At 64.7% G+C, this 55,871-nt stretch carries 54 protein-coding genes (2 of these 54 cut by a window edge); 36 read left to right on the plus strand and 18 right to left on the minus strand.

All coding sequences use genetic code 11. The annotated features are described in order from the left end of the window. The 7 genes from PD284_RS08220 to PD284_RS08250 form a co-directional block, all read left to right on the plus strand. On the plus strand, nucleotides 1-1,513 hold the 3' portion of the coding sequence (locus PD284_RS08220; protein ID WP_274627723.1) for an AMP-dependent synthetase/ligase. It extends 473 nt beyond the left edge of the window; only the last 1,513 of its 1,986 coding nucleotides appear in the window; its start codon lies beyond the left edge, outside the window; it ends in the stop codon at nucleotides 1,511-1,513. A 20-nt stretch (nucleotides 1,514-1,533) separates the two neighbouring features. Continuing rightward, nucleotides 1,534-2,334 (plus strand): ABC transporter ATP-binding protein, encoded by an 801-nt coding sequence (locus PD284_RS08225; protein WP_411956257.1) that lies wholly within the window; start codon nucleotides 1,534-1,536, stop codon nucleotides 2,332-2,334. Nucleotides 2,335-2,344: 10 nt separating this feature from the next. Further along, nucleotides 2,345-2,494: a DUF3096 domain-containing protein gene (locus PD284_RS08230; protein ID WP_274627724.1), complete on the plus strand. Its 150-nt coding sequence runs from the start codon at nucleotides 2,345-2,347 to the stop codon at nucleotides 2,492-2,494. Nucleotides 2,495-2,503: 9 nt separating this feature from the next. Further along, nucleotides 2,504-3,463, plus strand: coding sequence for a branched-chain amino acid ABC transporter permease (locus PD284_RS08235; protein ID WP_274627725.1), 960 nt, complete (start codon nucleotides 2,504-2,506; stop codon nucleotides 3,461-3,463). 56 nt (nucleotides 3,464-3,519) lie between these two features. Next, a complete protein-coding gene (locus PD284_RS08240) occupies nucleotides 3,520-4,596 on the plus strand; it encodes a branched-chain amino acid ABC transporter permease (RefSeq protein ID WP_274627726.1) in 1,077 nt (358 codons plus the stop codon). Between the two features lie 77 nt (nucleotides 4,597-4,673). Beyond that, entirely contained in the window at nucleotides 4,674-5,993 is a 1,320-nt protein-coding gene (locus tag PD284_RS08245) for an ABC transporter substrate-binding protein (RefSeq protein ID WP_274627727.1), read from the plus strand. 181 nt (nucleotides 5,994-6,174) lie between these two features. Then, entirely contained in the window at nucleotides 6,175-7,005 is an 831-nt protein-coding gene (locus tag PD284_RS08250; RefSeq protein ID WP_274627728.1) for an ABC transporter ATP-binding protein, read from the plus strand. Between the two features lie 19 nt (nucleotides 7,006-7,024). Here PD284_RS08250 and PD284_RS08255 read toward each other — a convergent pair whose 3' ends face one another. Further along, nucleotides 7,025-7,642, minus strand: coding sequence for a Uma2 family endonuclease (locus PD284_RS08255; protein WP_274627729.1), 618 nt, complete (start codon nucleotides 7,640-7,642; stop codon nucleotides 7,025-7,027). Between the two features lie 177 nt (nucleotides 7,643-7,819). On the opposite strand from PD284_RS08255, the gene PD284_RS08260 reads away from it, so the two are divergent. From PD284_RS08260 to PD284_RS08275, 4 genes are all read left to right on the plus strand, one after another. Next, nucleotides 7,820-8,068, plus strand: coding sequence for an aa3-type cytochrome c oxidase subunit IV (locus PD284_RS08260; protein WP_274627730.1), 249 nt, complete (start codon nucleotides 7,820-7,822; stop codon nucleotides 8,066-8,068). An 88-nt stretch (nucleotides 8,069-8,156) separates the two neighbouring features. Next, on the plus strand, nucleotides 8,157-9,419 hold the full coding sequence (locus tag PD284_RS08265; RefSeq protein WP_274627731.1) for a Re/Si-specific NAD(P)(+) transhydrogenase subunit alpha: 1,263 nt from the start codon (nucleotides 8,157-8,159) through the stop codon (nucleotides 9,417-9,419). Continuing rightward, nucleotides 9,419-9,841, plus strand: a complete 423-nt coding sequence (locus PD284_RS08270) for a proton-translocating transhydrogenase family protein (RefSeq protein ID WP_274627732.1) — start codon at nucleotides 9,419-9,421, stop codon at nucleotides 9,839-9,841. Before PD284_RS08265 ends, PD284_RS08270 begins: the two co-directional genes overlap by 1 nt. 10 nt (nucleotides 9,842-9,851) lie before the next feature. Continuing rightward, nucleotides 9,852-11,249, plus strand: a complete 1,398-nt coding sequence (locus PD284_RS08275) for an NAD(P)(+) transhydrogenase (Re/Si-specific) subunit beta (protein ID WP_274627733.1) — start codon at nucleotides 9,852-9,854, stop codon at nucleotides 11,247-11,249. Between the two features lie 66 nt (nucleotides 11,250-11,315). Here PD284_RS08275 and PD284_RS08280 read toward each other — a convergent pair whose 3' ends face one another. From PD284_RS08280 to PD284_RS08305, 6 genes are all read right to left on the minus strand, one after another. Next, nucleotides 11,316-11,801, minus strand: a complete 486-nt coding sequence (locus tag PD284_RS08280) for a DUF992 domain-containing protein (protein ID WP_274627734.1) — start codon at nucleotides 11,799-11,801, stop codon at nucleotides 11,316-11,318. 160 nt (nucleotides 11,802-11,961) lie between these two features. After that, nucleotides 11,962-13,398, minus strand: coding sequence for an MFS transporter (locus tag PD284_RS08285; protein ID WP_274627735.1), 1,437 nt, complete (start codon nucleotides 13,396-13,398; stop codon nucleotides 11,962-11,964). Between the two features lie 139 nt (nucleotides 13,399-13,537). Continuing rightward, nucleotides 13,538-13,936, minus strand: a complete 399-nt coding sequence (locus PD284_RS08290; RefSeq protein WP_274627736.1) for a VOC family protein — start codon at nucleotides 13,934-13,936, stop codon at nucleotides 13,538-13,540. Nucleotides 13,937-14,030: 94 nt separating this feature from the next. Continuing rightward, a complete protein-coding gene (locus PD284_RS08295; RefSeq protein ID WP_274630575.1) occupies nucleotides 14,031-14,819 on the minus strand; it encodes a tetratricopeptide repeat protein in 789 nt (262 codons plus the stop codon). Nucleotides 14,820-15,019: 200 nt separating this feature from the next. Then, on the minus strand, nucleotides 15,020-15,274 hold the full coding sequence (rpsU, locus tag PD284_RS08300) for a 30S ribosomal protein S21 (RefSeq protein ID WP_411956186.1): 255 nt from the start codon (nucleotides 15,272-15,274) through the stop codon (nucleotides 15,020-15,022). 201 nt (nucleotides 15,275-15,475) lie between these two features. Continuing rightward, nucleotides 15,476-17,161 (minus strand): sulfatase-like hydrolase/transferase, encoded by a 1,686-nt coding sequence (locus PD284_RS08305; RefSeq protein WP_274627737.1) that lies wholly within the window; start codon nucleotides 17,159-17,161, stop codon nucleotides 15,476-15,478. Nucleotides 17,162-17,357: 196 nt separating this feature from the next. Here PD284_RS08305 and PD284_RS08310 point away from each other — a divergent pair, with 196 nt between their 5' ends. Beyond that, the gene (locus tag PD284_RS08310) at nucleotides 17,358-18,614 is read left to right on the plus strand and encodes an Hsp70 family protein (RefSeq protein ID WP_274627738.1); all 1,257 of its coding nucleotides are present in this window, start codon (nucleotides 17,358-17,360) and stop codon (nucleotides 18,612-18,614) included. A 12-nt stretch (nucleotides 18,615-18,626) separates the two neighbouring features. Here the strand turns inward: PD284_RS08310 and PD284_RS08315 are convergent, their stop codons facing one another. Continuing rightward, nucleotides 18,627-20,135, minus strand: coding sequence for a helicase HerA domain-containing protein (locus PD284_RS08315; protein WP_274627739.1), 1,509 nt, complete (start codon nucleotides 20,133-20,135; stop codon nucleotides 18,627-18,629). 127 nt (nucleotides 20,136-20,262) lie between these two features. Further along, nucleotides 20,263-21,021, minus strand: coding sequence for an SDR family oxidoreductase (locus tag PD284_RS08320; RefSeq protein WP_274627740.1), 759 nt, complete (start codon nucleotides 21,019-21,021; stop codon nucleotides 20,263-20,265). A gap of 238 nt (nucleotides 21,022-21,259) precedes the next feature. Here PD284_RS08320 and PD284_RS08325 point away from each other — a divergent pair, with 238 nt between their 5' ends. The 5 genes from PD284_RS08325 (at nucleotide 21,260) to PD284_RS08345 (ending at nucleotide 27,100) form a co-directional block, all read left to right on the plus strand. After that, on the plus strand, nucleotides 21,260-22,513 hold the full coding sequence (locus tag PD284_RS08325; protein WP_274627741.1) for a sarcosine oxidase subunit beta: 1,254 nt from the start codon (nucleotides 21,260-21,262) through the stop codon (nucleotides 22,511-22,513). A gap of 35 nt (nucleotides 22,514-22,548) precedes the next feature. Further along, nucleotides 22,549-22,929, plus strand: a complete 381-nt coding sequence (locus tag PD284_RS08330) for a sarcosine oxidase subunit delta (protein ID WP_274627742.1) — start codon at nucleotides 22,549-22,551, stop codon at nucleotides 22,927-22,929. Between the two features lie 52 nt (nucleotides 22,930-22,981). Then, entirely contained in the window at nucleotides 22,982-25,975 is a 2,994-nt protein-coding gene (locus tag PD284_RS08335) for a sarcosine oxidase subunit alpha (protein WP_274627743.1), read from the plus strand. 187 nt (nucleotides 25,976-26,162) lie between these two features. Then, nucleotides 26,163-26,771 (plus strand): sarcosine oxidase subunit gamma, encoded by a 609-nt coding sequence (locus PD284_RS08340; RefSeq protein ID WP_274627744.1) that lies wholly within the window; start codon nucleotides 26,163-26,165, stop codon nucleotides 26,769-26,771. Nucleotides 26,772-26,905: 134 nt separating this feature from the next. Then, entirely contained in the window at nucleotides 26,906-27,100 is a 195-nt protein-coding gene (locus PD284_RS08345; RefSeq protein WP_274630743.1) for a hypothetical protein, read from the plus strand. Between the two features lie 11 nt (nucleotides 27,101-27,111). Here the strand turns inward: PD284_RS08345 and PD284_RS08350 are convergent, their stop codons facing one another. From PD284_RS08350 to PD284_RS08370, 5 genes are read right to left on the minus strand one after another with little or no spacing between them, the layout of a single operon-like run. Then, the gene (locus PD284_RS08350) at nucleotides 27,112-27,477 is read right to left on the minus strand and encodes a putative quinol monooxygenase (RefSeq protein WP_274627745.1); all 366 of its coding nucleotides are present in this window, start codon (nucleotides 27,475-27,477) and stop codon (nucleotides 27,112-27,114) included. Nucleotides 27,478-27,535: 58 nt separating this feature from the next. Next, complete coding sequence (locus PD284_RS08355) at nucleotides 27,536-28,312, minus strand: SDR family NAD(P)-dependent oxidoreductase (RefSeq protein WP_274627746.1); 777 nt, start codon at nucleotides 28,310-28,312, stop codon at nucleotides 27,536-27,538. A gap of 1 nt (nucleotide 28,313) precedes the next feature. Beyond that, a complete protein-coding gene (locus PD284_RS08360; protein ID WP_274627747.1) occupies nucleotides 28,314-29,348 on the minus strand; it encodes a phosphotransferase family protein in 1,035 nt (344 codons plus the stop codon). Continuing rightward, complete coding sequence (locus tag PD284_RS08365; protein WP_274627748.1) at nucleotides 29,345-29,818, minus strand: MaoC family dehydratase; 474 nt, start codon at nucleotides 29,816-29,818, stop codon at nucleotides 29,345-29,347. The genes PD284_RS08360 and PD284_RS08365 overlap by 4 nt, the downstream gene beginning before the upstream one ends. A 35-nt stretch (nucleotides 29,819-29,853) precedes the next feature. Then, entirely contained in the window at nucleotides 29,854-30,669 is an 816-nt protein-coding gene (locus tag PD284_RS08370; protein WP_274627749.1) for an SDR family oxidoreductase, read from the minus strand. 118 nt (nucleotides 30,670-30,787) lie between these two features. Here PD284_RS08370 and PD284_RS08375 point away from each other — a divergent pair, with 118 nt between their 5' ends. From PD284_RS08375 to PD284_RS08385, 3 genes are all read left to right on the plus strand, one after another. Further along, entirely contained in the window at nucleotides 30,788-32,029 is a 1,242-nt protein-coding gene (locus PD284_RS08375) for an acyl-CoA dehydrogenase family protein (protein ID WP_274627750.1), read from the plus strand. Nucleotides 32,030-32,160: 131 nt separating this feature from the next. Continuing rightward, the gene (locus tag PD284_RS08380) at nucleotides 32,161-33,129 is read left to right on the plus strand and encodes an NADPH:quinone oxidoreductase family protein (protein WP_274627751.1); all 969 of its coding nucleotides are present in this window, start codon (nucleotides 32,161-32,163) and stop codon (nucleotides 33,127-33,129) included. A gap of 11 nt (nucleotides 33,130-33,140) precedes the next feature. After that, complete coding sequence (locus PD284_RS08385) at nucleotides 33,141-34,178, plus strand: zinc-binding dehydrogenase (protein ID WP_274627752.1); 1,038 nt, start codon at nucleotides 33,141-33,143, stop codon at nucleotides 34,176-34,178. Nucleotides 34,179-34,205: 27 nt separating this feature from the next. On the opposite strand, the gene PD284_RS08390 is transcribed toward PD284_RS08385, so the two are convergent. The 3 genes from PD284_RS08390 to PD284_RS08400 all read right to left on the minus strand — a co-directional run bounded on the left by PD284_RS08390 (nucleotide 34,206) and on the right by PD284_RS08400 (nucleotide 39,485). Continuing rightward, on the minus strand, nucleotides 34,206-37,334 hold the full coding sequence (locus PD284_RS08390) for an efflux RND transporter permease subunit (protein WP_274627753.1): 3,129 nt from the start codon (nucleotides 37,332-37,334) through the stop codon (nucleotides 34,206-34,208). 4 nt (nucleotides 37,335-37,338) lie between these two features. Continuing rightward, nucleotides 37,339-38,484: an efflux RND transporter periplasmic adaptor subunit gene (locus PD284_RS08395; protein WP_274627754.1), complete on the minus strand. Its 1,146-nt coding sequence runs from the start codon at nucleotides 38,482-38,484 to the stop codon at nucleotides 37,339-37,341. A gap of 173 nt (nucleotides 38,485-38,657) precedes the next feature. Beyond that, a complete protein-coding gene (locus tag PD284_RS08400) occupies nucleotides 38,658-39,485 on the minus strand; it encodes a MurR/RpiR family transcriptional regulator (RefSeq protein WP_274627755.1) in 828 nt (275 codons plus the stop codon). A 171-nt stretch (nucleotides 39,486-39,656) separates the two neighbouring features. On the opposite strand from PD284_RS08400, the gene PD284_RS08405 reads away from it, so the two are divergent. From PD284_RS08405 to PD284_RS08470, 14 genes are all read left to right on the plus strand, one after another. Continuing rightward, nucleotides 39,657-40,472, plus strand: a complete 816-nt coding sequence (locus PD284_RS08405; RefSeq protein ID WP_274627756.1) for an N-formylglutamate amidohydrolase — start codon at nucleotides 39,657-39,659, stop codon at nucleotides 40,470-40,472. A gap of 34 nt (nucleotides 40,473-40,506) precedes the next feature. Then, on the plus strand, nucleotides 40,507-40,977 hold the full coding sequence (locus PD284_RS08410) for a TRAP transporter small permease subunit (RefSeq protein ID WP_274630577.1): 471 nt from the start codon (nucleotides 40,507-40,509) through the stop codon (nucleotides 40,975-40,977). Further along, nucleotides 40,974-42,299, plus strand: a complete 1,326-nt coding sequence (locus PD284_RS08415) for a TRAP transporter large permease (RefSeq protein WP_274627757.1) — start codon at nucleotides 40,974-40,976, stop codon at nucleotides 42,297-42,299. Before PD284_RS08410 ends, PD284_RS08415 begins: the two co-directional genes overlap by 4 nt. A gap of 109 nt (nucleotides 42,300-42,408) precedes the next feature. Then, the gene (locus tag PD284_RS08420) at nucleotides 42,409-43,473 is read left to right on the plus strand and encodes a TRAP transporter substrate-binding protein (RefSeq protein WP_274627758.1); all 1,065 of its coding nucleotides are present in this window, start codon (nucleotides 42,409-42,411) and stop codon (nucleotides 43,471-43,473) included. Nucleotides 43,474-43,563: 90 nt separating this feature from the next. Continuing rightward, on the plus strand, nucleotides 43,564-44,931 hold the full coding sequence (locus tag PD284_RS08425; RefSeq protein ID WP_274627759.1) for a glutamine synthetase family protein: 1,368 nt from the start codon (nucleotides 43,564-43,566) through the stop codon (nucleotides 44,929-44,931). Nucleotides 44,932-44,990: 59 nt separating this feature from the next. Beyond that, entirely contained in the window at nucleotides 44,991-45,482 is a 492-nt protein-coding gene (locus tag PD284_RS08430) for a helix-turn-helix domain-containing protein (RefSeq protein ID WP_274627760.1), read from the plus strand. Next, nucleotides 45,472-45,891, plus strand: a complete 420-nt coding sequence (locus PD284_RS08435; protein ID WP_274627761.1) for a type II toxin-antitoxin system VapC family toxin — start codon at nucleotides 45,472-45,474, stop codon at nucleotides 45,889-45,891. Before PD284_RS08430 ends, PD284_RS08435 begins: the two co-directional genes overlap by 11 nt. Before the next feature lie 12 nt (nucleotides 45,892-45,903). Next, nucleotides 45,904-47,292, plus strand: coding sequence for an aldehyde dehydrogenase family protein (locus PD284_RS08440; RefSeq protein WP_274630578.1), 1,389 nt, complete (start codon nucleotides 45,904-45,906; stop codon nucleotides 47,290-47,292). A 26-nt stretch (nucleotides 47,293-47,318) separates the two neighbouring features. Continuing rightward, on the plus strand, nucleotides 47,319-47,807 hold the full coding sequence (locus tag PD284_RS08445; RefSeq protein ID WP_274627762.1) for a DUF2569 domain-containing protein: 489 nt from the start codon (nucleotides 47,319-47,321) through the stop codon (nucleotides 47,805-47,807). 38 nt (nucleotides 47,808-47,845) lie between these two features. Beyond that, the gene (locus tag PD284_RS08450; RefSeq protein ID WP_274627763.1) at nucleotides 47,846-49,018 is read left to right on the plus strand and encodes an iron-containing alcohol dehydrogenase; all 1,173 of its coding nucleotides are present in this window, start codon (nucleotides 47,846-47,848) and stop codon (nucleotides 49,016-49,018) included. A 245-nt stretch (nucleotides 49,019-49,263) separates the two neighbouring features. Further along, entirely contained in the window at nucleotides 49,264-50,370 is a 1,107-nt protein-coding gene (locus tag PD284_RS08455) for an ABC transporter substrate-binding protein (RefSeq protein ID WP_274627764.1), read from the plus strand. Between the two features lie 98 nt (nucleotides 50,371-50,468). Further along, nucleotides 50,469-51,374: an ABC transporter permease gene (locus PD284_RS08460; protein ID WP_274627765.1), complete on the plus strand. Its 906-nt coding sequence runs from the start codon at nucleotides 50,469-50,471 to the stop codon at nucleotides 51,372-51,374. After that, nucleotides 51,371-52,162, plus strand: coding sequence for an ABC transporter permease (locus PD284_RS08465; protein WP_274627766.1), 792 nt, complete (start codon nucleotides 51,371-51,373; stop codon nucleotides 52,160-52,162). The genes PD284_RS08460 and PD284_RS08465 overlap by 4 nt, the downstream gene beginning before the upstream one ends. Before the next feature lie 12 nt (nucleotides 52,163-52,174). Further along, complete coding sequence (locus PD284_RS08470) at nucleotides 52,175-53,239, plus strand: ABC transporter ATP-binding protein (protein WP_274627767.1); 1,065 nt, start codon at nucleotides 52,175-52,177, stop codon at nucleotides 53,237-53,239. A gap of 72 nt (nucleotides 53,240-53,311) precedes the next feature. Here PD284_RS08470 and PD284_RS08475 read toward each other — a convergent pair whose 3' ends face one another. Beyond that, nucleotides 53,312-53,800 (minus strand): hypothetical protein, encoded by a 489-nt coding sequence (locus PD284_RS08475; protein ID WP_274627768.1) that lies wholly within the window; start codon nucleotides 53,798-53,800, stop codon nucleotides 53,312-53,314. A gap of 285 nt (nucleotides 53,801-54,085) precedes the next feature. On the opposite strand from PD284_RS08475, the gene gntR reads away from it, so the two are divergent. Together gntR and PD284_RS08485 are read left to right on the plus strand one after the other, a co-directional pair. Continuing rightward, complete coding sequence (gene gntR / locus PD284_RS08480) at nucleotides 54,086-55,117, plus strand: HTH-type transcriptional regulator GntR (RefSeq protein ID WP_274627769.1); 1,032 nt, start codon at nucleotides 54,086-54,088, stop codon at nucleotides 55,115-55,117. A gap of 274 nt (nucleotides 55,118-55,391) precedes the next feature. Further along, nucleotides 55,392-55,871: the 5' end (the start) of a sugar ABC transporter substrate-binding protein gene (locus PD284_RS08485; RefSeq protein ID WP_274627770.1), read on the plus strand. It continues 645 nt past the right edge of the window; only the first 480 of its 1,125 coding nucleotides appear in the window; its start codon is at nucleotides 55,392-55,394; its stop codon lies off the right edge, out of view.

Genomic DNA, 55,871 nt, shown 5'->3' on the forward strand with positions numbered 1-55,871 from the left:
GACCTCATACGCCGACGTCCGGGCGCGCGGCGAAGCCCTGATGGCGACCGACCAAGCCCTTGCCGCACGATGGGAAATGGGTGTCCGCGAGGCGAGCGGCGACGACATCTCGGTGATGCTCTACACCTCGGGAACCACCGGCCGCTCGAAGGGCGTCATGGTCCGCGCCTGGGGCGCGGTGCAGGCGGCGCTGGACACCGCCGCGTTCGACGGGCTGACCGAGAAGGACAGCGTGCTCGCCTACCTGCCGCTCGCCTGGGTTGGTGACCACTACCTCAACTATGCGCAGGCCTACGTCTCCGGTTTCTGCATGAACTGTCCCGAGAGCGGCGCCACCGTGCCGCAGGATCTGCGCGAGATCGCCCCTACCTTCTATTTCGCGCCGCCGCGCGTGTTCGAAGGGCTGCTCACCAGCGTCACGATCCGCATGGAGGACGCCGGCTGGCTGAAGCAGAGGCTGTTCAGGCACTTCATCGGCGTTGCCCGCAAATATGGCGAGGCGATCCTGGAAAAACGTCCGGTTCCGCTTAGCGGACGACTGGCCTACGCGCTCGGCGACTTCATGATCTACGGTCCGCTGAAGAACGTGCTCGGGCTGTCGAACATCCGCGTCGCCTACACCGCCGGCGAGGCGATCGGCGAGGACCTGTTCTCCTTCTTCCGCTCGCTCGGGATCAATCTCAAGCAACTGTACGGGCAAACGGAGGCGTTCCTCTACGTGACCTGCCAGAAGGACGGCGCGGTGCGGTCCGATACGGTCGGCCCGGCTGCGCCCAACGTCGACATCCGCATCGCGGAGAACGGCGAGGTGCTGTTCCGGTCGCCGGGCCAGTTCGCGGGCTATTTCAAGCAGGACGAGCAGACCGCCGAGGTGATGACGCCCGAGGGCTTCGTGAAGACGGGTGACGCCGGCTTTTTCGAGAAGGACGGGCAGCTTCGGATCATCGACCGCGCCAAGGACGTCGGCAAGCTCCGGGACGGGGCGCTGTTCGCGCCGAAATACATCGAGAATGCGTTGAAATTCTTCCCCAACATCAAGGAAGCAGTGGCGTTCGGACACGGACGCGACTTCTGCGCCGCCTTCATCAACATCGACATGACCGCCGTCGGCAACTGGGCCGAGCGCAACAACATCGCCTACGCGTCCTATCAGGAACTCGCCGCGCTGCCGCAGGTCTACGACATCGTTTCCGCCCATGTGGACGAGACCAACCGCCGGCTGGCGCGGGAGCCGATGATGGCGGGTGGCCAGATCAGGCGGTTCCTCATCCTCCACAAGGAGCTCGACGCCGACGATGGCGAGCTTACGCGCACCATGAAGGTGCGCCGCGCCTTCGTGGCCGACCGCTACGGGCCGCTCATCGAAGCCCTCTATGACGGCTCTGACAAGCAGTACATCGAGACGGAGATGACCTTCGAGGACGGCCGCAAGGGCCTCGTCCGCGCGACCGTCCGCATCGTCGACGCCAAGGTGCATCCGACCGAGACCGTGATGCGGGAGGCTGCCGAGTGAACATGCGCGTCGCGCCCGCCATGGTCTCAGTTCCAGACGACGGCATCCGGCCCGGCGACGTCCTCATGGAAGTGAAGAACGTGTCGCTGCGCTTCGGCGGCGTGAAGGCCATCACCGACATCTCGTTCGACGTGCGCAAGGGCGAGATCCGCGCCATCATCGGCCCGAACGGCGCCGGCAAGACGTCGATGCTCAACGTGATCAACGGATTCTACACGCCGCAGGAGGGCACGATCGTCTTTCGCGGCGAGGAGCGGCGGGCGATGAAGCCGCATCATGCGGTGCGGCAGGGCATCGCGCGTACCTTCCAGAACGTCGCCCTGTTCAAAGGCATGTCGACGCTCGACAACATCATGGCCGGGCGCTCGGTCCACATGCACCGCACGCTGTTCTGGCAGATGTTCTGGCACGGTCCGGCGCTGCGCGAGGAAATCGAGCATCGCGAAGCGGTCGAGGAGATCATCGACTTCCTGGAGATCCAGCACATCAGGCGCACGCCCGTCGGCAAGCTGCCCTATGGCCTGCAGAAGCGCGTCGAACTCGGACGTGCGCTCGCGATGGAGCCGTCGCTGCTGCTGCTGGACGAGCCGATGGCCGGCATGAACCTCGAGGAGAAGGAGGACATGAGCCGCTTCATCCTCGACGTGAACCGCCAGCGCGGCACCACGATCGCGCTCATCGAACACGACATGGGTGTCGTCATGGACCTGTCCGACCGGGTCGTCGTGCTCGACTACGGCAAGAAGATCGCGGACGGCGTGCCCGACGCCGTGAAGTCCAACCAGCAGGTCATCGATGCCTATCTCGGCGTCGCGCATTAGGAGAGATCGAATGGTCGTCGCCGGTATCGCACTCACCCCGCTGATCTCGCTGATTGCCGGCGTGCTGATCCTGATCATGCCGCGGCTCTTGAACTACATCGTGGCGTTCTACCTGATCTTCATCGGCCTGCTCGGTCTGTTCCCGCAGCTGGCGGGGTGAGGGGGCCACATGGATTTCCTGAATTCCATCCTCATAAAACCCTTCGCGGACATGTTCGCGGCGCCGGATTTCTTGCTCCAGGTGCTGTGGGAGGGGCTGGTGTCGGGGGTGCTCTATGCGCTGATCGCGCTCGGCTTCGTGCTGATCTACAAGTCTTCGCGCATCTTCAACTTCGCGCAAGGGATCATGGTCGTCTTCGCGGCGCTGACGCTGGTCGGCCTGCATGAGAAGGGGGTGCCGGCGCTGCTGGCCGTGCCGCTGACGCTGGTCGTCATGTTCTGCCTCGCCGTCGCCATCGAGCGCGTGGTGCTGCGGCCGCTCGTCAACCAGCCCGACATCATCCTGTTCATGGCCACGATCGGCATCACGCTGTTCCTAATCGGCTTCGGCGAGCTGATCTTCGGCGGCGAGAACAAGGTGATGATCACCGAGCAGCTGTTCATCCCGACCGGCAGCTTCGAGTTCGAGCCCTTCGGCGGCTTCGTGTCGATCGAGCAGAAGGATCTGACCGCCGTCATCGGTGCGGTGGTGCTGGTCGCGGTGCTGCTCGTCTTCCTCAACAAGTCGCGCCTCGGCCGCGCCATCCGTGCTCTCGGCGACGACCACCAGGCGGCGCTGTCGGTGGGCATATCGCTCTCGACGATCTGGGTGCTTGTCTGGTTCATCGCGGGCGTCATTGCGCTGGCAACCGGGATCGTCTGGGGCGCGCGCGCCGGCGTATCATTCGCGCTGGAGGTGATCGCCTACAAGGCGCTGCCCGTGCTGATGCTCGGCGGGCTGGAATCGGTCCTCGGCGCCATCATCGGCGGACTTGCCATCGGGATCCTCGAAAAGCTCTTCGAGATCTACTGGGGCCAGCCGCTGCTCGGCGGCAACACGGAAACCTGGTTCGCCTTTGTGTTCGCCCTGATCGTGCTGCTGTTCCGGCCGCAGGGACTGTTCGGCGAGCGGATCATCGAGAGGGTGTGATGGCCTGTTTGCGCGACATTCCCGCCCCGGCCGATGCTGGCGCCTGGAGGCCATAGATGCTCTACCGCACCGCCGGCCAGTTCAAGACTTCCTACTATGCCGACCATGCCCTGTTTCCGGTCAAGCAGGATGCATGGCTGCTTGCTGTCATCCTGGTCTTTGCCTTCGCAATCATTCCGGCGACTGCGAGCGACTTCGCCTTCAATGCGCTCCTCATCCCGGTGCTGATCTACGCGCTGGCCGCGCTCGGGCTGAACATCCTCACCGGCTATGCGGGTCAGCTGTCGCTCGGCACCGGCGCATTCATGGGCGTCGGGGCCTACGCCTGCTACAAGCTGATCACGATCTTTCCCGAGCTCAATCTGCTGGTCGCGATCGCGCTGTCCGGGTTCTTCTCGGCCGCGGTCGGCGTCGCCTTCGGGCTGCCGTCGCTGCGCATCAAGGGCTTCTACCTGGCGATCGCCACGCTCGCGGCGCAGTTCTTCCTGGTATGGCTCTTCGAGAAGTGGGCTTGGCTCTACAACTACTCGTCCTCGGGCGCGATCCAGGTGCCCAACATCAACATGTTCGGGATCACCGTCGCCGGACCAAACGCCACGGCGCTCACGCAGTACTACTTCGTGCTGGGGGTGGTTGCCGTCGTCACCTGGATGGCCATCAACATCACGCGCGGACGCATCGGCCGCATCTGGAAGGCGGTGCGCGACATGGACATCGCGGCCGAGTTGGTCGGCATCAACCTGATGAAGGCGAAGCTCTCAGCGTTTGCGGTGTCGTCCTACATCGTCGGCATTGCGGGCGCGCTGTTCGTCTTCCTGTGGCGCGGCGCGGCGGAGCCGAACCTGTTCGACATACCGCTGTCGTTCCGCGTCCTCTTCATCGCCATCATCGGCGGCCTGGGGTCGATCCTCGGCAACTATCTCGGCGCCATCCTGATCGTGGCGCTGCCGGTCATCATAGGCACGCTGCCCGCCGCGCTCGGCCTGCCGATCTCGTCGGCGACGGTGGAGCACCTCAACGTCATGATCATCGGGGGCCTCATCATCCTGTTCCTGATCGTGGAGCCGCACGGGCTGGCCCGGTTCTGGGCCATCATCCGGGAGAAGCTGATCATGTGGCCGTTCCCGCACTGAGAGGAGAATTCGATCGTTTGGCGGTCGATGGCGGGCGGGGTCGTTCGCCGAACCAAGACCAAAGTGGAGGAGCCGAAATGAAGACAATTGGGAAACTGGCAATTGCGGTCGCGGCGTTGGCGGCCGGTGTCGCAATGGCGGCGCCGTCTTTCGCAGAAGATTCCGTGCTGCTGCCAAACTTGTCGTACCGGACCGGGCCGTTCGCGGCTACCGGCATCCCGCTGATGAATGGTCAGCGGGACTACATGCTGATGCTCAACGAGCGCGACGGCGGCGCCAATGGCGTCAAGCTGGATTATCAGGAGTGTGAGACGGGCTACAACACCGAAAAGGGCGTCGAGTGCTACGAGAAGACCAAGGCCGAGGGGGCGATTGTCACCCAGCCATGGTCGACCGGCATCACGCTGCAGGTGCTGCCGAAGTCGAACGTCGACAAGATGCCGGTGCTGGCGCCCGGATACGGGTTCTCCGCCATGCAGGACGGCAAGACCTTCCAGTGGGCGTTCAATCCGCCTGCCTCCTACTGGGATGGCGCTTCGATGATCCTGCAGAACATTTCCGGCGGCAATCTGGATGGCTTGAAAGGCAAGAAGATCGCGCTCCTGCACCTTGATCATCCCTATGGCAAGGAGCCGATCCCGCTGCTTGAAACGCTTGCTGCCAAGCACGGCTTCACGCTTCTGCTGATACCGGTCGGGCTGAAGGAGATGCAGAACCAGTCCGCGCAGTGGCTGCAGATCAGGCGCGAGCGGCCCGATTTCGTGCTGATGTGGGGCTGGGGTGCAATGAACGCCGGCGCCATCACCGAAGCCGTGAAGACCAAGTACCCGATGAACCAGTTCGTGGGCATCTGGTGGGCTGGGCTCGACCCGGACCTGAAGCTGGTCGGAGAGGCCGGCAAAGGCTATCGCACGTTGTCATGGAGCCTGCCGAATAACGATGCACCGGTGATGAAGGACATCAAGAAGCTGGTCGTGGATGCCGGCAAGTCGCAGATCAACCAGGGCGAGGGTGAGTTCGACTGGGTCTTCTATCAACGTGGCGTGCTGATCTCGGCGATGCTGGCCGAGGGCGTGAAGGCGGCGCAGGCGCAGTTCGACTCCAAGGTGATCGACAAAGAGCAATTGCGGTGGGGCCTGGAGAACCTGAAATTCGATGAAGCGAAGATCAAGGAACTCGGGCTCGACGGAATGATCCCGCCGTTTTCGACGAACTGTTCGAACCATACGGGCCACTCGGGCGCCTGGATGCTGGAGTGGGATGGCGCAAAGTTCGTGAAAGCATCGGAGCTTCTGCAGGCCGACCGGGCGGAGATCGACGGGCTGGTGGCCGAGAAGGCCAAGGAATATGCCGACGCCAACCAGCCTTGGCCGATGAGCACCGAGTGCAAGATGTAACGCGAGCATCCCTCCCCCTCGAGGGGGAGGGTGCCGAGCGAAGCGAAGGCGGGTGGGGTAGGCCAATGACGAACGCGGCGCAAAGATAACCTCGAGCACTGCCGTTCGGACCCCACCCGTCCAATCGCCTTCGGCGATTGTCCACCCTCCCCTCAGGGGGAGGGGAACTCCGGAGCCCGCAATGACCGCCGTCCCGCAGCCTGCCCCCGCCAGCCCGATCCTCTCGGTGAACAACATCGAGGTGATCTACGACCACGTCATCCTCGTGCTGAAGGGCGTGTCGCTCAGCGTTCCGCGCGGCGGAATCACGGCGCTGCTTGGAGCCAACGGCGCCGGCAAGACGACGACGCTGAAGGCGATCTCCAACCTCCTGCGCGCCGAGCGCGGCGAGGTGACCAAGGGCACGATCGTGTTCGAGGATGCAGAGGTGCAGGCCCTGTCGCCCAACGAACTCGTCCGGCGCGGCTGCATCCAGGTCATGGAAGGTCGGCACTGTTTCGGCCACCTTTCGGTCGAGGACAACCTGATGACCGGGGCCTTCACTCGGCGCGACGGCAATGCTGCGATCCGCGCCGACCTCGAGCTTGTCTACGAGTATTTTCCTCGGCTCAAGGTGCGGCGTGCGAGCCAGGCCGGATACACCTCCGGCGGCGAGCAGCAGATGACGGCGATCGGCCGGGCACTGATGTCGCGCCCAAGGATGATCCTGCTCGACGAGCCGTCGATGGGGCTGGCGCCGCAACTTGTCGAAGAGATCTTCGAGATCGTGAAGAAGCTCAACGAGGAGCAGGGCGTGTCCTTCCTGCTGGCCGAGCAGAACACGAATGTCGCGCTGCGCTACGCCAAGTACGGATACATCCTGGAGTCCGGCCGCATCGTGCTCGACGGCGAAGCCTCATCGCTGCGCGAGAACGAAGACGTGAAGGAGTTTTATCTCGGCGTCGGCGGCGAGGGGCGCAAGTCGTTCAGGGACGTAAAGCACTACAAGCGACGGAAGCGCTGGCTGGCATAGGCCGGCATCGGAAACGGGATCATGCGCCTCCGATTAAGGATGCGCTGATCGACGCGTCGTTCGACCCCGGCGCAGCGGCAAACCTCAAGCCGTCGAACAGCTCTGCAAGGGGCAGCGCGCAGCCGATCTCGGGGACATCGATCGTCTGGTCGAGGCCGGCTATTTCAACGTTGCCCCAGCCGTCGCGGCCGCGCCTCCAAACAGTGACGCGCGGCGCCTCGGTGTCGACGAGCAGTATGACTTTCACCGCATCGAGAAGCTTGTACTCCTCCAGCTTCTGAAAGCGATCGTATCGCGTGGTCGATGGCGAGAGGATCTCGATGATCAAGCGCGGCTCATCGGTCGCCATCGACCGATCGTCCGGCTTGCCGCACTCGATCGAGATATCCGGTCGCCGCGTGCCTCGAAAAGTTATCACCGACTGATCCGAGGTCCGCGGACGGCAAGGGCCGCCGCGCAACCGATTTCCGAGGGCAAGAATCGCATTGACCGTGACGGTATCGTGGCGCACCGAGGCACCAGTCATTGCCTTCACCGTGAGCACCGGCACGCCGTCGACCAGTTCGTAGTTCCTCTCCTGGCGTTGCTGCCATTCGAAGAACTGCTCGAGGGACATCCTTTCCTGCTGCTCGGCCATAGCCTCGCCGCCGCTCCGTGTCGGTGGCCGATCCTAACAAGTTTCCGCTCTGCACAAAACACACCTGTGCCTTGCGGAAACGTGCATTGTTTCGTACGACGCTGCGTCAATCATCCCATTGCCCTCAATCATCCTTTTCGCTATCAGCGCTTCACAGCGAGAGGAAGGGGTTTTGCCATGGCTGATCATTCGCCGACCGGACCGGTCGAACTGGGCGCCCAGATGGACTACGCCGAGCACGACAAAACCTATCAGCGGTTCATCGCACTCGCCAAATACGGTTCCCTGTTCTGCGTGGCGCTGATGATCGCCATGGCGTTCGGTTTTTTCACCAGCGCCGGCTTCTTTTCTGCGACGATTCTGTTCATCATCGTCTGCGCCGTAGGCGGATATCTGCTGCGTGACGTGCCGACGCACATTACCTGATCGTCCTTATTTCATTTTTACGGATTGATTCCTCGGCGCGCGGTATCGACCGCAGTTCGAGGACGCGTTCCAACCGGAGGGACAAGCGGTGGGACAAGTAATTTTCATACCTCGAGAACTCGACGCCGGTGAACCGCGCGTAGCGGCGTCGCCGGAGACCGTGAAACGGCTGATCGGGCTTGGTTTCGACGTGATCGTCGAGGCGGGCGCTGGTCTGGGCTCGCGCATTTTGGACGCCGACTACGCCGCCAACGGCGCGGCGATCGGCAGCGCCAGGGATGCCGGCAACGCGGACGTCGTGCTCAAGGTGCGCCGGCCGAGCGAGGCGGAGCTCAAGGGCTACAAGTCCGGCGCTGCGGTCATCGCCATCATGGACCCCTATGGCAACGACGCGGCGGTCGCCGCGATGGCAAAGGCAGGCGTCACCGCCTTCGCCATGGAGTTCATGCCGCGCATCACCCGCGCCCAGGTCATGGACGTCTTGTCCTCGCAGGCCAACCTCGCCGGCTACCAGGCCGTCATCGACGGCGCGGCCGAATACGACCGCGCGCTGCCGATGATGATGACGGCGGCCGGCACGGTGCCGGCGGCGAAGATCTTCATCATGGGCGTCGGCGTTGCCGGACTGCAGGCGATCGCCACCGCGCGCCGGCTCGGCGCGGTGGTCACCGCGACGGACGTGCGCCCCGCCGCCAAGGAGCAGGTCGCCTCGCTCGGCGCGAAGTTCATCGCGGTGGAGGACGAAGAGTTCAAGCAGGCCGAGACTGCCGGCGGCTACGCCAAGGAAATGTCGAAGGAATACCAGGCGAAGCAGGCGGCCCTGACGGCCGAGCACATCGCCAAGCAGGACATCGTCATCACCACGGCGCTGATCCCGGGCCGGCCAGCGCCGCGCCTGGTGTCGTCCGCCATGGTCGCTTCGATGAAGCCCGGTTCGGTGCTCATCGATCTCGCGGTGGAGCGTGGCGGCAACGTCGAGGGCGCTGTCCCCGGCCAGGTCGTCACCACGGCGAACGGCGTCAAGATCGTCGGACACCTCAACGTTGCCGGCCGCGTCGCGGCGTCGGCGTCGCTGCTCTACGCGAAGAACCTCTACGCCTTCCTCGAGACGATGGTGGACAAGGCATCGAAACAACTCGCGATCAACCGCGACGACGAACTGGTTAGGGCCACCATGCTGACCGATGGCGGCAAGGTGGTGCATCCGAATTTTGCCGGCGCCATACCTGCGGCCGAGACGCCGGCTGTGCCCGCCAGCGAGCCCGGCGTTGACGCCGCGCCGAAGGCAAAACCCAGGAAAGCCGCGGCGAAGGCGGCAAGTGCCGCCGTCAAGTCGAAGGGGGGTGCGTGATGGAAAAAAGTGCTCTCGAGCAGACGCTCGACCAGCTTGAGAACGCCGTGGCCGCCGTGCGCGCGGCTGCCGAAAATCTCGGGCCAGGGGCTGCCGACGCCGCGGGCGGCGTGGCGCATGCCGTCTCTGGCGGCGCGATCGATCCCTTCGTCTTCCGCTTCGCCATCTTCGTGCTGGCGATCTTTGTCGGCTACTACGTGGTCTGGTCGGTGACGCCGGCGCTCCACACGCCGCTGATGGCCGTCACCAACGCCATTTCCTCGGTCATCGTCGTCGGCGCGCTGCTGGCGGTCGGCATCTCGGCCTCTGGCCTCGCCACGGGCTTCGGCTTCATCGCGCTGGTGCTCGCCTCGGTGAACATCTTCGGCGGCTTCCTGGTCACCCAGCGCATGCTCGCCATGTACAAGAAGAAAGAGAAGTGAGCGCCACACGATGAACGCGAATCTCGCTTCCTTCCTCTATCTCGTCTCCGGCATCCTGTTCATCCTGGCGCTGCGGGGCCTGTCGCACCCGACGACCAGCCGTCAGGGCAACACCTACGGCATGGTCGGCATGGGTATCGCCATCGTCACCACCTTGGCGCTCGCCGTTCCGTCGGTCGGCGGATTCGGGCTGATCGTGCTTGGTCTGGCCGTCGGCGGCGCGGTCGGAGCCGTCACCGCGCGGCGCATCGCCATGACGTCGATGCCGCAGCTGGTCGCCGCCTTCCACAGCCTCGTCGGCCTTGCCGCCGTGATGGTGGCGGCTGCCGCCATGTATGCGCCGGAGAGCTTCGGCATCGGTACGATCGGAGACATCCATAGCCAGGCGCTGGTGGAGATGAGCCTTGGCGTCGCCATCGGCGCGATCACCTTCACCGGCTCGGTCATCGCCTTCCTCAAACTCGACGGCCGCATGTCGGGCAAGCCGATCATGCTTCCGGCCCGCCATCTCATCAACATCGCGCTCGGCGCGGCGCTGGTGGCGCTGATCGTGCTCTTGGTCACAACCGAGAGCTACACGATCTTCTGGCTGATCGTCGTCGCGTCGCTGGTGCTGGGCGTGCTGCTCATCATCCCGATCGGCGGCGCCGACATGCCGGTCGTCGTCTCGATGCTCAACTCCTATTCGGGCTGGGCGGCGGCCGCACTCGGCTTCACGCTCGGCAACCTGGCGCTGATCATCACCGGCGCGCTGGTCGGCTCGTCGGGCGCGATCCTCAGCTACATCATGTGCAAGGGCATGAACCGCTCGTTCATCTCGGTCATTCTCGGCGGCTTCGGCGGTGAGACGGCTGCAGCAGCCGACGACGGCATCCAGCGCACGGTCAAGACCGGCGCTGCCGACGACGCGGCCTACCTGATGATGAATGCCCAGAAGGTCATCATCGTGCCGGGCTACGGCATGGCGGTGGCGCAGGCCCAGCATGCACTGCGCGAGATGGCCGACAAGCTGAAGGCCAACGGCGTCGAGGTGAAATACGCCATTCACCCCGTCGCCGGCCGCATGCCTGGACACATGAACGTGCTGCTGGCGGAAGCCAACGTTCCCTACGACGAGGTGTTCGAGCTGGAGGACATCAACTCCGAGTTCGCGCAGGCCGACGTCGCCTATGTCATCGGCGCCAACGACGTCACCAACCCGTCGGCGCGCGACGACAAGGCCTCGCCGATCTACGGCATGCCGATCCTCGACGTCGACAAGGCGCGCACCTGCCTCTTCGTCAAGCGCAGCCTGGGCTCCGGCTACGCCGGCATCGACAACACGCTGTTCTACAAGGACGGCACGATGATGCTGCTCGGCGACGCCAAGAAGATGACCGAAGAGATCGTCAAGGCCATGGATCACTGATCCATCGCCAGCGTATTAACAACAAAAGCCCGGCCTCGCGCCGGGCTTTTGCTTTCAGTACAAGAGTCAGCCGGCGGTCTTGCGCAGCTCGAAATTGGCGACACCGAGCGCGAAGTTCAGTCCGGCCTGCTGCGTGGTGCTTACCGGCTGAAGGGTGAAACCCTTTCCGGAGCCGCCGACCAGTGCGTTGGCGCCGACGCCGGCAGCGACTGTCGCTTCGCCGGTGACGCCGACATAGTTGCCTTCGAGAGAGCCGGGCTGGTAGGCGTCCGCCTTGGCGGCGACCACGGCCCACTGCATGACGGTGGCGCCGGTCACGCCGACATCCACGCCGAACTTGCTGATCGAGCCGCCATACGTCTCAGGGGGCAGGCTCTTGTCGGCCGGCGTGTAGGTGCAGCGCACTTCCTTGGTCGAGCCGAGGACAAAGCCGACACCGCCCTCGGCAACGCAGTCAAGCCAGCCGACTTCGACGCCGCTCGCAGCGTTTCCGACCAGGGGAACCGTTGAAAAAGCCATTGCGGCCGCCAGTGTGGCAATCAATGTTCTCATCACAAACTCCTTTTCGGCCTCCCTCGCGTCCCCGATTGGGGGAGAAAAGCTTGCAGGCGAGGGATGGTTCCATCACCGGGAGTGTCGGTTCGTTACAAAGACGCCCAGGATCGAGCGGGTGCGACTGTCGGGAAAGGCCTGCGACCCTGCCGGGGAACTCTCAGCCGGGCAGGGCTCTATTCACACGCATGCCGGCGGCGATGCGCACGGCCGCCACGCAGCCAACGAGCGCCAGCGGCACGAAGGCCAGGAAGACCCAGGTGGCGACGGGAGCGGCCGTTTCCCGGCTCAATCCACTGCCGAAGCCCATGACATTCGCGATGATGCCGGTGACGGCGGCCCCGATCGCATAGCCGATGCGCTGCATCGTAGGCACCGCGGAGGAGGCGATGGTGCGTTCTTCCTCCTTCGCAGCGGCGACGATGAGGCGGGTGACGAAGGGCCAGGCTATGCCGAAACCGCCGCCCTGAAGCACGGCGCAGGCCAGCACCAGCCAGGTCGCGCCGGCGGGGACCGAATAGGCGAAGCCGGCGACGCCTCCGGCGATCATCAGCGCCCCGGTGACGATGATGGCGCGTTCGCGATGCGGAGGCGCATTGGCGACGATGATCGACATGATCGACCAGGAGATGGATTCCGCCGCGATGATGTAGCCGGTGGTGAGGATGGGCACGTCGTGCAGCGTCGTGAGAAGAAGCGGCCCGTACACCGTGAATGAGCAGGTGGCGACCGAAAGCGCCGCGACCATGGTCATGCCTGCGCCAAGCGGCGTGCGCCAGTCGAAGAGGCGCGACGGAAACAGCCGCGACCCCGGGTTGCGTGCGTCTATAGCGAAGAAAGCCGCCAGCCCCAGAAGGCCCGCGGCGACCAGCAGCGACGAGCGCACCGGCTGGATGTCCACGCCCGCCACGGCGATCAGCACGATGCTGCACGCCAGCACTGCCAGGACGGCATATGGGAAGGGCGGCAGCGATGCCGCTTCGCTCCTGCGGGTGGTCGCGGCAGGCGCATTCAGTACGATGTAGCTAGCCAAAGCCATCGCAGCGCCGCCTCCGGTGAAGATGCCGAAAGCCCAGCGCCAGGAAAGCGCCTCCGTCAGCACTGCCCCCAGCAACGGCCCGCTGAACGCCGCCACGCCCCAGACGGCCGACATGATGCCGAAAAGCTGCGGCCAGATCCTTGGCGGAAACAGCCTCTCGACGGAGACGAAGGCTAGAGACACCAGCGCTCCGCCGCCCAATCCCTCGACCAGGCGACCGGCGAGGAATACCGGCATCGACGGCGCTGTTGCGCAGATCAGTGCGCCCAGTGCGTAGATGACGGCCGCGAAGGCCATGTTGGAGCGCAGCGGCACATACGACACCAGGCGTCCAGCGGCTGCCCCGGCAACGATCGCGCCCAGTTCGTAGATCGCCAGTGACCATCCGACCAGTTCGACGCCGGAGATCTCGCCCACCATCGCGGGCATGACCGTGGCAACCATCGTCTCGTTGGTGGCGTGCAGCAGGATGCCGAGGCTGACGAAGCAGAAGCGCGCGAGGTCGCCCGTCTCCCACAGCGCGCGCCAATCCGTTCGTTCCGTAGTGGTATCCGACATCCCCAATCCCCTGCTCGAGGCAGACCGAACGAAAATCTGGCTTCAGCCCGCGAGTACGGGCAGGACTTGTAGAACCTCAAGCGGGGTTGAGTTCAAGGTGGAAGCGATGGAAACCTGCCTGGATGGGGTGCCGGCGCAATCACTTGCCGCGGAAGCCGGCCTCGATGTTGTTCCCGTCGGGATCGAGGACGAAGGCGGCGTAGTAGTTCATCTCGGCCGGACCGCGCGGGCCGGGCGCGCCATTGTCTTTGCCGCCATTGGCAAGCGCTGCCTTGTAGAAGGCGTCGACGGTCGCCTTGTCGGGTGCGGAGAAGGCCACATGGATCGGGCTCGCAGACGTCCGGTGACCGGTGCTCCAGAAGCGCGGCCGATCTGTCCCGATCCAGAGGAAGGGGATGGGCTCGTCGGCGCTGCGGACGACCAGGAAGGATGCCTCGCTGTTGTCGATGACGGCAAGGCCGATCGCGTTCATCGCCGCGTCGTAGAAGCGTCGCGCGGCCGCCAGATCAGCTACGCAAAAGCCGAAATGATCGAGCATCGTCCGATCTCCCACGCCTTCGGATGGAACAGGTTCCCCCGCGGGATGAGCGCGGAGAACACGATCGAGCAGGCCGTAGGCTCTTGCGAAGAGCCTATGCGCCGCGTGTGCGTGCCAAGCCGTCGGTCGCCGGCCGATAATTCGGGTCGAGCTGCACGGCCCGCGCGAAGGACTTGGCGGCCCGCGCCTTGTCGCCGCGACGTTCGTAGACCAGCGCCTGGTTTGCCCAGCTCTCGGCCAGGCGGTCGTTCAGCTTGACCGCCATGTTGAAGTCGTCAAAAGCGTTGTCTTCCTGGTTCAGCGCCAGGTAAGAGACGCCGCGGCCGTTGTAAGGCTCGGGCGATTCAGGGGACAGGGAGATGGCCGTCGAGAAATCCTCGATCGCGAACTTGTGCTGCCCCTGGCTCTGGTAGATCAGGCCGCGGCGGTGATAGGCGCGACCGTCGGTCGTATCGAGCTGGATGGCCTTCTGGAAGTCGTTGAAGGCCTGCTGGGTCTGGCCGGCATGGCGGTAGAGGTCGCCGCGACCGATATAGGCCGTATCATAATTCGGATTGATCTGCAGCGCCCGGCCGTAGTCGCTCAGCGCACTTTTCTGGTCGCCGAGATAGCGATGAATGAGCGCGCGGTTGGCGTAGGCCTGATAGAAGTTGGGATTGAGCTCGATCGCCTTGTCGAAATCCTTGAGCGCTTCGCGGTACTTGCCGCCGCGCCCGTAGGCGGAGCCGCGTACGTTGTAGGCCTCCGGGTCGCGAGGATTGCGGCTGACAACCCCAGACAAGGACGAGATGTTCTGCTCGGAGGATTGAGCGATGTCGACGGTCGCCAGGTCGCTGACCGGACTCGCCTGGCAGGCCGCCAGCATCGTCGCCGCGGCGAGCATGACGCCAAGGCTTGCGTGTCTCGCCGTCATTTTCGACTGGGCTGCGGTTGCTCTCATGTCCTGCACTTCTCCCAACGCGACACGAATCCTCGTCGTCGGCCAATTTGCGGCCGATTTAGCCAAAAAGCAAAAAAGGTGGCGGCGATTTCGCAATCGCCCCACCTCTGTCGCTATATCCCGAAAAGGACGAAAACTTGGCGCTATGCGCGCGGTGCCCGAGCAGGCTGAGCGGCCGCGGGACGGGCGCCTGGCAGGAGGCCTTCACGCTGGGCGCGCTTGCGGGCAAGCTTGCGCGCACGGCGCACGGCTTCCGCCTTCTCGCGGGCGCGCTTCTCGGAAGGCTTCTCGTAATGTCCGCGCATCTTCATTTCGCGGAAAATGCCTTCGCGCTGCATCTTCTTCTTGAGCGCGCGAAGCGCTTGGTCGACGTTGTTGTCGCGGACGAGTACCTGCACGTATGCTCCTGTTATCCAGAATTCCGGGGCGACTGGGCCAATTTCACAAGCAGGCAGTGGCGAAACACCCAGCTGCCTCCGCGACGGCAACCATCGCGAATGGAGGCGGCTGATATCAGAATCAGGGCTGCTTGTCCATATCCGATCGCGGTGGAAAGTCGAGTGGCGACGCGGCCGCGTGGACGTGTTGCCAGGGACGCCTCAAAACACGTTGAGCAGACCGGAATCCGCACGTTTGCGCAGGTGCCGGTCGACTGCGTCACGGTCCGCACAATCGTGGAACCGTCCTTGGCAATACTCGCCGAGTTCGATCAGATCCCTGTACATGGGCGAGGTAGGCAAGCGCGCCGCCTTGACCAGGACCGCGCCGAGATATCCGATGTCGAGTTCGTCCTTGGGGAACGTGTCCATGTCGAGCGCGTAACCGAACGAATGGACCGTGTAGTAGGTCCGGTAGGCTGCCGAACGAAGGTCCTGGAGCGCATTGCCGCCATAAGCCTCGTCGACCAGGCTCTTGGTAACGTAGGACTGGTGATCCCCGTATTCGAGCACGATGGAGCCACGCTCCGTGGTGAGCGATCTGATGACGTCCAGATAGTCCCGGAAATCCTGCTGCGTGGCCAGCATCCGGTTGACGTACTCGTCGGTCGGGGCGTCGCCCCCGAAGCTTATCGGCGACAGCGTGTTCTTGGCCAGCAGCGAGTCGACATAGGGGGAGTGCGTGAACATCGTCTTCAGGGTGAACAACAGCGGACCGCCGCCCTTGCGCCTGTGATCGCGGATGAACGCTTCAGCGGCCTTGAAGTAGAAGTCGTCGCGATGCGCGTACTCGCTGGCCCCGATGTCGTCATAGTCGAGGATGGTCTGGAAGCCGATGGACTCCATGAACGCAGCCTCGTTCACGAAGCTGCGTTTCACCGGGGTGAGTGAGACGGTCCGGTAGCCGCATCTGGCAAGAACCTCGGGCAGCGCCCCGCGAACCTTCCCCTCGAGCACCGTGGTGAGATAGGGCGCCTGGACGCCGAAATCGACGCTCGACAGGCCGGACATCACGGAGATCTGTGACACCCAGGTTCCACCCCCGAACGTTTCCACCTGGAGCGGATGCAGCAAGCCGTCGTCCGACAGGAAGCTGTCGTCGAACCTGCCGTCGGTGTGCAATTGGGGAAAGTTCCTGGGATCGGTGTTGCTCTCGCTGAGCACCATGAAGATGTCGGGCCGGTTTCCGGGATCTCCGCATTCGACGGAGTCTTCATAGGGAGGCTGCTGCGGCACGTTGTTCAGCCGGTCGGCGAATTCGCTGCGGCGGAACTGGTACTGCAGGTCGAGCGTCGAGACAAAGAACGAGGTTGCGTTGAAGCCGCCGAGATAGTGGAAATAGCGCGGCTCCATCGGGTCGAGCGGATAGGCAAGGTAGATGCCGAGGGAGGATGCGAGGAGCATCGACGCCCGCTTTCGCCAGCCAGTCGCGCTGCGCGGCTCGAAGACGCCGATCATGGTCACGAACGCCACCGAGAGCAACGCCAGCACGATTACCGGCACGATCAGATAGGCGTAACCCTCCAGAAGGAATCTCATGGCTGCCGGATCTTCGCCGGTGAAGCCGAAATCGAAGACGTGCAGATCGAACCCCTTCATCCGATACTTCACCGTGGAGGCGATGGTGATGATCGACACGGTCGCCATGCCGAAATAGGCGGAAAAGAAGAACTTCCTAGTGATGATGAAGAGAGCGGCGGAGATCGCCGTGATGACCATCGCCACAAAGGGCATGTGGGCGGCCATCTTCTCGAAAGCGTATAGCCCCGCCATCACGATGGCGAAGGCGCCGGCAAGCACGACGGGCCGGCAGAAAAAAGTCACAAGTGATTGAATGATCTTACGCATGGGGATCTAGGGAAAATCGAAATGCGAAAGCGAACAGGTAGCGCCGATTTCCCTTGCCGACGAACGAAACTCATTCTTAACCTTAACGAGCGCGCCTCGAACGGCCGCTCAGCAAGAGATTTCCGGGTCGACAGGCGCGATGCTTTCGCCTAAACGCGCCGCTCCCCGAGACTTTCCCCAATCACTGGACGCGACCATGAAACCGGCTTTTGGCGGCATCGACTTCGGCACGTCGAACTCGACCGTCGGCGTGATCGACAACGGCGCAGTGCGGCTTGCGCCCGTCGAAGGCGCGCATCTGACCATTCCCAGCGCCATCTTCTTCAACTTCGAGGACGGTCATACTTATTTCGGCCGACGCGCCATCGAGGATTACACCCTGAACTCGGAAGGGCGGCTGATGCGATCGCTCAAGAGCGTGCTCGGAACGTCGCTCATCAACGAGAAGACGCGCGTCAAGGCGCGATCTATCCCGTTCAGCGACATCATCGGCATGGTGCTTGGGCATCTCAAGGCATGCCTCGATGAGGCCGTGCAAGCAGATGTCGAGAAGGTCGTGCTGGGGCGGCCAGTGCATTTCGTAGACGAGGATGAGGCCGCGGACAGGCAGGCCCAGGGCGAACTGGAAAAGGCTGCGCGGGAGCAGGGCTTTAAGCACATCGAGTTCCAGTTCGAGCCGATCGCGGCGGCGCTCGACTACGAGCACGGCGTGGAGCGTGAGGAACTCGCCCTGATCGCGGATATTGGCGGCGGCACGTCGGATTTCTCCATCGTGCGCGTTTCACCCGAAGCGCGCCGGCGCGCCGACCGCCGATCGGATGTGCTCGCCAATACGGGCGTGCACCTGGGCGGCACGGATTTCGACCGGCTGCTCAGCATGGCGCGCGTCATGCCCGAACTCGGCTACATGACGCCGACCAAGGACGGAAAGCGCAACCTGCCGGTGTCCTACTTCTTCGATCTGGCGACATGGCAGCGCATCAACTCGCTCTATTCCAACAAGTCGATGACCGACCTCAGGCAGATCCGCTACGACGCGGCGCGACCGGAACTGATCGACCGCATGATCGACATCGTCCAGCACCGGCAGGGCCACGCGCTTGCGGGCCGCGTCGAGCGCGCCAAGATCGACCTTGCCGCAGGCGGAAGTTCGCTACTCGACCTCGATCTGACCGGCGAACGCGTCGACCTGCCGCTCACCGCCGAGATGCTCGACGACGCGATCGGCTCGGCGGTGGAGCGGATCGACGCGACCGTCACGCGCACGCTGGCTGATGCCGGACTGAAGGAAACTGACATAGACACCCTGTTCATGACCGGGGGTTCGACCGGAATCCCCGCCGTGCGGGAGGGCATCGTCAGGCGCCTTCCGCGGGCGCGGCTGGTCAAGGGTGACGTGTTCGGCAGCGTCGGGCTCGGGCTCGCGCTCGATGCGCAGCGCAAGTTTGCATAGCAGCGCGGCCGACTACTCGGCCGCGGCGCGCTCAGCCTCGACGTCGTCGGGAGCGTCAGGATCGCCCGGCGCCGTCTCGCAGCCGAGATCGGGGAAGGCGAGAACCCGCTTGCCGTGGAAGTCGGTGCGCAGCACGAGAAGGCCACGCTCCTCATAATATGCGATGAGTCGGCGCGCACGGCGCGGCGAATGGCTGCCGTAGGTGCGCGCCAGCGTGGCGTCCGACGGGCACGCCTCGCGGTTCATGGCGGCGCGCGCAAGCAGCAGGAAGACGCCCTGTACGTCGTCCGGCAGGGTTTCCGACAGGGTCAGCGCGGTGGCCCACGTCTCGTTGCCGTCATCGCCCCGCTCGACGCCGGCGCGGGCGACAGCCATGCGACGGCGAAACGCCGAGAGGTTCAGGGGTTCGCCCGGCACCCGCCGGATGCGGCAACGGACCAGAAAATCCTGATAGAGAACCGCGTCGGTGCGGAAGGCCGCATCGGCGTCGTCGAGGATTTCGCGCAGCACGGTCTCGATGCCCGCTTCGCGCTCGGCCTCGTCGATGACGGCGAACATCGGCTGCGCGGGCGGCTCCGGCGCGGGCATCGGCCGCGCGAGCTGCGCAAGGATGTCGGCGGTCGGCGTCGGCGGAGGCGGAGGCCGGCGCACGATTGGTCGTGTCGGCTCCTCCGGGCCGGGCGTGAAGATCAGATCGCGCGCGTCCTCGGGCGCCTCGGGCAGCGGCGTCAGCCTGGGGCTGGTCGAGCGCGCCGAGGTCTCGACCGTCCCGATGGTTATCGGCAGCGGACGGCGCGACAAGGCTGGCCCCAGGGCGACGAATTTGCCGCGCGCGAGATCGCGGAACTGTTCGGCCTGGCGCTTGTCCATTCCCAGCAGGTCGGCGGCGCGCGCCATGTCGATGTCGAGGAACGTGCGGCCCATCAGGAAGTTGGATGCTTCGGCCGCGACGTTCTTGGCGAGCTTGGCGAGCCGCTGGGTGGCGATGACGCCGGCCAACCCGCGCTTGCGGCCGCGGCACATCAGGTTGGTCATGGCGCCGAGCGAAACCTTCCTCGCCTCATCCGAGACCTCGCCCGCTGCCGCTGGCGCGAAGAGCTGCGCCTCGTCGACCACGACAAGCACCGGGTACCAATATTCACGGTCGGCGTCGAACATGCCGCCGAGGAACGCGGCTGCCGCGCGCATCTGCTGCTCGGCGTCGAGGCCTTCGAGATTGAGGACGACGGAGACGCGGTGCTGGCGCACGCGACCGGCGATTCGCGTCAGCTCGGCCTCGGTGCGCTGCGCGTCGACCACCTGGTGGCCGAACTTGTCGGCCAGCGTGACGAAATCGCCTTCCGGATCGATGACGCACTGCTGCACCCACGGCGCGCTCTGTTCGAGCAGCCGCCGCAGCAAATGCGACTTTCCGGAGCCGGAATTGCCCTGCACCAACAGGCGGGTCGCCAGCAGTTCCTCGAGATCGAGCTTGGCTGCGGCCCCGCCGTTGGCCGCCCCCATGTCGATGCCAACTTTCATTCAACGTCCTCTATGGAGCGGTCCTTAGCATCGGATCCGCGCGACGGCGAATCGCGGTCGGGGGATTCCCACAAGCGTGATGTCGCACGAAACGGCCGCCGTCGCAGCCACCCAGCCCGCTCCGGCGTCACGTGCGGTTGATCGAGACGCCCCCGTCGGCGAGCAGCGCAGTGCCCGTCGTGAAGCTCGACGCGTCGGACGCGAGATAGAGCGCCGAGGCGGCGATTTCCGCGGGCCTCGCAATCCGCTTCAGGGCATGCAGCCCCTCGACGAAGGCGCGTTCCTCGTCAGTCCGGAAGGTCGCGGCGGGCGTATCGGTGCCGCCGGGCAGCAGTGCATTGACGCGGATGCCATGCGGTCCATACTCTGCCGCCAGCACCTGCGTCAGCCCGATGAGCCCGGCTTTCGCAGCAGCATAGGCCGCCATGCCTGGCATGCCGACTGTATAGCCGACGAAGGTCGAGGTGAAGATCAGGGAGCCGCGGCCGCGCCGCTGCATCGCGGGGATCTGGTGTTTCGCGGCAAGGAAGCAGCTGGTCAGGTTGGTGTCGATCGTGTCGTTCCAGCCTTTCGGCGAAACGGCCGCCGTCTCGCCCATCTCGCCCGTCCAGCCTGCGTTGTTCAAGGCGATGTCGAGGCCGCCATGTTTCTTCTCGGCCAGATCCACCAGCGCCTTGGCGTAGGCCTCGTCTCTGACATCGCCGGCGAGTGCTGCCGCCGTCCCGCCATCGGCCTCGATCTCCGCGACGAGTCTGTCGAGTTCGTCGGCACGCCGGGCCGCGACCACGACAGCGGCGCCGCTGTGCGCGAAAAGTTTCGCCGCCGCCCGGCCGATGCCGGAGCTCGCGCCGGTGACGATCGCGGTCTTGTCGGTGAGATCGAACATTCTCTTGCTCCTCCGCATTTGCGCCGGCCCGCGCCGGCTGATGGAGCGGTGGTCGCAAATCGGCAGAGAGGCAGCCACCCGAAACGCGCTGAGCGTGTAGGCCCCGCCGACAGCAAGACCGGCGCAAAACGGCAACTCCCGTCGCAAACAGCGCAAGGGTGACAATGGCTTTTGGCTAGTGGTACATCACGATCCGACGTCTGACGCGGCGGCCGATCCAGCGAGGCAATCCAACTGCATGCGGAAATATTCGGTATTTGCGATCGCGCGTGAAGCCATGCGCGGCCACAAGGGCTGGGAGGAGCAGTGGTCTTCTCCGGAGCCGCGGGCCGAGTACGACGTTGTCATCGTCGGCGCCGGCGGCCACGGCCTGGCGACCGCGTACTACCTCGCCAAGGAGCATGGCGTCACCAACGTCGCCGTGCTGGAGAAGGGCTGGCTGGGCGGCGGCAACACCGGCCGCAACACGACCATCATCCGCTCGAACTATCTCTATGACGAATCCGCCGCGATCTACGATCACGCGGTAAAACTCTGGGACGGGCTCAGCCAGGATCTCAACTACAACGTCATGTATTCCGCGCGCGGCGTCATGATGCTGGCGCACAATGTCCACGACGTGCAGGTGCTCAAGCGCCACGTTCACGCCAACCGGCTGAACGGCGTGGACAATGAGTGGCTCACCCCCGAGCAGGCACAGGAATTCTGCCCGCCGCTGAACATCTCCAGGAACGCCCGCTACCCGGTCGTCGGCGCCACGCTGCAGCGCCGCGGCGGCACGGCGCGCCACGACGCCGTCGCGTGGGGTTATGCGCGCGGCGCCAGCGACCGCGGCGTCCACATAATCCAGAACTGCGAGGTCACCGGCGTCAGGCGGGGGCCCGATGGCCGCGTCACCGGCGTCGAGACCTCGAAGGGCTTCATCGGTACGAAGAAGATCGGCGTCGTTGCCGCCGGCCACTCCTCCGTCATCATGCAGATGGCGGACGTCAGAATGCCGCTGGAATCCTATCCGCTGCAGGCACTGGTGTCCGAGCCGGTCAAGCCGGTGTTCCCCTGCGTGGTCATGTCGAACACAGTCCACGCGTACATCTCGCAATCCGACAAGGGCGAGTTGGTGATCGGGGCGGGCACCGACCAGTACGTGTCCTATTCGCAGACCGGCGGCCTCCACATCATCAACCACACGCTCGACGCCATCTGCGAAATGTTCCCGATTTTCACGCGCATGAAGATGCTGCGTTCGTGGGGCGGCATCGTCGACGTGACGCCGGACCGCTCGCCGATCCTTGCGAAGACGCCCGTGCCCGGCCTCTACGTCAACTGTGGCTGGGGCACCGGCGGCTTCAAGGCGACGCCGGGCTCCGGCCATGTCTTCGCCCACACCATCGCCACCGACCAGCCGCATCCCATCAATGCGCCCTTCACGCTGGAGCGGTTCCGCACCGGCAGACTGATTGACGAGGCGGCTGCGGCCGCCGTCGCGCATTGACCGGCGCGCGATTGGTCGAATCCTAGGACACGCCAATGCTTCTCATCCGCTGCCCCTATTGCGAGGAAGAGCGCCCGGAGCTGGAATTCCGCAACGCCGGCGAGGCGCATGTCGCACGCGCGACGAACCTTGCGGAGATCAGCGACGAGGATTTCGAGAAGTTCTTCTTCATCCGATCGAACACGAGGGGACTAATCTACGAGCGCTGGCGGCACATCCACGGCTGCGCGCGCTTCTTCAACGCCGTGCGGGACACGGTCAGCGACAAGTTCGTGATGACCTACAAGGCCGGCGAGCCGAAGCCCGAGATCATGGCTGCAGGCAGCGAACCCGCCGCATGGGCGAATCGCCCGCCGGATCAGCTGAACGTCAAGAAGCCGGCCAGGAAGCGCGCTGCAAAGAAGGGGGACGCGTGATGAAACCTGCTAGCGCATTGCAGCGGCCGCTCAACATCCACGGGGCCGCTCGATGACCCAATCCCATCGCCTTCCCAACGCCGGCCGCCTCACCCCCGCGCGCACCGCGCGTTTCACCTTCGACGGCCAGTCCTTTACCGGCCTTGCCGGCGACACGCTGGCTTCGGCGCTGCTCGCCAACGGTGTCCACCTCGTCGGGCGCTCGTTCAAGTACCACCGTCCGCGCGGCGTGCTGTCGGCTGGCGCGGAGGAGCCCAACGCGCTGGTTACCATCGAGCGCGACGCGGCGCGCAAGACGCCCAACGTCCGCGCTACGGTGCAGGAGATCTATGACGGGCTGAAAAGCAGCTCGCAAAACCGCTGGCCGTCGCTTGCCTTCGACGTGGGCGCCGTCAACGACATCGCCTCGCCGCTGTTTTCCGCCGGCTTCTACTACAAGACCTTCATGTGGCCGAAGGCGGCCTGGAAGAGCTTTTATGAGCCGAGCATTCGATCGGCAGCCGGGCTCGGCGTTGCGCCCGACCAGCCGGACCCGGATCACTACTCCTCGCGCTTCGCCCATTGCGAGGTGCTTGTGCTCGGCGGCGGTGCGGCGGGCCTGGCGGCGGCGCTGGCGGCAGCCGAAAGCGGCGTGCGGGTAATCCTTGCCGATGAGCAGGCCGAGTTCGGCGGCGCCCTGCGCTTCGAGGCGGGCGCAAGGATCGACGGCGAGGACGGATGGGCCTGGGCGCAGGCGGCGGCGGCTCGGCTCGCTGCAATGGACAACGTCCGCATCCTGCCGCGCACGACGGCCTTCGGCTACTACGCCCAGAACATGGTCGGGCTGGTCGAGCGCGTCACCGACCATCTGGCCAGTCCCGGCGGGGAGCAGCCGCGCGAACGGCTTTGGCAGGTGCGCGCCAAGCGCGTCATCCTTGCGACCGGCGCCATCGAACGCCACATGGTGTTTGCCGACAACGACCGCCCCGGCGTCATGCTGGCATCCGCCGCGCGGACTTACCTCAATCATTATGGAGTTGCCGTCGGTCGCAATGTCGGCGTCTACACGGCCAACGATTCTGCCTACGCGGCTGCGGTCGACCTGAGGAAGGCCGGCGTCAACATCGCGGCCATCGTCGATCTGCGCGACAGCCCGAGCGGACCGATCGTGGACGAGGCGAGGGCGATTGGCATCGAGATCAACCCCGGCCGCGCCGTGGTGAAGGCGGGCGGCAAGCTGCGCGTATCGTCGATGACGGTGCAGCCCAAGAATGGCGGGGCGCAGCGCAACATCCCGGTCGATGCGATCCTGGTGTCGGCTGGCTGGACGCCTTCGGTGCATCTCTTCTCCCAGTCGCGGGGCAAGGTCGCCTTCGACGACGCCACGAAACGCTTCCTGCCTGGCCTCTATGCGCAGGACTGCGTGTCGGTCGGCGCCTGCAACGGTGCGGACGACCTGGCGGCGACCGTGGCCGAAGGCCTGAAGGCCGGCGAGAAGGCAGCCAAAGAGGCGGGGGGCACGGTGTCCCGCAGCCTCGGGCCGAAGGTCGATTCGGGCGAGGCGTGGACCGGCGGCATGCTGGGCTCTGGACCAGGCGCCGGCGCTGATGACACGGCCAAGGCCTTCGTCGATTTCCAGAACGACGTCACCGCCAAGGACATCCGGCAGGCGGTGCGCGAGGGCATGCGTTCGATCGAGCATGTCAAGCGCTTCACCACCAACGGCATGGCGACCGACCAGGGCAAAACCTCGAACATGCACGGTCTCGCCATCGCCGCCGAAACGCTCGGCAACAGCATACCGGAGGTTGGGCTGACCACCTTCCGGGCGCCCTACACGCCGGTCACGTTCGGCGCGATCGTCAACCACGCGCGGGGCCCGCTCTTCGATCCGACCCGCAAGACGGCGATCCATCCCTGGGCCGAGGCGCAGGGCGCCGTATTCGAGGACGTCGGCCAGTGGAAGCGCGCCTGGTATTTTCCGCGCGCCGGCGAGGACATGCACGCCGCGGTGAATCGCGAATGCGTTACCGTGCGCAGCACGGCGGGCCTGTTCGACGCATCGACCCTCGGCAAGATCGAGGTGGTCGGGCCCGATGCGGCGAAGTTCATGGAACTGCTCTACACCAACCCGTGGGAGAAGCTGGAGTCCGGCCGCTGCCGGTACGGCATCATGCTGCGCGAGGACGGCTTTATTTATGACGACGGCGTGGTCGGACGTCTTGCGCCGGATCGGTTCCATGTCACGACCACCACCGGCGGCGCGGCGCGCGTCATGAACATGATGGAGGACTATCTCCAGACCGAGTTCCCCCATCTCAATGTCTGGCTGACCTCGATCTCTGAGCAATGGGCGGTGATCGCCGTGCAGGGGCCGAACTCGCGGAAAATTATCGAGCCGCTGGTTGAGGGCATCGACCTGTCGGATGCCGCCATGCCGCACATGTCGGTGCGCGAGGGCAAGATCTGCGGCGTGCCGATACGGCTCTTCCGCATGTCCTTCACCGGCGACCGCGGCTTCGAGGTCAACGTCCCGGCCGACTACGGCCAGGCGGTCTGGGAAGCGCTGTGGGAGGAGGGCCAGAAGCACGGCGCCTGCGCCTATGGCACCGAGGCCATGCACGTACTGCGGGCGGAAAAGGGCTACATCATCGTCGGCCAGGACACAGACGGCACGGTCACGCCCAACGATGCGGGACTGGACTGGGCCGTGGGCAAGAGGAAGACCGATTTCGTCGGCATCCGCGGCATGAAGCGGCCCGATCTCGTTGCGCCGGGGCGCAGGCAACTCGTCGGGCTGAAGACCAAAGATCCCAAGACCGTGCTCGAAGAAGGCGCGCAGATCGTCGAGGACCCAAAGCAGGCGATCCCGATGAAGATGATCGGGCACGTCACATCGAGCTACTGGTCGGAGAATTGCGACCGCTCGATCGCGCTCGCGCTGGTCGCGGGCGGCCGGGACCGCATGGGCGAAACGCTCTACGTGCCGATGGCCGACCGAACGATCGAGGTGGAGGTGACTGGCATGGTGTTCTTCGACGAGAAGGGAGAGCGCCTCAATGGCTAAGTCGACGAAGAAGGCCGGCGAAGCAAGGCAGCGACGCAGGAGCTTGACGACACCCCCCTCTGTCCTGCCGGACATCTCCCCCTCAAGGGGGGAGATCGGCAGCGTCGATGCTGCTGCTCACCTTTCCAGGTCGTTGCCGGTTGGCGAAACCAAAGCGGCCGGTCGAATCTCCCCCCATGAGGGGGAGATGTCCGGCAGGACAGAGGGGGGTGCGAAGAGACGCAGGCCTTCCAGGCCTGCAGCGTCATCCCCAATTGCCACCCAACGCCGCTCCGCCCATGCAGGTCGAGCCTATTCCAGCGCTGCGGCGCGCATAGAAGTCCTGCCGCCGGCCGAGCGCATTTCGCTGCGCGCTCCCGCCGCTTCAGTGGCGGCTCTGTCGAAGGCCCTCGGCGTGAGATTGCCTGATCGCCCGAAGACTTCGGCCTCGGCGAGGGGACGCACGGCGCTCTGGCTCGGTCCCGACGAATGGCTGGTCATCGACGAGGAGGGCAACGATCCGCTCGCTGCGTGCGCCGGCGTTTCGCAGCTGCATTCGGCGGTCGACGTCTCCCATCGCAACGTCGCGTTTTCGGTCGCCGGCCGCGGCGCCGAGGCCTTGCTCAACGCCGGCTGTCCGCAGGACCTCGCCTTGACGGCGTTTCCGGTCGGAGCCTGTTCGCGAACCATACTCGGCAAGATCGAGATCGTGCTACTGCGGACGGCCAAAGAGACGTTCCGCGTCGAGTGCTGGCGTTCCTTCTCGGACTATGCCTTCGCCTTCCTGTCGGATGCGGCGAGGGACCCCGCAGGCTGACGGCGCCCGGTTCCAGGCTCGGCGGGCGCTCCGCGGTCATCACCCTTTGTGGCCAAGGCGCGCCGCGAGATCATGGCCGGCCGGCTTGGCCTGCGTCGAGATCGTTGTTTCGCCGATGGGCAGGACGTGGCATCATGCCCCCCATGCCCAGGTCGAGAAAACCGCCGAAGGACGTCCTGCCTCCCGAAGACCGGCCGGACGACGAAAAGATACTCGAGGAAGAGCTGGAGACGGGGCTTGAGGACACTTTTCCCGCCAGCGATCCGGTGTCGGTGACTTCCACCGCCATTCCCGGGAAGCCTCTGCCGAAAGGCTCGACCGGAAACTAGCGGCGCCCGATTCAATCGTCGTTTGCGGCGCTCAGGTCTTCTGGCCGGATACCGTTGTCGATGCGCGGTGCCAGGATGGCCTGGGCTTCGATCAGACGGCGCGACTTGACGAGCGGTTTGATCGCCGCCCCAAGCAGCGCCATGCGCGGGTTCGCGCGATGCGCCTCGACGGCGGCCCGGTCGGCATACAGTTCGTTGACAACCAGCATGTTCGCCCTCGGCTCGCCCTGCGAGTCGACCGGCCGGGCGACCTCGAACCGAAGGCAACCGCTCTCCTCGTTCAACGTGCGCTGCGCGTGATCGAGCATGATCCGCGTGAAATCCGCGTCCGCCCCCTCGACTGTCTCGAACTCAACGATGATCGTCACCTGAGGCATTGCCGTCCTTTCTTCTGCGTCAAAATGCTAAACCCGGACGGTACCCTTTCGGATCCATTCAAAGAGCGGCGACTCCACCATCGACGGCAAGGGTGTGTCCCGTCATGAATGAATTCTTGGGGTCGGCGGCGAACAGGATGACCTCCACCACCTCGTCTACCTCCGCCACCCGCTTCATTGGCACGCCGCGCGTCAGCGCCGCCAGCGCCTCCTCCTCGGCGAGGCCCACGGCGTTGATGAATTCCTGCGCCATGTGCGTGCGCGCATAGGAGGGGCATACCGCGTTCACCCGTACGCCGTGCGAGGCATACTCCAGCGCCGCCGACCTTGTGAGCCCGACGACGCCGTGCTTGGCCGCGGCATACACCGACAGCTTCGGCGCGCCGCCGACGCCGGCGACCGAGGCGATGTTGACGATGGCTCCGCTGCGCTTGGTGGCGCGGAACTGCTTCTGCAAGGCCGGAATCTGGTGTTTCATGGCATAGAAGACGCCCAGCAGGTCGACTTCGAGGATGCGGCGCGCCTCGTCGCACGGCACCTGCGGCAGCCGTACGTAGCTCTGGGCTATGCCGGCATTGTTGATCGCGATGTCGAGCCCGCCGAAGCGGTCGACGGCGAGCTGCACGAGCCCCTCGGACAGGCTTTCCTCGGATACGTCGCCGGCAAGGGTGGCGGTCTCGCAATCGAGCGAAGCGGCGAGCGCGTCAAGCCGCTCGTCATCGAGGTCCGACAGCACGAGCATCGCGCCTTCCGCCGCAAGCCGTTCGGCCGTGCGTTTGCCGAAACCTCCGGTCGCGCCTGTGACCAGAACGGTCAGCCCTTCGAAACGCCCCATTTCAGCGTCCTTCTGCGATCATTTCCGTGGCCAGCCGGACCATCAGCCCGACCGCTGCTCCATAAGAGCGGGCTTTCTCCGGGTTCGAGGCGTTGCCGTCAAGCGCGCGCTTGTAGACGCCCTGGCAAATCGCGGCCAGCCGGAAGAATGAGAAGGCCAGGAAATAGGTCCAGTCGGGAATGTCCGCGAGTCCGCGTTTGCGGCAGTATGCTTCGACATAGGCCTGTTCGGCAGGCAGGCCGAGCGCTGCACGGTCGACGCCGCCCAGCCCGCGAAATGACGAAGAATTGGGCAGCCGCCACTGCATACACTGGTAGGCGAGATCGGCGAAGGGGTGCCCCAGTGTCGACAGCTCCCAGTCGAGCACCGCGGCCACCTCGTTGCGTCCCGGCGCAAAGATCATGTTGTCGAGCCGGTAGTCGCCATGCACCAGCGAGACGCGGCCGTCGTCCGGCGGCAGGTGACGCTCCAGCCAGGCGATCAGGGCGTCCATGTCGGCGATCGTTTCGGTCTGCGACACACGGTATTGGCTGCTCCAGCGTGCGAGCTGCCGCTCGAAATAGCTTCCGGGTTTGCCGAGATCCGCCAGTCCTACGGCTTCGACGTCGATGTCGTGAAGCGCCGCCAGCGTGCTGTTCATAGCGTCATAGATTGCCGTCCGATCGCCGTTGGAGGCCAGTTCCGGGAGCGCAGGATCCCAGAAGATGCGGCCCTCGACATAGGTCATGACGTAGAACATGCGGCCGATCGGCGATTCGTCGGCGCTCAAGTGTTGCATCGGCGGCACCGGCACCTTGCTGCCCGCGAGCGCCTTCATGATCCGGTACTCGCGGTCGACCTGGTGCGCCGATTTGAGCAGTTCGCCGGGCGGCTTGGCCCTCAGCACATATCGTCCGGAGGCGGCCGTCAGCAGATAGGTCGGATTGGACTGGCCCGAACTGAACTTCTCGACAGATCTCAGGCCGCGGAAGCCATGGACATGGGCTTCCAGATAGGGCGCGAGGGTTGCTGTCTCGAGCGCGTTCGGATCGTTCACTCGGGCCTTTCCTTGGGAGCGATCACGGTCGCCCAGCGCGCCACCAATGCCGGCTTCGGCGCTTTCTCGATCTCGATAGTGACGTCGTAGCTGACATGGATCCAGCCCGACGGGCGCACCTTGGTCTCCGCCAGTACGAACCGGGTGCGGATCCGCGAGCCGGTCTTGACCGGCGTCAGGAAGCGCAGGCTGTCAAAGCCCTGGTTGATCGCCATGCCGGCGCCGGCCAGCGGCGGCAGCGTCTCGTAGGTCATCGCCGACAGCAGCGAAAGCGTCAGGAAGCCATGGGCGATGGTGCCGCCGAAGGGCGTCTCGCGTGCGGCGCGTTCGGGATCGCAATGAATGAACTGATGATCGTCCGTGGCGTCGGCGAAGAGGTCGATCATGTGCTGCGTTACCTCGCGCCAAGGCGAAACGCCGATCTCCTTTCCGACGGAGGCCTGCAGTTGATCAAGCGTGACCGGTTCCATTCCCATCCTCTGAAACGACGTTCCTTCGCGCCCGATCAATCCTTGAAAAGGGTCAGGCCGTGTTGCACCGACTGACCGCCGTCGATGGGGAGAATCGCCCCGGTGACATAGCGGCCGGCCTTACTGCACAGATAGAGCGTGGCGCCCGCGATGTCATCCGGTTCCCCGATGCGGCCGAGGGGTACATGGCTCCCTACCTTCTCCTTGCCTTCCTCGGTGGCCGTCGCGAAGGCCGTCATGCGGCTGCGGAACGGCCCTGGCGCGAAGGCATTGACGGTGATGCGGCGGCTGGCAAACTCGATGGCGAGGGTGCGCGTCAGGTGATGCACGGCCGCCTTCGAGGCGGTGTAGGAATAGGCGTCGTCGGCCAGTGGCTGGGTGCCCATGACCGAGCCCAGATTGATCACGCGGGCCGGATCGTCGTCGGAGGCGGCGGCATCCAGCAGCGGCAGCAGTTCGCGCGTGAGATGGAAGACCGCCGTGACGTTGACGTTCAGTACCTTCGCCCAGGCCTGGTAAGGAAAGGTTTCAAGCGGCGCGCCCCACGACACACCCGCGTTGTTGATGAGGATGTGCAGGCGCTCCACACGGCGCTTCACCTCGTCGACCAGGGCAGCCAAGCCTCCTTCCGTGCTCACGTCGCCGGCGAAACCCTCGACCTTGCCGGGGCCGCCCAACGCGTTGATCTCGCTGGCGACGCGCTCGCAGTCCTCCCCCTTGCGCGACGCGATCATCACCCTGGCTCCCGCCTGCGCCAGCGCCGTCGCAGCCATGCGCCCGATGCCCGTCGCCCCGCCCGTCACCACCGCCGTCTTGCCTTGCACGGAGAACATTTCTTCAAGGTAGCTCATGCGCGTTTCCTCTCCGCGAGCAGGCCGGGGTCGGTTGACACCACGAGTGCTGGTAGCACATCGTTACCCGGCCGTGACCCCGTTGCGGCATGGAATCCCCTGCGACCGGAGGACAGGTTTGCCTGGCATGAATCTCGGAATGACAGAGCGGCTGAAGCCGATCCACGAAAAGGTTGCGGCCATGGTGCGCGACGAGATCGCGCCACTGGACGGGGAGTTTCTGGCCGAAGTCGGCAGGGAAGGCGACCGCTGGGCCTACACCCGTCGTCAGACCGAAATTCTGGAGGGGCTGAAGGCCAAGGCGCGGGAGCGCGGTCTTTGGAACTTCTGGCTTACCGGTTCAGAGCGAGGCTTCGGCCTGACCACGGTCGAATATGCCTACCTGGCCGAGGAGATGGGCAAGGCGCATCTCGGCGCGGAGACCTTCAACTGCTCTGCCCCCGATACAGGCAACATGGAGGTGCTGGAGCGCTATGGCAGCGACCAGCACAAGCAGCGCTGGCTGGCGCCGCTGCTCGAGGGGAAGATCCGGTCTGCCTATTTGATGACCGAGCCCGATGTCGCCTCTTCGGACGCGACCAACGTCGCCATGCGCTGCGAAGCCGAAGGCGACGACTACGTGCTGAACGGCGAGAAATGGTGGTCGTCCGGGGCCGGCGACCCACGCTGCGCCATCTACATCGTCATGGTGCGCACGCCGGATGCGGCACGCCCGAAGCACCAGCAGCATTCGATGATACTGGCGCCTGCCGATACCAAGGGAATCACGAAGCTTCGCGCCATGCAGGTGTATGGGGAGGACGACGCACCGCACGGCCACCTGCACCTGAAGTTCGAGAACGTCCGTGTGCCGAAAGGGAACCTGCTTCTCGGCGAGGGCAGGGGCTTCGAGATCGCGCAGGGCAGGCTCGGGCCCGGTCGCATCCATCACTGCATGCGCGCCATCGGGCAGGCAGAAAGGGCGCTGGAGCTGATGTGCCGCCGCGCCTTGCGGCGCGAAGCCTTCGGCCAGCCTTTGGCGAAGCTCGGCGCCAACTACGACATCATCGCCGAATGTCGCATGGAGATCGAGATGGCGCGGCTGCTCTGCCTGAAGGCCGCATGGATGATGGATCAGGGCGATGCACGCGCTGCCGCGCCTTGGATCAGCCAGATCAAGGTGGTGGCGCCACGCGTGGCGCTGAAGGTCGTCGACGAGGCGGTGCAGATGCATGGCGGGCAGGGCATCAGCCAGGACACGCCGCTCGCCCGCGCCTGGACGCATCTCAGGACCCTTCGCCTCGCCGACGGGCCTGACGCGGTCCACCGCCGGCAGGTCGCTCGGGCAGAACTGGCGAAGTACACGCAGGAGAGGGTGTAGCGCCGAGGCTCGCCCATGCTTCACGATTGGCGGCGGTAGCGCCTGTTCCAGTCGGCAATGTGCCTCTCGGCCGGCGCTACGCCAGGCCCCGGGCGCTCTCCCAGAGTTGTAAAAGGAAGACCGATCCTGCCATGAAAGCCATCATCGCCCGCGCCTTCGCGCCGCTCGACCAACTCGACTATGCGGACTGGCCTGAACCCGAGGCAACCGGCTCGACGGTCGCCATCGCCGCCGAGGCGATCGGCGTCAATTTCCCGGACGGCCTGCTGGTGCAGGGGCTCTACCAGATGAAGCCGCCGCTGCCCTTCGTTCCTGGCATGGAAGTCGCGGGCCGGGTCGTTTCGGTCGGGCCTGACGTCAGCGATCTCAAGGCGGGCGATCGGGTTGCAGCCCTCGCCACGCTCGGATGCTACGCCGAAACGGTCGGCGTCGACCGGCACTCCGTCTTCAAGCTGCCCGACGGGATGAGCGCGGCCGACGCCTGCGCTCTGCTGTGCGGCTACGGCACGTCCCACTACGCGCTGAAGCAACGCGGCGAGCTGAAGCCGGGCGAGACCCTGTGCGTTCTGGGCGCGGCAGGCGTCACCGGCCTCGCCGCAATCCAGATCGGCAAGGCTTTGGGGGCACGCGTGATCGCCGTCGCGTCGAGCAGCGAGAAACAGGCGGTCGCCCGCGCGTCGGGGGCCGACATCGTGCTCGGCTACGATAATCTGAAGGAAGCCCTGAAAGAAGCCACGGCGGGGAAGGGCGTCGATGTCGCCTTCGACCCGGTCGGGGGTGATACATTCGATGCACTCTCCCGATCGATGGGCTGGAAGGGTCGGCTGCTGGTCGTCGGCTTTGCTGCGGGAAAGATCCCGCTGTTTCCGGTCAACCTGGCGCTGGTCAAGGGCTTCAGCGTCGTCGGGGTGTTCTGGGGGGCATTCACGGACAAGGAACCCGACGTCAATGCGGAGAACATGCAGGAACTGATCGGCTGGTACGCCGCCGGCAAGGTCAAGCCGCATATCGAGGGTGTCTATCCGCTCAGCGACGCTGTCGAGGTGCTGAAGCGCGTGCACGCGAGGGGAGCGGTCGGCAAGATCATACTCAAGCCATGAGGAGAACGACGATGATCATCCCAACGGAAATGCGCGCGCTTCTGCTGACGGGCGAGGGCTACGCGGCAGCGCCCTCCGGCGGCGAACTGGAGGCGATGGAGCCCTATGTCTCGCTCGACTCGATCAGCGTGCCCGAGCCGGGGCCGAAGCAGGTGCTGGTCAAGGTGCGTCTCGCCTCGATCAACCCGTCCGACGTGATGTTCGTGAAAGGTCTATACGGCCAGCCGCGCGTCAAGGGGCAGCCGGCGGGCTTCGAGGGCGTCGGCGAAGTGGTGGCGGCGGGTGGCGAGCCACAGGCGCAGGCACTTGTCGGCAAGCGGGTGGCGTTTGCCACGGGCGTCAGCAACTGGGGTTCGTGGGCCGAGTACGCCATTGCCGAGGCGGGAGCGTGCATTCCGCTTATCGACACTGTGCGCGACGAAGACGGCGCCGCCATGATCGTGAACCCGCTTACCGCGCTGGCCATGTTCGGCATCGTCAAGGACGAGGGCGAAAAGGCATTCGTCATGACGGCCGGCGCCAGCCAGCTCTGCAAGCTGATCATCGGCCTTGCCAGCGAGGCCGGGTTTCGGCCGATCGTGACTGTCAGGCGCGACGAACAGATAGCTCCGCTCAAGGGGTTGGGCGCTGCGCATGTGCTGAACGAAAAGAGCCCGGAGTTCGGCCAGGCGCTGCGCGAGGTGCTGAAGACCGAGCAGCCGCGCATCCTGCTCGATGCGGTGACCGGGCCGGTCGCCTCCACGATCTTCCATCTCATGCCGCGGGGCGCGCGCTGGATCGTCTATGGCCGGCTGGATACGGGTACGACGGCCATCAAGGAACCGGGCCAGCTCATCTTCCAGCAGAAGGTCGTTGAGGGCTTCTGGCTGCCGATGTGGATGCGCAAGTCGACGGAGCGCCGCGAGGCGGCGGTCATGGAAGCGCAGAGGCGCTTTTCGGATGGCCGCTGGGCTACGGACGTGACGGCAACCGTGCCGCTTGGCGAGGCGATGACGCGCGTTCCGAAAGAACTCGCCAAGCCGAACGGCAAGGTTTTCATCAAGCCGTAGCGGCGACCGTCCGGAAGGTCTCGATGGCTATTCTGCCGGCTTCATGCCCGAATACGCCGCCTCTTCGAGCTCACGCTTCAGGCGCGCCTCTTCCTGCACCTTCGGGGTCACGAAGCGGCCGAGCAGGAGATAGGCGACGGGCGTCAGGAACAGCGTCGAGACGGTGGCAAGGCCGAGGCCGCCGACGATGACCCAGCCGAGAGCAACGCGAGCTTCCGCGCCGGCGCCGCTGGCGAGCACCAGCGGTAGGCCGCCCAGCACGGTGCAGATCATTGTCATCAGCACCGGCCGCAGCCTTATGTTCGACGCTTCCTCGATCGCCTCGCGCACGCCGAGGCCGCGGTCGCGCAGCTGGTTGGCGAACTCCACGATCAGGATGCCGTTCTTGGCCATGATGCCGACAAGCAGCACGAGGCCGATCTGGCTGTAGGCGTTGAGGCTGGTGCCGGTGAGGATCAGCGCGAAGATGGCGCAGGCGAGGCCGAGCGGCACGGTCGCCATGATGATGACAGCGCTGACGAAGCTCTCGAACTGCGCAGCCAGCACCAGGAGGATGATGACCAGCGCGAAGCCGAAGATTGTGATCATGCCGCTGTTGGTTTCGCCGAGCGTCGCCGCCTCGGCGAGCGGCACCAGCCGGCTGCCGGGCGGCAGCAGCGGAGCTGCGATCTCCTGCGCCTGCTCGAGCGCATCGCCGAGGGCGAAATCGCTGCGCAGATTGGTGGTGATGCCGATCGAGGGTTGCCGCTGCTCGCGCGTTAGCGACGGCGGCACGGCCCGTTCCGTCAGCGTCGCGATCGTCGACATCGGCACATAGCGCCCGTCGGTCGTCTTCAGGAAGATGTTCTCGAGGTCGGTCGGGTCGTTAACCGGGTTGGTGGTGGACACCAGCTTCACGCCATAGGCCCGGTCGGCGACATAGACGTCGCCGATCTCGTTGCCGTCCAGCATCGCCTGCATCGTGTTGGCCAGCCTGGTGATGTCGATGCCGAGGTCGGAGGCGCGGGTGCGGTCGATGGCGACGCTCAGTTGCGGCTGGGTCGCGTCTACCGACAGCCGCGGCTGCAGGAAGCGCGGATCGTTGCGCATCTGATCGATCATCTGCGCGGCGGCCTCGCTGAGCGCGGCGCGGTCGTTGCCGACCAGCGCGAATTGCAGGCCGTTGCCGGCGCCGCGGATGCCTAGGCTGTTTGGCTGCACGGGAAAGACGCGGACGCTCGGAACCTGCGCGACCAGCCGGCTCACCTCGGCGGCGATCTGCTGCTGGGTGCGCTCGCGCTCGTCCCATGGAGCGAGCGTCAGCACCATGAAGCCGGAATTGTAGGCGCCGCCGCCACCGGCATTGCTGAAAGTGGCGACGATTTCGCCCGAGTCGCGCAAGGGGCGGATCAGGTCCTCGATGCGGCGCATCTGCTCCGCGGTGTAGTCGAGGCTCACGCCCTGCGGCGCGCTGATGCGCAGCATGACCGCCGAGCGGTCCTCCACCGGCGTCAGCTCTTGGCGGATGGTACCGAACATGGAGAAGGCGGTGCCGGCGAACAGCACAGCCACCAGGACCACGATCAGCGGAGCCTCCAAGCACACCCTGAGCGAGCGGCGGTAGAGGCCGGCCAGCATACCGCCGACCTTGGCGCCGAGCCCGTTGCTTTCGTGATTGCCGGCCGATGCGGTCGACAACATGCGTGAGGCCAGCATCGGGCAGAGTGTAAGCGCCACGATGGAGGACAGGAACACCGCGATGGCAAGGACGAAGCCGAACTCCCGGAATAGCCCGCCCGTCTGGCCGGGAAGGAAGGAGATGGGCACGAAAACCGCGACCAGCGTCGCCGTCGTCGCGAGGACGGCGAAGAACACTTCCTGGGTGCCAAGTACCGCGGCGGCCCGCGGGCCCATGCCCTGGTTGCGCCGCCGAACGACGTTCTCCAGCACCACGATCGCGTCGTCCACGACGAGGCCGGTGGCGAGCACCAGCGCCAGAAGCGTCAGGATGTTGATGGAGAAGCCGGCGAGATAGATCGCCGCGATGGTGCCGATGAGGGCGACCGGCATGGACAGGCCGGGGATCAGCGTCGCCCGCCAGTCGAGAAGGAACACGTAGATGACCAGCAGCACGATGCTGACCGAGAGCACCAGCGCGATCTCGACTTCGTGCACGGCGCCGTTGACGAAGGTGGCGTCGTCGCTGGTCACCTTGATCGTCATGCCTTCCGGCAGGTCGGCCTGCAGGCGCTCGACAGCGGCTCGGACGCCCTCGGAGATATCAAGCGTGTTTGATTCTGCCGCGCGCACGATGCCGATGCCGATGCCGGTCTTGCCGTCGGAGCGAAGGGTCGTCTGGCCGATGTCGGGTCCTAGGGTGACCGTCGCCACATCCCGGATGTGGGCGTTGTCGCCGATGACGATCTCTTCGAACTGCTCCGGCGTCGTGACGTCGGCGGTGGTGCGGACGATCAGGTCCTGGTTGCTGGTCGTGATGGATCCGGCCGGCGTGTCGAAGGCGACGGAGGCCAGCGCGTTGCGCAGGTCCGCGACGGTCAGCCCGAGGCTGGCGAGTTTCGCCTGGTCGACGTCGATGCGGAAGATCTTCTCGCGGTCGCCATAGACCTGGACGTCGGCGACGCCCGGGACGGCGGCCAGCACATCCTCGATCTGGTCCTCGACAACGACCGTCATATCCTCGACGGAAAGGGTATCGGAGGTGACGGCAAGCCGCATCACGGCGTCAGCGTTGGCGTCCGCCTTGACGATGCGGGGGGCGTCCGCCTCGTCGGGCAGCCGGTTGCCGAGCCGGCTGACGGCGTCGCGCACATCGGAGGCCGCGACGTCGAGATCGACGCCGTCGTTGAACTCGATGGTGACGCGGCTGCGGCCGAAGGAGGATGTCGAGGAGATCGACTTCACGCCCGATACGCGGGCGACACTGCCTTCAATCGGATCGGTGAGCTCGCGGTCGACCGTTTCAGCGGCGGCGCCGGTGAAGTCGGTGTTCACCGTGATGATGGCGCGGTCGACGTCAGGCAGCTCGCGGACCTCGACGCCGTAGAAAGCCGCAAGGCCGGCGACGGCGATCAGGGTGTTCAGCACGAAGGCCAGCACGGGCCTCCGGACAAACAGCGCCGTGAAGCCGGTCTCGGTAGATTTCGTTGCGTCCGTCATCGGCTCATGACCCGCCAGGCGCGGGCGGCTGCTCGTTGCGGGCGATGCGCACCTCGTCACCCTCGCGGATGTTCTGCACACCCTCGGTCACCACCATGTCGCCGCTGGCGACGCCGGCCTCGATCAGCACGCTTTCGGTGTTGCGCTGGATGATGCGGACCGGCACGCGCTTGGCCTTGCCGGCATCGACCGCCCAGATGTAGGCGCCGTCGGCTCCCCATTGGATCGCCAAGGGGCTCACGGCCGGGTAGGTGTCGCCGGGAAAGCGCATGGTGATCTCGAAGGACATGCCGGCGCGGAGCGAATCGGCCGGATTTGCGATTCTCGCCTGGACCCAGAGAGTGCGGCTCTTGTCGTCGATGCGGTTGTCGATTGCCGAAATCGTCCCGCGGAAACTCTCCTTCGGGTTGGCGAGCGGCGTGGCCGACAACTCGGCGCCGATGCGCACGGCTGCCGCGAAGCGCTCCGGCACCCAGAAATCCACCAGGATGCTCGATCGGTCGTCGATGGTCGCGATGGCCGACTGGCTGGTCACGTTGTTGCCTGCCTCGATCGGCAGGATGCCGACGATCCCGGAGATCGGCGCGACGACCGAGCGGCGGTCAAGCGCCACCTGCGCCTCATGCACCGAGAGCTCGGCATTGCGCAGTTCGGTCTCGGCGTCGGTCAGCTGCACTACGGTGGTCGCGTTCGAACTGCGCAGGGCGCGGAAGCGGGTCACCTTCGCATCCGCCTGGTCCCGCGCCACCTTGGCGCGTTCGAGGGCAATCTCCTCGGTCTCGGAATCGAGGCGCGCGATCACCTGGCCGGAGTTCACATGCGCGCCGGACTGTACGACGAATTCGGTGAGGCGGCCGGACGTGTAGGGCGTCACGGTGACCGTCGCGTTGGCGCGACCTGTGCCGATGGCGCGAAGCCGGTCGTTGATGGTCTCCATCGTGACCTGGTCGGTGATGACCGGCAATGTCGGGGCGGCGCGGGGTGGCTGGTTGCCAGCCGGCTTCCCGTCAGCGGCGGGGGTGGCCGCCAGCGCCCATTCGAAGCCCCATCCCGCCAGGGTCTCCTGCGCGCCGGGGAAGAAGCGGACCCAGACGCCCGCTGCGACGAGCAGGATCGCCACGCACAGGAGGATCTGCTTCCAAACTTTCATGCACGCCCCAGCTCATGAGAAACCGCTGCCCCGTGTGAATGGCAGCTACTTTCCGGCTTGCTCGTCCCCGCAACCCGATATGAGGGCTTTATTGCAATTCTCAACCTGTTGGACAGCCACTTTATCATTAAATCTCGGTAATCTGCACTGCACGCTTGCGTCAGCGCTGCAAGCTAGCGCAGGCGATCGATCTCGCCCATGCGGCGCGCACTGTCCGCCTGCAGATGGCGCGTGATCTCGCCGATCAGGGTTTCCGCCACCACGAAGAGAGCGGCAGAGGAATCCCAGGGCGAAGGCACTTCGGTCCGGGCGGCGATCACGTGCCTGGCGAAGCGCGCGATGGGCGAGAGCCACTGATCAGTGACCAGCACGATCTGGACGCCGCGCTCGCCGGCTTTCTCGGCAAAGCGCGCCAGGCTATCCTGATAGCGGCGGATGTCGAAGATCAGGATCACGTCGCGCTTGCCCATGTCGATCAGGCGGTCGCGCCAGGTGCTTTCCTGTCCGGCCAGATGGAAGACGTTCGGCCGCACGATCGTCATGTGAGCCGCCATGTAGCGGGCGATGGGGTCGGTGAAGCGGCCGCCGACAAGGAAGACCTTGCCGCGGCTGTTGGAGAGCGCCTCGACGCATTCGGCCAGCTGCTTCTTCGAGATGTGACGGAAGGTTTCGCGAATATTGCCGATCGTCGTCTCGATGGTCGGCAGCGCGTCGATGTCGGACTGTCCGGCCGCGCGTCCGGCGCGGGAGGAGGGCGACTGCAGCTGGGCCGACAATTCCTCCTGCAGCAGGTTCTGGAACTCCGCATAGTTCTGGAAGCCCAGCCTGGAAACGAAACGCAGGATGGTGGGCGAACTGACCCCGGCGGCAGCCGAAAAGTCGGCGACAGTCCTCAGGCCGATCAGCGGATAGTTGGCGACCAGCGTCTGGGCGGCGCGGCGTTCGCCCGCCGGCATGAGGTCGATCCGCTCGGAGATGCGTTCCGTTATGCTGGATCCCACTTGATCCTCCGCAGCCGACGAGGAGGCCGCAAGAATTCTTGAACCCCGGCCTGGATGCCGAATTCGGCATTTGACAATTCATGAAAAGCTGTATGAAATCCTTCAGGAGAGCGCAATTCAATAATTGACGTATCAAACGATACAGGTGCTCCGGGGAGGGGAAAGCGAGCCATGGAAGAGGGGGAGCGCGCCCATCGTGAGGCGGTTCCTGCGGCCCGGGTGCTGAACGAGGGCGGCAGCAGCCCCTATGTGGTCCTGTGCGATCACGCCTCGAACCATGTCCCCCGGCAATTCGGCTCGCTCGGGTTGTCTCCTGCCGATCTCGAGCGCCACATCGCCTGGGATCCTGGCGCACTCCCGGTTTCAGAGGCGCTCGCACAATCGCTCGACGCTGTCCTCGTGGCCTCCACCATGTCGCGCCTCGTCATTGATCTCAACCGCCCGCTTGACGCGCCCGACCTGATCGCCGCCGTCAGCGAGACGACCGCCGTCCCCGGCAACGCGGATCTCAGCGACGCGGCGGCGGCCCAGAGAATCGCTCTCGCCTATGAGCCGTATCATGCGGCGCTCGACGCGACGATCGCCGGCCGCCTCGCAGCCGGGCGGGAGACGCAACTCATTGCCATCCATTCCTTTAACCCCGTCTATCGCGGCGTGTCGCGCCCGTGGCACGTTGGCGTGATCCACGACGACGATGAACGTCTGTCGGCGCCCCTGATCGCAGCGCTGCGACGTCACGACGAACTCGTGGTCGGGGTCAACGAGCCCTATTCGCCGGCCGACCGGGTCTACTTCACGCTGGAGAGGCACGCGCGCGCCCGCGGACTGCCATGCGTGATGATCGAAGTCAGGAACGACGAGATCGCCGACGGCGCCGGCCAGGCGAGATGGGCCGCCATTCTCGCAGAGGCTATCGCCGAGGCGGGACGCCTGGCAGGCTCGACGATCGGGACGCAGACGCCGGGACGGAGAGGACACATTGCCTAGCCTCGCAGTGACGTTCGTCCGCTACGTCGACGCGATGAACTATCGCGTCGGACGGGTGGCCATGTATTTGCTATTCGTCATGGGGGCGATGCTGCTCTACTCGACGCTGTCGCGGGTCATGTTCGGCGTGCCGGTGAACTGGGTGCTCGAAATGTCCCAGTTCATGCTGTCCGCCTACTATCTGCTGGGCGGCGCCTATGCGCTGCAGATGGACCAGCATGTCAGGATGGATCTCTTCTACGGCCGGCTCGACGCCCGCAAGCGCGCGATCACCGACGCGTTCACCATCCTCTTCGTCATTTTCTATCTGGTGGTGCTCCTCGGCGGCGGCCTTTCGAGCACCAATTACGCGATCCAGTACAACCAGAAGAACTACTCGGCCTGGTCGCCAGTGCTGTGGCCGGTCAAGGTGGTGATGACGGCCGGCGTCTTCCTGATGCTGCTGCAGTGCGTCTCCACCTTCATCAAGGACGTCGCCGTCGCCCGCGGGAAGCCGATCGCATGAGTTCGGAGGCCATTACCCTCTTCATGTTCGGCACCATGATGGTGCTGCTCTTCACCGGGCAGCGCGTCTTCGGCGTCATCGGTTTCGTCGGGTCGGCCGCGGCGCTCTGGCTGTGGGGCCAGGGGTCGTTCGAGATGCCGTTCAACGCCACCTTCCAGGTGCTGAACTGGTATCCGCTGATCACCGTGCCCTTCTTCATCTTCATGGGCTACATGCTGTCGGAATCCGGCATGGCCAGCAATCTCTACCGGCTCTTCCATGTCTGGTTCGGGCCGGTGCGCGGCGGGCTGGCGCTGGGGACGATCGGGCTCATGGTGCTGATTGCGGCGCTGAACGGCCTCTCGGTCGCCGGCATGGCGATCGGCGCGACCATCGCGCTGCCGCAGCTGTTGCGGCACGGCTACAACAAGATCATGGTCACCGGCGTCATACAGGCTGGCTCCTCGCTGGGCATCCTGATCCCGCCGAGCGTCGTCCTCGTGCTCTACGCGATGATCGCGCGCCAGCCGGTTCTGGACCTGTGGCTGGCCGGTATCGGACCCGGCCTGCTGATGGCGGCGATCTTCGCGGCCTATGTCTACCTCCGTTGCCTGTTCCAGCCGGAGATCGGCCCGGCGCTGCCGGCGGAGGAGCGCGCGCGGATCACCCGCGCGGAAAAGTTCGCTTTGCTCAGGGAGGGCATACTGCCGCTCGCCATCTTCTTCGTCATGATGAGCCTGTTCATGACGGGCGTGACGAGTCTGGTCGAAAGCTCGGTAGTCGGCGCAGTGCTTTCCATGCTGGGCGCCTGGTGGGCCGGCAACCTGAACAGGAAAACCCTGGAGGTCGCGACGCGGAACACGCTCGGCATCAGCTGCATGTTCCTGTGGATCATCCTCGGCGCGCTCTGCTTCAGCTCGGTCTATGACGGTCTGGGGGCAGTGAAGGCGGTCAAGACGCTGCTGATCGACACCTGGGAATTCAGCCCGTGGGTCATCCTCTCCCTGATGCTGCTTTCCTTCATCATCATGGGCGCGTTCCTTGACGACACCGCGATGCTGGTCATCGTCGCTCCGCTCTACATACCGCTGGTCAGGAGCCTGGGTTTCGACCCGATCTGGTTCGGCGTCCTGTACACGATCACCTGCCAGATCGCCTACATCACGCCCCCCTTCGGCTACAACCTGTTCCTGATGCGCGCCATGGCGCCGCCCGAGATCACGCTGGTGGACATCTATCGCTCCATCGTGCCGTTTTTCTTCCTGATGGTGCTTTCGCTCATTATCATCATGATTTTCCCGCAGATCGCGCTGTGGCTGCCCAACCTAGTCACGGGACGATAGGGGCGACGGATGGGGCGCCCGGGACCAAGACACAAAGAGGAAGGCCAACTTCCCGAAATCGAGTCCGCCCGGGCATGCGCGGACGAGTGGCGAAGAGGAGAACGGTACGATGACTGACCACAGACGCATAAGCAAACGCGATTTCCTGCGGAAGGCGGGCCTGACCACGGCGGGCGCGGTGGGCGCGACGACGCTGGCGATGCCCTATGTGAAGGCGCAGGCCCCCATCAAGTGGCGTCTGCAGACCTATGCAGGCCCGGCGCTGGCCGAGCACGTGATCCAGAACTCGATCCAGTGGTTCAACAAGGCGGCCAACGGCGAGATGGAGATCGAGCTCTACACCGCCGACCAGCTCGTCCCGCACGGCGAACTGTTCCGCGCCGTCCAGTCGGGCACCATCGACGCCGCCCAGAGCGACGACGATTCGGCTGCCGCGCCGGTCGACGTCAAGGCGTTCGCCGCCTACTTCCCGCTGGCGGCGCGCTACTCGCTCGACGTGCCGGCGCTCTGGCACTGGCACGGGCTGAAGGAGGTTTGGGAAGAGGCCTATGCCGAGATCCCGGAAGTCACCTGGCTGTCGACCGGCTCCTGGGACCCCTGCAACTTCGGCACCACCAAGCCCATCAAGTCGCTGGCCGACCTGCAGGGCCTGCGCGTCTACACCTTCCCCACCGGCGGCCAGTTCCTGTCGAAGTTCGGCGTGGTGCCGGTGTCGCTGCCCTACGAGGACGTGCAGCCCGCCATGCAGACCGGCGAACTCGACGGCGTCTGCTGGTGCGGCATCACGGAGATGCACACCGTCGGCTGGGCCGACACTCTAAAATACTTCCTCACCAACCCGCTGTCGGGCGCGTGGGCAGGGTCGTATTTCGTCAACACCGAGAAGTGGAAGGCGGTGCCGGAGCACCTGCAGCAGCTGTTCCGCCTCGCCATCGACAGCTCCCACTACTACCGGCTGCACTGGTACTGGGCCGGCGAGGCCAACTACCGCAACACCGGCAAGCTCGAGCTGACGACCATCCCGGACGCGGAATGGGCGAAGGTCGAGGAGGAGGCGGTGAAGTTCTGGGGTGACGTCGCGCAGCAGAGCCCGCGCAGCGCCAAGGTGATCGAGATCATCCGGAACTACAACGACTCGATGAGAAAAGCGGGCCCGCCCTATCGCTACTCCTGATAGCGGCCGGCAACGGGACCAACGCGCCCGGCCGCATGGTGCGGCCGGGCCGATCTTCAAACATGCCGCGAGAGGCGGCGGAGTTCGAGAATGGCCGGAAACCTTACATTCGATCAGTTGAAGAAGGCGGTCTCCGCAGGCGAGATCGACACTGTCCTGGCCTGCGCGGTCGACATGCAGGGACGGCTGATCGGCAAGCGTTTCCTGGCCAGGTACTTCGTCGAGTCGGCCTATGACGAAACCCATGGCTGCAACTATCTGCTCGCCGACGACATCGATATGGAGCCCGTTCCGGGCTACAAGGCGGCGAGCTGGGACAAGGGCTACGGCGACTTCGTCGTGAAGCCCGACCTCGGTACCCTGCGGCGCATTCCGTGGCTGGAAAAGACCGCCCTCGTGCTGAGCGATCTGCAGGACCACCATCACCAGGACCTGCCCCACTCACCGCGCGGCATTCTCAAGAAGCAGGTCAAGCGGCTGCAGCAGCGCGGCTATCTCGCCTATTTCGCCTCGGAGCTGGAGTTCTACCTGTTCTCCGAGACCTATGACTCGGCGCGCGAAAAACACTGGCACAACCTGAAGACCGCTTCGCCCTATATCGGCGACTATCTGATCGGCATCACGACCAAGGAAGAGGACGTGATGCGGCGGCTGCGCAACGAGATGGACGCGGCCGGCATCCCGATCGAGAACTCCAAGGGCGAGTGGGGCCCGGGCCAAGAGGAGATCAACGTCCGCTATGCGGAAGTGCTCGAGATGGCCGACCGCCACGTGATCCTGAAGAACGGGGCCAAGGAGATCGCCGATCAGATGGGCAAGGCGATCTCTTTCATGGCCAAGTACAATTACGGCCTCGCCGGCAATTCGAGCCACATCCACAACTCGCTGTGGAGCGGCGACGGCAAGACGCCGCTCTTCTACGACAAGAAGGCCGACTGGACGCTGTCGACGCTCGGCCGCCAATGGGCTGCGGGCCAGCTGAAATACGCCAAGGAATTCACCTGGTTCCTGGCCCCCTATATCAACTCCTACAAGCGCTTCCAGGCGGGCACGTTTGCGCCGACCAAGATCATGTGGAGCGAGGACAACCGCACCGCCGGCTTCAGGCTCTGCGGCGAGGGCACCAAGGGCATCCGCATGGAATGCCGCATCGGCGGCGCCGATCTAAACCCCTACCTCGCCTTCGCGGCCCTGATCGCGGCGGGGCTGGCGGGCATCGACGAGAAGCTCGAGCTGCAGAAGCCATTCGTCGGCGACGCCTACCAGGCGGACAAGCTGCCGGAAATCCCCAAGACGCTGCGCGAGGCGACGGAGACCATGGCCAAGTCGAAGATGCTCAAGGCGGCCTTCGGCGAGGACGTGATCGAGCACTACGTCCACAATGCACGTTGGGAACAGCTCGAATACGACCGTCGTATTACGGATTGGGAACTGCACAGAGGGTTTGAAAGGTATTGACAGTGTAGCGCTTTATGCAATGTTGTGATTGTGAATATCGCAACATTGCGGGAGGCGATATGGCTAAGATTAGAGCGCAAGTGGACAAGGGCTGGTTCGCGGATCGGATAGGGGATCTGGGTATTTCGCACGCCGAGTTCGGGAGGCGTATTGGCTTGGACAGATCCGCTTTGTCGCGAACGCTGAGCGGTGAACGAAACGCGAAGGCATCCGAAGCGCACAGGATGGCGGAAGTTCTTGGCAGGCCTGAGCATGAAGTGCTGAAACATCTGAATGTGCGGAATGCCGCTAAGGAGGTTGGCAAAACCGCCAATGTCGCGGTTTCCGATGACGCTACGGAGCGGCTCGTTGGTGCAGTTTTCGGTTTCAGCGAGGGGCAGGCGAGGTACGGTGGCAAACGCGCCGTGAGCAACGACAGCGAAGACTACATCGTGCCGCCTCGCGGAGCCGATCCACTATTCGGATGCATGGCCGGGACCCTGACCTTGCTTCCCGACGTCGACTACGCCGCACCTGCAGATCCCGATTGGGGCAAGGTGTATGACGATTGATGGATTGTTGCTGGATACGTGTTTTATGCTCTGGCTGTCGAGCGAACAGCCTGTCGCAAGAGCAGCGGTCGAAGAAGTGACACGAGTGCGAAAGGCTGGGGGACCCATTGCTGTTTCGGCCATGTCCGCGTGGGAGATCGGGATGCTTGTGTCTAAAGGGCGGCTTCCGTACATCAAGTCGCCGCTCGCGTGGTTTGAACGTTTCGTGGAAACCGGCGCTCTGAGCGTTGAGGGCGTGAGCACCGAGCTTCTGGTCGAATCATCATTTCTGCCAAGGCTCGTACACAATGATCCGACAGACCGGATTATCATTGCCACAGCGCGATCGAAGAATTTGGCCATCGTCACCCGCGATCGTGCCATCCTTGCTTACGGTGCCGCTGGTTTCGTAAAAATCGTTCCCTGTTGACTTGGAGTCATCATCTTGGACACCATCAAGCTCAAATCCCCCATCGACGGCTCGATCTACGTCGAGCGTCCGGTCGCTTCCGACCAGGCCATCAGCGCTGCCGTCGAGCGCGCCAGGGCCGCGCAGATGGATTGGGCGCGCACGACTATCGCCGAGCGCTGCAAATACATGCTGGCGTTCCTCGAGGCCCTTGTCGGCATGAACGACGAGATCGTGCCGGAGCTCGCCTGGCAGATGGGCCGGCCGACCCGCTATGGCGGCGAGATGGGCGGCGTCAAGGAACGCACTCAGTACATGGTCGAGATCGCGGAGCAGGCTCTGAAGCCGGTGATGGCCTCCAATCCCAAGGAGGGCTTCCGCCGCTATGTGAAGAAGGATGCGCTTGGCGTCGTCATGGTGATCGCGCCGTGGAACTATCCTTACCTTACGGCGGTCAACACCATCGTGCCGGCGCTGATCGCCGGCAATACCGTGATCCTGAAGCATGCGGCGCAGACGCTGCTGGTCGGCGAGCGCTTTGCCAAGGCTTTCGAGAAGGCCGGCCTGCCGAAGCATGTCTTCCAGAACATCGTCCTGAATCACGCGCAGACGGAAAAACTGCTCGGCTCGGGCAAGATCGATCACGTCAACTTCACCGGCTCGGTCGCGGGGGGGCGCGCCATCGAGAAGGCGGCGGCCGGCACCTTCATGACGCTGGGCCTCGAACTCGGCGGCAAGGACCCGGCGTATGTGCTGCCCGACGCCAAGATGGACCACGCCATCGTCAACCTGGTCGAGGGCGCATTCTACAATTCCGGCCAGTGCTGCTGCGGAATCGAGCGCGTCTATGTGCACGAGAAGGTCTATGACGAGTTCGTCGAGGGTTTTGTCGCCGAGACGAAGAACTACGTCGTCGGCAATCCGCTCGACCAGGCGACGACCATGGGACCGATGGCGCAGGCGCGTTTTGCAGATTTCATCCGCGAGCAGAAGGCTGAGGCGCTGCGCAAGGGCGCCGTCGCCCACATGAACACGAAGGCGGAAGGGGATCGCGCCGGTTCGCCCTATCTGCCGGCGGAGGTGCTGACCAATGTCGACCACCAGATGAGCGTCATGCGCGAGGAGAGTTTCGGGCCGATCGTCGGCATCATGAAGGTACGCAACGACGAGGAGGCGATCGCGCTGATGAACGACAGCCCCTATGGTCTCACCGCCTCGATCTGGACGCGCGACACCGGCCATGCCGCCGCCATCGGCGACCGCGTCGAGACGGGGACGGTGTTCATGAACCGCTGCGACTACCTCGACCCGGCTCTCGTGTGGACCGGCGTCAAGGACACAGGCAAGGGGGCGGCGCTTTCGGCCATCGGGTACGACAACCTGACCCGACCGAAGAGCTATCACCTGCGCGAGGCCATCTGAGCGCAATTCACCGGGGAGGGGAAAAAATGATAGATGCGAGGGCGTATGATCTTCCGGCGCGGGAGGGGCCGGAGGGCATCGGGGGATGGCTCGTCCTGCCCATCATCGGGCTGATACTCACCCCCATCCAGGGTGTGGTCCAGATCGGCCAGTACATGGGGCTGATGCAGAGCTTTGAGTTTCTCACCGGTCCCCAGGCAACGCTCCTGGTCCTCGAGATCATCGCCAACGTGGCAATCGCCATCGTGCTGCCGGCGTACCTCCTGCGTCTCCTCTTCAGCAGGAAGAGGGAGTTTCCACGCACTTACGTCGTGTGGGCAGGCATTAACCTGGCCTTCCTCATCGCCGATCTTATGGCGGCCAAGATCCTGTTCGGCCAGGCGATGGCCGCGGCGAGGATGACGCCCATCGAGAGCGAGACGACGCAGACCTTTCTGCGCGCGATCGCCATGATGGCGATCTGGGTTCCCTACATGCTCAATTCGCGCAGGGTCCGAAACACCTTTGTCCATTAGCCGGCGGCCGGCATAGCGTTGCAGTCAGAGAACGGAAAATGTCCAAACTCGTTTCAAAATGGAACTACCCGACCACGGTTCGTTTCGGCGCCGGACGCGTCTCGGAACTGCCGGATGCGCTGTCGGCCACCGGCATCAAGCGGCCGCTTTTCGTCACTGATCCGGGGCTGGCGAAGCTTCCCGTCGTTGCGCAGACCTTGAGGATCCTTGCCGACGCGAAGGTTCCGCACGCTGTCTTCTCAGACGTCAAGCCGAACCCCATCGAGTCCAACCTGACTGCCGGCATTGCCGCATTCAAGAAGGGCAAGCATGACGGCGTGATCGCCTTCGGCGGCGGCTCGGCGCTCGATCTCGGCAAGCTGATCGCCTTCCAGGCAGGGCAGGCGCGACCCGTCTGGGATTTCGAAGACATCGGCGACTGGTGGACACGCGCGGATTCCGGCGCCATCGCCCCGATCATTGCGGTTCCCACCACGGCAGGCACAGGCTCGGAGGTCGGGCGCGCGGGCGTGATCACCCATGAGGCGACGCACACCAAGAAGGTCATCTTCCACCCGAAGATGCTGCCGGCGATCGTCATTGCAGACGCCGAACTCACCGCCGGCATGCCGTCCTTCATCACCGCCGGAACCGGCATGGATGCGCTCGCGCACTGTCTCGAAGCGTATTGCGCGCCGGGCTACCACCCTATGGCCGACGGCATCGCGGTGGAGGGCATCCGGCTGGTGTTCGAGAACCTGCCGAAAGCGTTCGCCAACGGCAACGACCTGACCGCACGCGCGCACATGATGTCGGCCGCCGCGATGGGAGCCACTGCCTTCCAGAAGGGCCTCGGCGCCATCCACTCGCTGTCGCACCCAATCGGCGCGCTCTACGACACCCATCACGGCATGACCAATGCCGTGTTCATGCCCTACGTGCTGGCCTTCAACCGGCCGGCTATCGAGGAGCGCATCGGCCGGCTCTCCAGCTACCTGGGCATCAAGGGCGGCTTCGACGGCTTCACCACGGCGGTGCTGAAGCTGCGCAAGGACCTGAAGGTCCCGCACGCGCTGCCCGGTCTCATCAAGGGGCTCGAAATGGACAAGAAGCGCAAGATGCTCATCGCCGACATGGCGGTCGTCGACCCGACGGCTGGGGGCAACCCGGTGAAGCTGACCAAGAAGGCGGCGCTGCAGCTGCTCGACAATGCGCTCACGGGAACGCTCTGAACGACGGCGCAAAGCCGGGGAGGACGTCAGGATAGGAGGAGAGGGAGGGCCCGCACCTTGCAGGGGCTCAAACAACGCAAGCAGAATCTTAGCCGGACAAGGAACTGGCCAATTGCGGGGGGCCAACAAACGTAGTTAACTTTTTCCGCTTGGGGCACGCGTGGCCCCGCGGAGGTTCATCGGACTGTCATGTGACATCGCTACCGCACCGAAGGTGCGTTTAGCGCCTATAACGGAGAGATCATATGTTCAAGTTTGCGGGGAAGGTACTATCCCTGACTGCCGCGTCGCTCATGGTGACGACGGCCATTTCGTCAGCACAGAGCATGGATGAACTCGTTGCCGCGGCGAAGGCCGAAGGGCAGCTCACCACGATCGCGCTGCCGCACGACTGGTGCGGCTACGGCGCGGTCATCGATGGCTTCAAGAAGAAGTATCCCGAGATCACCGTCAACGAACTCAATCCCGACGCCGGATCCAGCGACGAGATCGAGGCCATCAAGGCCAACAAGGACAACAAAGGCCCGCAGGCGCCTGATGTCATCGACGTCGGCCTCTCCTACGGCCCTTCGGCCAAGGCCGACGGACTGATCCAGCCCTACAAGGTGTCGACCTGGGACACGATCCCGGACAGCGCCAAGGATGCCGAGGGCTACTGGTACGGCGACTACTACGGCGTGCTCTCGTTCGAGGTGAACAAGGACCTGGTCCAGAACGTGCCGCAGGACTGGGCCGACCTTCTGAAGCCTGAATACGCCAACTCGATCGCGCTGGCGGGTGATCCGCGCGCCTCGAACCAGGCGATCCAAGGCGTCTATGCCGCGGGCCTGGGCTCCGGCGCCACCGACGCCAAGTCTGCCGCCGAGAAGGGCCTGGACTTCTTCAAGCAGCTCAATGCCTCCGGCAATTTCGTTCCGGTCATCGGCAAGGCGGCGACGCTCGCCCAGGGCCAGACGCCGATCCTCATCACCTGGGACTACAACGCGCTGTCCGGCCGCGACACGCTGAACGGCAATCCGCCGGTCGACGTGGTGGTGCCGAAGACGGGCGTCGTTGCCGGCGTCTACGTGCAGGCGATCAGCGCCTATGCCCCGCATCCGAACGCGGCGAAGCTGTGGATGGAGTACCTCTATTCGGACGAAGGCCAGCTTGGCTGGCTGAAGGGCTACTGCCACCCGATCCGCTTCAACGATCTCGCCAAGAACGGCAAGATCCCGCAGGAGCTGCTCGACAAGCTGCCGCCGGCAGCCGCCTACGAGGCCGCGGTGTTCCCGTCGCTGGACGACCAGGCCGCCAGCAAGGAGATCATCACCAAGCAGTGGGACACGGTGGTCGGCGCCAACGTGCAGTAACGTATCTTGCCCGGGCGGCCTTGCGGCCGCCCGGTGCTCTTGCCGAAGCGCGCTCATGAGCGTCCCGTAGTCCCAAACCGAACAGATCCGGCGGTCTCATGGCTGACGTCACAGTATCAGATCCGGCTGTCGGGCACTCCGCTCCGCCTGTGGCGCGTGCGTTTCGCCTGCCGACGCACTGGCTGGGCGTGGCGCCGTTCTTCATTTTCGCGCTGATGTTCCTGATCCTGCCGACGCTCTACCTCGTCGTCGGCGCCTTCCAGAACGATGCGGGCGAGTACACGCTCGAAAACATCCGCAATCTGTTCCAGCCGTCGATCCTTGCGGCCTACTGGATCTCGATCCGTATCAGCCTGGCCTCGGCCATCCTCGGCGCGCTGGTCGGCCTGGCGATCGCCATCGCCATCGTGCGCGGCGGGCTGCCGAACTGGGTGCGCTCCGCGACGCTGACCTTCTCTGGCGTCGCTTCCAATTTCGCCGGCGTGCCGCTGGCCTTCGCCTTTCTCGCCACGCTCGGCCGGCTCGGCCTGGTGACCATCCTGCTGCGCGAGGTCGGCATCAACATCTATGCGCTGGGCTTCAACATTCTGTCCTTCTGGGGGCTGACGCTCACCTACCTCTTCTTCCAGATTCCGCTGATGGTGGTCATCATCACGCCGGCCATCGACGGGCTGAAGCGCGAATGGGGGGAGGCTGCCGCGACGCTCGGCGCCACCACCTGGCAATACTGGCGCATGGTCGTCATCCCGGTGCTGTGGCCGTCGTTCCTCGGTACGGTCATCCTGCTCTTCGCCAATGCTTTCGGCGCCATCGCCACGGCCTATGCGCTCACCGGCTCCTCGCTCAACATCGTGCCGATCCTGCTCTACGCGCAGATCCGCGGCGACGTGCTGCATAATCCGCACCTCGGCTATGCGCTCGCCTTCGGCATGATCGTGGTGACGGGCATGGCCAATATCTTTTACATTTGGTTCCGCACGCGGTCGGAGAGGTGGCTGAAATGAGGCGCTCTTCGATCTGGGCCTGGATCACCTTCGCGGTCGGCGCAGCCTACTTCTTCATCCCGCTGATCGCCACGCTCGAGTTCTCGTTGCGCATGCGGCGAGGCGAGTATTCGTTCGACGCCTACCGGGTCGTGTTCGGCGACGAGCGCTTCCAGGCGACTTTCGGATATTCGGTGGTGATTGCCATCTTCACCATCCTTATCGGGGTGCTCATCGTCGTGCCGACGGCTTACTGGATTCGGCTGCGCATGCCGTGGATCAGGCCGGTGGTGGAGTTCATCACGCTGCTGCCCCTGATCATTCCGGCGATCGTCATCGTGTTCGGCTACATCCGAATGTATGGGTCCAACTCGCCGCTGCCATTCCTCGCGACCGCACGAGGTACGGACGTGCTGCTGATGATCGGCTACGCGACGCTCGCGCTGCCCTACATGTACCGTGCTGTCGACACCGGCTTGCGAACCATCGACGTGCGGACGCTGACTGAGGCCGCCCAGATCCTGGGCGCCGGCTGGACAACCATCATCGCCCGCATCATCCTGCCCAACGTACTGATTGCGGTGCTGTCCGGCGCCTTCCTCACCTTCGCGATCGTCATCGGCGAGTTCACCATGGCGAGCCTGCTCAACCGGCCGGCCTTCGGTCCCTACCTGCAGAACATCGGCGCCAATCGCGCCTACGAGCCGGCGGCGCTTGCCGTCATTGCCTTCGTCATCACCTGGGGCTGCATGTCCGTCATCCAGGTGCTGGCGCGCTTCGCGCCCAAATCGGCCAACCGGCCCAACTGATCGGAACAACCCATGGCCGAGACCTTCCTCTCCATACAGGGCGTCAAGAAAGCCTTCGGCAACGTCACCGTCGTGCAGGACTTCAACCTCGACGTCGGGCGCGGCGAGTTCGTCTCCTTCCTCGGCCCTTCGGGCTGCGGCAAGACCACCGTGCTGCGCATGGTCGCCGGCTTCGAGGAGCCGACCGCCGGCAGCATCGCCATCGGCGGCAAGGACGTCACGCGGCTGAAGCCGAACCAGCGCAACATCGGCATGGTGTTCCAGGCCTATGCGCTGTTTCCCAACCTGACCGTCGCCCAGAACATCGCCTTCGGTCTCAAGGTCGCCGGCGTGGGGAAGGCCGAGACCGACAGGCGCGTGGCGGAAATGCTCGAACTGATCAAGCTGCCGCAGTTCGGCGACCGCTATCCCTACCAGCTCTCGGGCGGCCAACAGCAGCGCGTTGCGCTCGCCCGCGCGCTGGCGCCGAAGCCGAAGGTGCTTCTGCTCGACGAGCCGTTGTCGGCGCTGGACGCCAAGGTCCGCGTGTCGCTGCGAGACGAGATTCGCGCGATCCAGCGGGAACTCGGCATCACCACCATCTTCGTCACGCACGACCAGGAGGAGGCGCTGTCGATCTCCGACCGCATCGTGGTCATGTATGGCGGCAAGGCCGAGCAGGTCGGTGCGCCTTTCGAGATCTACAACCGCCCGTCAACCAAGTTCGTCGCCAATTTCGTGGGCACGCTCAACGTGCTCGAAGGCACCGTCGCCGACGCGTCCTCGGGCAAGGTGCGCGTCGCCGCACAGGAGCTTTCGCTGAAGAACAAGCTGAACGGCTCGAAGACGGGCGATGCGCTTTCGCTGGCGCTGCGCCCGGAGGCCATCACGCTCGGGCGCAAGGCAGCGAACGACTCCAATCTCACCGGCGAGATCGCCGACGTCCATTTCCTGGGCTCGGTCATCCGCGTGCGCGTCGGCGTCGGCGACAGCGTGGTGTCGCTCGACACCTTCAACCATCCCTCCACGCCGCCGCCCGCGGTGGGAGAGAAGACCGAAATCAGCTTCTCGTCGGACGACCTGCTCGTCCTGCACTGAAGCTCCGACGGCGGCGCGCCGTTGGCGTGCCTCATGGCGCTGAACCGGCGCCGCCAGCGGAATCAGCGTCAGTTAGCCTGCCGGTTTTGCCGCCGCGTAGATGGTTACGCTGTCGGGATTCGGGAAAGATACCGCCAGCACGTCCTGAATGAGGATCTGTCGCGAATCGATCGCGTGGAAGAGCATGGCGTTGCCTTCCAGCTCCTTGCGCAATTCGGCGATATCCGCCTTATTTTCCTCGACCTTGGCCTGAATGGCAGCAGGGGGGCCGCCTTCCGATGCAGTGGCGTCCGTCAGGAATACGATCTCGACCTTTGCGAGCTTCGACACCTTGCGCACGGTCCGGGTGGCTTCAGCGGTGTTCTCGATGGCGGCGATCACCTTATCCTCGTCGACTGCAGCCTGCGTTTCCTCTTCCTGAACCTCGGAACCGACGATCGCATCCACCGATTCCTTGCTCTCGACTCCCTGGGCAGAGGCAATTCCAGCGGTGATTGCGAGTGCAGCAACCAGCGCCAGGAAACCACCGCACAAGCCGCCGGGCCGCGTCTCAACATGCATGTTCATCTCGTCTCTTCCGCCGTCCTCTAAATCCTCATCTCGCGAGGCCAATGCCTCGCATGCGATGCGGTTCCGCATCCGATTCATCAGAACACAGGGTTATGTCGCGAACGTGGCTGCAGACAAGGCCGTAGGTGCAGGCGCCTCGATCCTCAGTCGTCGGTGTCCGGGAGAGCGTTCGCAAATCCGCCAAAGGCTGCTAAAGACTCGGCATATGAGGGGAAAGCCACCCAAGGTCTTGTATCCGCTACCAAAGCGTGCCTTGCGCGGCGCTGCGGGCTCGCCATGAAGCCGCGGACGAGACGTGGCGTCGGGCGGCCGACTATTGCGGATGTCGCCAAGCGAGCCGGCGTGGGCGCCATCACCGTGTCTCGCGCTCTGCGCGAGCCGGACCGAGTTTCAGTGGAGCTGCGGCGACAGATCTCGGCGGCCGTCGAGGAGCTTGGCTATGTTCCCGACAGCAACGCCCGGGCTTTGGCCTCCGCCCGGGCCGACGTGATCGGCGTGCTCATCCCGTCGCTGACCAACAACGTCTTCGCCGAAGTGGTGCGCGGCATCTATGACGGACTGGGCGACAGCAATCTCCAGGTGCTTCTCGGCGACACGCATTACTCTGGCATGGAGGAGGAGCGGCTGCTGCGTGTCTTCCTCGGCCAGCGGCCTTCCGCGCTTATCGTGTCCGGCATCGACCAGACCCCGGGGGCACGGGCGTTGCTCGAAACCGCCGGATGCCCTGTGGTCCAGATCATGGAAACCGGCTCGGACCCCGTCGACATGCTGGTCGGCTTCTCGCATTTCGATGGCGGCAAGGCGGTGACGCGGCACATGCTGGAGGCCGGCTATCGCCGCATCGGGTTCATCGGCGCGCGCATGGATCCTCGCTCGCAACGGCGACTGGCTGGCTATCGCGCAGCCATGGAGGAGGCACGTCAATTCGATTCAAGGCTGATCACGACCACGTCGCAACCCTCGAGCGTGACGCTTGGGCGCGAGCTGTTCCGCGACGCGCTGGCGCGCGTACCGACGCTCGACGCGGTCTTCTGCAACAATGACGATCTGGCGCTGGGCGTGCTTTTCGAGTGCAATCGCGCCGCGCTCGCCGTGCCTGCCAAGATCGGAATTGCCGGCTTCAATGATCTCGAGATGATGAAGGTGGCGTTCCCCTCGATCACCAGCGTCAAGACGCACCGCTACCGGATCGGCCGGCAGGCCGTCGATATGGCGCGTGCCGCGATGGGCGGCGAACGGCCCGAGCAGCGCGTCGTGGATGTCGGCTTCCATCTCGAGATACGCGAAAGCACGTCGCGTTCGTTTTGACGAGCAACCTCCAATTCTGCTGTTCTCCCGCGGCAAGCGGCCGCGAACCGGGATAAACCCGGCAATTTGGTCGCTTTACAATTTCACGTGGTAGCGCTACCATCGATCGTTGTGCGGACATGAAGGGAGGAGACCTGAGGTCCGCATCCAGCGAAAGGGAGCATGCATCGACGTGTGGCGGCGCCGTCGCGGTAGCGACGTCGTAAGCTTTCCTGCCGCTATCCCGGCGCTCGACCCGATCGCGCATTGGCAAGTACCAAATCGGGAGGAGACAATGCTGAAATCGCTTATCGGTGGCGCCTTCGGCGCGACCGCATTTCTGTTGATGCATTCGACTGCCATCGCCGAGCCTGAAATCGTAGCCGGACCTGCCGCGGAACCCGAATGCATGGTGCCGTGGACAGCCGAAACCAAGTTCTTCAAGTTTCCCAAGAAGGACGGCCCCTACCGCATCGCTTTGGCGAACGGCTACATCGCGAACACCTGGCGCATCCAGATGATCCAGACCGCCAAGGCCTATGCGGCGCAGCCCGACGTTGCGGCGAAACTGAAAGAATTCAAGGTGGTGTCGACCGGCGAGGACGTCCCCGCCCAGATCTCCGCCATCAACAACTTCATCGACAGCGGATATGACGCCATCGTCGTCAACGCGCAGAACCCCACCGCCTTCGCGCCGGTGATCAAGCGCGCCAAGGAGGCGGGCGTCGTCCTCGTCGCCTTCGACAACATCCTCGACACCCAGGACGCCATCAAC

Source organism: Mesorhizobium shangrilense (genome assembly GCF_028826155.1).
GTDB lineage: Bacteria > Pseudomonadota > Alphaproteobacteria > Rhizobiales > Rhizobiaceae > Arvimicrobium > Arvimicrobium flavum.

What these genes read in the sequence shown, in the direction of transcription:
- PD284_RS08280 (WP_274627734.1), bottom strand. Translation starts at nt 11,801, where the DNA reads ATGAGAACATTGATTGCCACACTGGCGGCCGCAATGGCTTTTTCAACG.
- PD284_RS08455 (WP_274627764.1), top strand. Translation starts at nt 49,264, where the DNA reads ATGTTCAAGTTTGCGGGGAAGGTACTATCCCTGACTGCCGCGTCGCTC.
- PD284_RS08230 (WP_274627724.1), top strand. Translation starts at nt 2,345, where the DNA reads ATGGTCGTCGCCGGTATCGCACTCACCCCGCTGATCTCGCTGATTGCC.
- PD284_RS08330 (WP_274627742.1), top strand. Translation starts at nt 22,549, where the DNA reads ATGCTTCTCATCCGCTGCCCCTATTGCGAGGAAGAGCGCCCGGAGCTG.
- PD284_RS08370 (WP_274627749.1), bottom strand. Translation starts at nt 30,669, where the DNA reads ATGAGCTACCTTGAAGAAATGTTCTCCGTGCAAGGCAAGACGGCGGTG.
- PD284_RS08345 (WP_274630743.1), top strand. Translation starts at nt 26,906, where the DNA reads ATGCCCCCCATGCCCAGGTCGAGAAAACCGCCGAAGGACGTCCTGCCT.
- PD284_RS08380 (WP_274627751.1), top strand. Translation starts at nt 32,161, where the DNA reads ATGAAAGCCATCATCGCCCGCGCCTTCGCGCCGCTCGACCAACTCGAC.
- PD284_RS08335 (WP_274627743.1), top strand. Translation starts at nt 22,982, where the DNA reads ATGACCCAATCCCATCGCCTTCCCAACGCCGGCCGCCTCACCCCCGCG.
- PD284_RS08470 (WP_274627767.1), top strand. Translation starts at nt 52,175, where the DNA reads ATGGCCGAGACCTTCCTCTCCATACAGGGCGTCAAGAAAGCCTTCGGC.
- PD284_RS08390 (WP_274627753.1), bottom strand. Translation starts at nt 37,334, where the DNA reads ATGACGGACGCAACGAAATCTACCGAGACCGGCTTCACGGCGCTGTTT.
- PD284_RS08410 (WP_274630577.1), top strand. Translation starts at nt 40,507, where the DNA reads ATGAACTATCGCGTCGGACGGGTGGCCATGTATTTGCTATTCGTCATG.
- PD284_RS08235 (WP_274627725.1), top strand. Translation starts at nt 2,504, where the DNA reads ATGGATTTCCTGAATTCCATCCTCATAAAACCCTTCGCGGACATGTTC.
- PD284_RS08405 (WP_274627756.1), top strand. Translation starts at nt 39,657, where the DNA reads ATGGAAGAGGGGGAGCGCGCCCATCGTGAGGCGGTTCCTGCGGCCCGG.
- PD284_RS08460 (WP_274627765.1), top strand. Translation starts at nt 50,469, where the DNA reads ATGGCTGACGTCACAGTATCAGATCCGGCTGTCGGGCACTCCGCTCCG.
- PD284_RS08425 (WP_274627759.1), top strand. Translation starts at nt 43,564, where the DNA reads ATGGCCGGAAACCTTACATTCGATCAGTTGAAGAAGGCGGTCTCCGCA.
- PD284_RS08395 (WP_274627754.1), bottom strand. Translation starts at nt 38,484, where the DNA reads ATGAAAGTTTGGAAGCAGATCCTCCTGTGCGTGGCGATCCTGCTCGTC.
- PD284_RS08430 (WP_274627760.1), top strand. Translation starts at nt 44,991, where the DNA reads ATGGCTAAGATTAGAGCGCAAGTGGACAAGGGCTGGTTCGCGGATCGG.
- gntR (WP_274627769.1), top strand. Translation starts at nt 54,086, where the DNA reads ATGAAGCCGCGGACGAGACGTGGCGTCGGGCGGCCGACTATTGCGGAT.
- PD284_RS08290 (WP_274627736.1), bottom strand. Translation starts at nt 13,936, where the DNA reads ATGCTCGATCATTTCGGCTTTTGCGTAGCTGATCTGGCGGCCGCGCGA.
- PD284_RS08465 (WP_274627766.1), top strand. Translation starts at nt 51,371, where the DNA reads ATGAGGCGCTCTTCGATCTGGGCCTGGATCACCTTCGCGGTCGGCGCA.
- PD284_RS08445 (WP_274627762.1), top strand. Translation starts at nt 47,319, where the DNA reads ATGATAGATGCGAGGGCGTATGATCTTCCGGCGCGGGAGGGGCCGGAG.
- PD284_RS08310 (WP_274627738.1), top strand. Translation starts at nt 17,358, where the DNA reads ATGAAACCGGCTTTTGGCGGCATCGACTTCGGCACGTCGAACTCGACC.
- PD284_RS08270 (WP_274627732.1), top strand. Translation starts at nt 9,419, where the DNA reads ATGGAAAAAAGTGCTCTCGAGCAGACGCTCGACCAGCTTGAGAACGCC.
- PD284_RS08305 (WP_274627737.1), bottom strand. Translation starts at nt 17,161, where the DNA reads ATGCGTAAGATCATTCAATCACTTGTGACTTTTTTCTGCCGGCCCGTC.
- PD284_RS08450 (WP_274627763.1), top strand. Translation starts at nt 47,846, where the DNA reads ATGTCCAAACTCGTTTCAAAATGGAACTACCCGACCACGGTTCGTTTC.
- PD284_RS08435 (WP_274627761.1), top strand. Translation starts at nt 45,472, where the DNA reads ATGACGATTGATGGATTGTTGCTGGATACGTGTTTTATGCTCTGGCTG.
- PD284_RS08295 (WP_274630575.1), bottom strand. Translation starts at nt 14,819, where the DNA reads ATGCTCGCCGCGGCGACGATGCTGGCGGCCTGCCAGGCGAGTCCGGTC.
- PD284_RS08350 (WP_274627745.1), bottom strand. Translation starts at nt 27,477, where the DNA reads ATGCCTCAGGTGACGATCATCGTTGAGTTCGAGACAGTCGAGGGGGCG.
- PD284_RS08225 (WP_411956257.1), top strand. Translation starts at nt 1,534, where the DNA reads ATGGTCTCAGTTCCAGACGACGGCATCCGGCCCGGCGACGTCCTCATG.
- PD284_RS08260 (WP_274627730.1), top strand. Translation starts at nt 7,820, where the DNA reads ATGGCTGATCATTCGCCGACCGGACCGGTCGAACTGGGCGCCCAGATG.
- PD284_RS08340 (WP_274627744.1), top strand. Translation starts at nt 26,163, where the DNA reads ATGTCCGGCAGGACAGAGGGGGGTGCGAAGAGACGCAGGCCTTCCAGG.
- PD284_RS08240 (WP_274627726.1), top strand. Translation starts at nt 3,520, where the DNA reads ATGCTCTACCGCACCGCCGGCCAGTTCAAGACTTCCTACTATGCCGAC.
- PD284_RS08475 (WP_274627768.1), bottom strand. Translation starts at nt 53,800, where the DNA reads ATGCATGTTGAGACGCGGCCCGGCGGCTTGTGCGGTGGTTTCCTGGCG.
- PD284_RS08365 (WP_274627748.1), bottom strand. Translation starts at nt 29,818, where the DNA reads ATGGAACCGGTCACGCTTGATCAACTGCAGGCCTCCGTCGGAAAGGAG.
- PD284_RS08420 (WP_274627758.1), top strand. Translation starts at nt 42,409, where the DNA reads ATGACTGACCACAGACGCATAAGCAAACGCGATTTCCTGCGGAAGGCG.
- PD284_RS08385 (WP_274627752.1), top strand. Translation starts at nt 33,141, where the DNA reads ATGATCATCCCAACGGAAATGCGCGCGCTTCTGCTGACGGGCGAGGGC.
- PD284_RS08355 (WP_274627746.1), bottom strand. Translation starts at nt 28,312, where the DNA reads ATGGGGCGTTTCGAAGGGCTGACCGTTCTGGTCACAGGCGCGACCGGA.
- PD284_RS08315 (WP_274627739.1), bottom strand. Translation starts at nt 20,135, where the DNA reads ATGAAAGTTGGCATCGACATGGGGGCGGCCAACGGCGGGGCCGCAGCC.
- PD284_RS08255 (WP_274627729.1), bottom strand. Translation starts at nt 7,642, where the DNA reads ATGGCCGAGCAGCAGGAAAGGATGTCCCTCGAGCAGTTCTTCGAATGG.
- PD284_RS08415 (WP_274627757.1), top strand. Translation starts at nt 40,974, where the DNA reads ATGAGTTCGGAGGCCATTACCCTCTTCATGTTCGGCACCATGATGGTG.
- PD284_RS08285 (WP_274627735.1), bottom strand. Translation starts at nt 13,398, where the DNA reads ATGTCGGATACCACTACGGAACGAACGGATTGGCGCGCGCTGTGGGAG.
- PD284_RS08320 (WP_274627740.1), bottom strand. Translation starts at nt 21,021, where the DNA reads ATGTTCGATCTCACCGACAAGACCGCGATCGTCACCGGCGCGAGCTCC.
- PD284_RS08245 (WP_274627727.1), top strand. Translation starts at nt 4,674, where the DNA reads ATGAAGACAATTGGGAAACTGGCAATTGCGGTCGCGGCGTTGGCGGCC.
- PD284_RS08275 (WP_274627733.1), top strand. Translation starts at nt 9,852, where the DNA reads ATGAACGCGAATCTCGCTTCCTTCCTCTATCTCGTCTCCGGCATCCTG.
- PD284_RS08325 (WP_274627741.1), top strand. Translation starts at nt 21,260, where the DNA reads ATGCGGAAATATTCGGTATTTGCGATCGCGCGTGAAGCCATGCGCGGC.
- PD284_RS08250 (WP_274627728.1), top strand. Translation starts at nt 6,175, where the DNA reads ATGACCGCCGTCCCGCAGCCTGCCCCCGCCAGCCCGATCCTCTCGGTG.